We start from the raw sequence: 56,603 nt of genomic DNA, 5'->3' as shown, positions 1-56,603 counted from the left end.
TCTCCGCCTGCAGGAAATCGTCGAAGCGGCGGTTGATGCCGTCGGCCACCGCGTGCAGCAACTCCACGCGCTGCGCCACGGTCATCCTGCCCCACGGTCCGTGCAGGGCCTGCCTGGCCGCGCTCACGGCGGCGTCCACCTCGGCCTGCCCGGCTTCGTGCACGCGGGCGATCAGGCTGTTGTCGACGGGGTTGCGGTCGTCGAACTGGCGGGCGGTGCCGACCCACTCGCCGTTGATGAAGTTCTTGAATTCTTTCATGTCTGTCTCGATGGTTGGGACGTTGCGCCGGGCCGGGCGCCCGGCCGGCTGTGCGCGCTCTCCCCTCTCCCACCGCGTGGGAGGGGGGAGCAAACCGGCGCCATCCGGTGCCACGCCGGTCCGCTCAACTCGCGGCGCTCAGGTCAGCACGCTCAGGAACGCATCATTGAGCTTGCGGTCGTGATAGAAGATCGCCCGCCCCAGTTCGTTGTCGGTCCAGGTGATGGTGGGCTTGTCCGGATAGTGGATATAGCCGCCGGAGAACACCTCGTTGCGGTTGCCGGAAGGATCGAAGAAGTAGATGGTGGCGCCGCGCGTGATGCCGTGGCGCGTGGGCCCGATATCGAGCGAGACGTCCTTCTTGGAGATGATGTCGGCGGCCTTGAGCACTTCGCCCCAGTTGTCCAGGTTGAACGAGGCGTGGTGGAACTTGTTCTTCTCGGGGTGGCGGATAAAGGCGATGTCGTGCGCCTTGTTGGAGCAGGTCAGGAAGGCGCCGATCAGCATCCGGTCCGGCCCGGCCACCACTTCCTCGGCCAGCGTGAAGCCGAGCACGTCGCGGAACAGCCTGACCGTGCCGTCGACGTCGTCGCCATACAGCAGGCAATGGTCGAAGCGGCTCGGCGCCATCCCGCGCAGGTCGTCGGGCCACGGGTCGGGGTTGCTGTCGCCGGTCATGCAGCCCAGCTTGTCCTTGTCCGCGAACAGCTCGATGGCATGGCCGGTGGGGATGGTGAAGCGAAAGCGCACGCCGGTGCGCGGATGCTCGCCGGCGGCAATCCACTGGCAGTCCGAGGCCAGGCCCGACTGCTCCACTTCGTGCGCCAGCCGCTCCAGCGTGCGGCCGCTGTCCACGCGAAAGCCCATGTAGTCCATGCCCGGGCTGTCGGCCTCGCGCAGGACCACGCTGTGGTGGTCATGCTCGTCCCAGGCCTTGAGGTAGACGCGGCCCTTGTCGTCGCGCGCGGTTTCGATCAGCCCGAGTACCTCGGTGTAGTGCCTGAGCGCCGGCTCCAGCTCCAGCACGCGCAATGCCACGTGCCCCGGACGCAATACGCCTGTCAATGCCATGACTGTCTCCTTGATCCTTGATGATGGGGTTATCGGTCCATCTTTTCTTGCTGCGTTTTTTCTACTGATCTACTGTTCTACGGTTCTGCTGCGACTACGTCTTCGGCATGCGCCGCTCCAGGCAGCGCTGCAGCAGCGCCACCGGCCGCAGGCGGATGTCGCTGTCCGGGTAGGCCTTGCAGGCCAGCACCAGGCCGCTGCCCTCCTCCGCCTCCGACAGGCAGGCGCGGCTCATCTTGCCGGTGTGGTAGCGCCCGGATTCGATGCGCACCTTGCAGACGCCGCAGCCACCGCCGCGGCAACCGGCCGGGATGCCGCGCTTGCCCAGCGCCTCCATGGCGCGCAGCAGGTTCTGCTCCGGCGCGCACGGGTAGCACTGCCCGCTGCCGGCGATCTCCACGTTGTGCATGGCGAGTCCTCGTGCAGGGTTCGTTCAGATCTTGAACAGCGGACTGCGCGCGCTGTTCTGCGCGTCGCCCGCCGAGATGAACTTCTCGGTATGGATGTCCGCCTCGAACAGCCGCCCCTGCATCAGCGTGCGGATGCAGGCCTCGATCATCGGCGGCGGCCCGCACAGGTAGGCCTTGTGCCCGCGAAAATCCGCGCCGCTGGCGCCATAAAGGCCCTGCAGCACATCGTGGACGTAGCCGCGCGCGCCGTCCCAGCCGCTGTCGCCGGGCTCGTCGGACAGCGCCGGCACGTAGCGGAAGCCCGGGTGGGCCGCCGCCAGCGCGCGGAATTCCTCGTCGTAGTACAGCTCGGCGCGGTTGCGCGCGCCCTGCACCAGCGTGATGGGCAAGGTCTCGCCGGCGGCCAGCATGTCGAGGATCATCGCGCGCGGGCTGGACAGGCCCGAGCCGCCGGCCAGGAAGATCATCGGCACGCGCGCGGACTTGCGCACGAAGAAACGCCCGTACGGTGCCGAGAAGCGCAGTTCGTCGCCCACCGCGAGCTGCTCATGCAGGTAGCCGGTGGCCTGGCCCCCCGCCACGCGCCGCACATGCAGCTCGACCAGGTCGTCGCCGGGCCGGTTGGCCAGCGAGAAGGCGCGCGGCTGGTCGCAGCCGGGCACGCGCAGGTTGAGGTACTGCCCGGCCTGGAAGGCGGCGGCGCCGCCGTCCTTCACGCGCAGCCAGATGCCGCGGATGGTGGGCGTGAGCGCGCGCGTGGCCACCACTTCGGCGCGGTAGTCGGCCAGCGGCAGGCCGAGCGAGTCGGCATCTTCCTCGATATCGGCCTCGATCACCATGTCGGACTGCGCGGTGGCGCAGCACGCCAGGCACTGGCCGTTGTCGCGCTCGAAGTCCATCAGCGCGAAGCTCGATGCCTCGCCGTGCTCGAACTCGCCACCCACCACCTGCACCTTGCAGGTGGCGCACAGGCCATGGCAGCAGGCATGCGGCAGCCACACGCCGTTGCGCAGGCAGGCATCCAGCACGGTCTGTCCCGGCGCGATGGGGATGGTCTGGCCGATCGGTTCAATGGTCAGGGAATACATCTCGGTTCTCCTTCAAACCCGCGCCGCGCTCAGCTGCAGCTGCCTGCGATACCGTCCAGCCCCGGCGTGCGGAAGCGGATCACGTCCTTGTGGCCGAGGCCGTTTTCCGCCAGCGTGCGGTCCAGCTCCGGCTGCCACGGCGCATTGCCGCGCAGCCACTCCACGCGGCTCCAGTCGATGCGGGCGAAGTCGGGGTGATAGCCGTAGACGCCAGGCAGCACGTTCTCCACCACGTCGCGCAGGCGCATCGCGGGCGGGAACGGGAAGCAGTGCGGCGCGCAGAACAGCAGGTGGCGGTCCCAGCCGATATAGAGCAGCCGGTTGCCGTGGAAGGCGGCTTCGCGGTCTGCCGCCTCGAAGGCGTAGGGGCCGATGGATACGACGGGCATGGTGGTCTCCTTTGCTCTCTTCTGTCTTCTGTCTTGTGTCTTCTGTCTTGTGTCTTGTGTCTTGTGTCTTCGGTCTGCGGTCTGCGGTCTTGCGTGCGCGTCGTTCAGCCCGCGCCGCCCGCCACGCCCTTCCAGGCGTTCCAGTTCTTCTGGTCCTGCGAGCCCTCGAAATCGAGGTTGTCCGCGCCGGGGTCGAGGCGATACCACTTGAGCACGTCATCGAGCGAGGCGCCGCCGCAGTTGCCCTGGTAGATCTGGTGCACCGGCAGCCAGGCCTGCGCGTATTTCTCCGGCTCGCCGTCGAAGATGTCCTTGCAGCCGTCCGAGCAGAAGTGGAACTTCATGCCGTGGTAGCTGCTTTCGCGGTAGCAGGTCTGGGTGGGGTCGTCCGGCTCGGAGAACACCATGGGAATCTGGCAGGTCTGGCACAGCATCGGCAGCGTGCCGTTGTAGAAGCGCTCGCCGGCTTCCTGGCGCTCCTGCCAGTGGTCCAGGCGCGGCTTGTAGTAGCGCTCGAAGGTGTCCGGGTATTTCTCGGCCAGCCAGCCCATCTCGTCCGGCTTGGGCACCCAGGTATGGAAGCCCGCCGCGCCGGCGTAGTTGTAGAAGGTGGCCCAGGCCTCATGCGTGATGCGGTCCTTGGTCTTGGTGGCGACCTCGTGGTACTTGGGCATGCGCAGGCCGTAGCGCTCCAGGTCCTTGAACAGCGCGCCGCCGGCCTGCTCGAAGTACATCTCCCAGGCTTCGGCCCACGACATCACGCGGCGTGGCAGCATGTAGTCCATCATCATGCCGACCAGCGTGAGCAGGCGGAAGCCGCGCCAGAACCATTTGTCCAGCCACTTCTGCAGGATGGGGATGTTGTCCGGGTCCTGCTGGCACAGGAACTTCACCACTTCCAGGCCCAGCGTCATGTGACGCGACTCGTCCGACTGGGCCGAGAAGCCGAAGGTGACCGTGGCCATGTCGCCGTTGTAGGCCGCGCCCGACATGAAGGGCATGAACAGCAGGTTGGTCAGCACGTACTCGAACGAGAACGAGATCGCGGTGATGAACTCGAACGGGCCGGCGCTCATGGCGTCCTCGAAGTAGGACTTGGGCACCGACAGGTACCAGACCCGGTCGTGCATGTGGCGCCATTCGCCGAAGCCATGGAAGTACTTGTTGTAGACCGAGAGCGTGTGCAGCTGCGTCTGCGCATGGCGCAGCTCGTCGATGGACTGCATCTGCGCCGCCACCCGCGCGCCGGCGCCGCGGAAATGGCGCCCCAGGTGGGCATAGCCACGGTGCGCGGCGTATTCGAGCGGCGTCACGCCGGTCAGGAACAGCCGCAGCGCGTTCAGGTAGCGCGGGTCCGAGACGTTGAGGTGGCCATTGTTCTGCACAAAGGAGTCGATGATCGCGTACAGCTTGCGCTCCTTCTCCGACTGGTATTTCCAGTAGGCGTCCATGGTCATGCGGAACGGGTCTTCCCACTTGTCCCAGTCATGGATCTTGATGCCCTCGTACTTGTCGTACGGGAAGACCTTGTCCATCGGCTCGTAGGTGGTTTCCCAGCCCAGGTCGCGCGTCATCGTCGCGTACTTCTCGCGCAGGTTGAGTTTCTTGCGTGCGTCCATGATGTCTCCGTTATTGCTTGCCTGCCGCGGGCGCGGCGGCGAATTCAGTCGTTCCAGCGCAGCGTGAAGGCGTCGTCGTCCTCGTCGATGTTGCCGGACAGCGAGATCAGGTTGAGGTGGATCTCCTGCAGGTCCCACTCGCGCCCGAGCTTCTCGGACACCAGCTCGCGCAGGATGGTCAGGTGCCCCGGCGCGTCGATCTTGACCATGGCCGGAAACCGCGACACCACGGCATGCGGGTTGGCTTCGGTGATGGCGTCGATGATGGGACGGGTGTCGTCGTTGCTTTGCAGCGCGATATAGACATTGGCGGTCATGGCGGCGCTCTCCTCAGGCAAGGCCAAGCTTGTGCAGGCGCGCGTCGAACTGCTCCAGGCACAGCGCCACGATCTGCTCGCCGCCGTCGCCCAGCAGCGTGTCCGCCACCGGCACCAGCGCCGCGCCCACCTGCTGTCGCGCCGCGCGCGCCCAGCCCGACAGCAGCATGCGGTTGGCCTCGGACTCGGCTGCCGCGGCCTGTACCACCGCGTCGACCCAGCGCGCATGCTCCTCGCGCCAGTCGTTCATGAACTCGGTCAGCACCGCCAGCCCGGTGCCGCAGGCGCGCGCGATGACGGCGTCGGCGTGCTGGTACACCAGCGGGTAGAGCAGCCCGTCGAGCACCAGGTTCTGGGTGACGAAGGTCTCGAACCAGTCCTCGATCACGAAGCTGTGCTCCACCAGGCGGCGCAGCGGCTGCCACGCGGCGCTGTCCATCCAGGCGGCCTTGGCGCGCTCGAGCGCCACGCCCGTGTTGCCGTCGAGCAGCATGCCGATGCGCGACAGGTACTGGGCAATGCCGAGCCGGTCCATCGCGCAGTAGGTGCAGGCCTGCGTGATGGCAGTGCCCCAGCCATAGTCCGCGCAGTAGAAGTTGTTCATGTTGGCGGCCCACTCCACGTGGCGCAGCGGCAGCAGGCCGTCGGCCAGGCGTTCCTGCCACTCCAGCGGCAGCGCCGGCAGCAGCCCGCGCTTTTCCACGAAGGCGAAGCTCTTCTCGGCGGCGTCCTGCTGGCGGCCGCGCGCGCCGACGTAGGCGCCGTAGTAGTACTGGCGCGGGTCCTTCAGCGCGTACCAGTCTTCCATCACGATCGCCGTGCGGCGCTTGTCGTAGAGCGCGTACTGCGGGTCCCACGTGGGGCGGTAGTGGAAGTTGACCTCCGACTGCACGTCGTAGGTGGCTTCCTGGTAGCGCGAGGCCGGCTTGTCGCCGAAGCGGCGCGCGATATTGCCGTAGGTCTGGCGCAAGGGCTGGATCTGCTGGGTCTTGATATCGACTTGCATCGCTGGGTCTCCTGGGTCGTGTTGTTCTTGTCGTGTTGTTCTTGTCGGGGGGATCGGGCCGGGTGCCGCCGGCCTGGTCAGGCGTCCTGCCCGGACGGCGGGGCCTGCGGCGGGAGGAAGCGCACGTGGTTGACGCTGCAGAACGCCTCGAACATCGGCTCGGGCATGATCAGCTCGACGTTGAGCTCGGGGTCCGCCACGCTGAAGGCGAACTGCACGAAGCCCTCGGGCGTGCGGCCGTCCACGCGCACATAGCGCGGCGTGGCTTCGAACAGGGGGACCGACTGGTTGATCATGGCGCGCTCCTCTGGTGGCAGATACGAGCTCTATTGCGAAGAGCGTGCCAGGCAGCGCGAAGCACGGCGGCACAAGGGCCGGCGGCGTCGAGGCGGGATTCGCCTGCGCGTTTACCCGCAAGCGCCGGGTGCCGCGCCATCGATGAATTGATCAATCCGGCGAAGGGGCTTGATCAAATGGTGAAAAGCCGCCCGGGGCGGACGTTTGCGGACAGGCTTGCGGCGCGGCGCGGATGCCCCGCGGTGCAACAGGCGATTTGCCGGAGACGGCGCAATGCCATGCGCGGGCTGGGCCGCGCGGCATATGCGGTGCAGCAGGCCGCGCTGGCGGCCTGGCCGCGCCGTTCGGGGGAGTGCATCAAATGGTGAAACGCTGCCTGGCGAGCGTTTTCGCGGGGCGGCCAGGAGATCGGGCGCTCAGGCGCCGCGGCTGCCCCGGTTCTTCCAGCGGTAGGCCAGCTGCGGCCGGGTAATGCCCAGCAGGCGCGCGGCCTGGCTCATATTGCCGTTGGCCCGCTCCATGGCCGCCTCCATCAGCACCGTTTCCACGTCGCCCAGCGCCAGCTGCTGCTCGGCCATATGGTCCAGCAAGCCGTGCACGGCCGCTTCGCGCAAGGCCGGCAGGGTGCCGCCCGCGCCGAGCCGCGGCGCCGTGTCCATGGCGGCCGGCGCGCTGGCGGGCAGGAACAGGTGGTCGGCCGAGATCAGGCCGCCGTTGCTGGCCAGGATGACCCCGCGCTCGATCACGTTCTCCAGCTCGCGCACATTGCCGGGCCAGTCGTAGCGGCGCAGCTCGGCCAGCGCGCGGTCGGTGATGCCGACGATCTTCTTGCCGTGGCGCGCGCCATAGCGTGCCACGAAGCGCTCCACCAGCAGGCGGATGTCGTCGAGCCGCTCGCGCAGCGGCGGGATCGTGACGGGATAGACGTTGAGGCGGTAATACAGGTCCTTGCGGAAGGTGCCGGCCTTGACCGCCTCGGCCAGGTCCACGTTGGTGGCGGCCACCAGCCGCACATCCACGCGGCGCGCTTCGGTGCCGCCCACGCGCTCCAGCTCGCCCTCCTGCAGCACGCGCAGCAGCTTGGACTGCGCCGGCAGCGACAGCTCGCCCAGCTCGTCCAGGAACAGGGTGCCGCCATGCGCCCGCTCGAAGCGGCCCGGGCGCGACTGGTGCGCGCCGGTGAAGGCGCCCTTCTCCACGCCGAACAGCTCGGACTCGATCAGCTCGTCGGGGATGGCCGCGCAGTTGACCGCCACGAAGGGCTTGTCCGCGCGTGCGCTCACGCCGTGCAGCGCCTGCGCGAAGCGCTCCTTGCCGACCCCGGTCTCGCCCAGCAGGAGCACGGTCACGTTGCTGGCGGCGGCGCGCTGCAGCAGGCCCCAGGCGGCGCGGAACTCGGGCGAGCAGCCCACCAGGTCGGCGGGCTTGCCGTTGTTGCGCTGGAGCGCGCGCAGGTGCTCGACCTCGCTTTGCAGCTCCAGGATGGTCTCGATCACCGGGTCGGGCTGGTACAGGGCCAGCACTTCGGCGCCGTCCTCCCATGCCTCCAGCGGCTTGCCGATGATGCGGCAATGCGCATGCCCGCAGGCGATGCACTCCACCTCCCGGTAGAGGATGGTGCGGCCCATCAGCGCCGAGGTATAGCCGGTGGCGTATCCGATCTGCATCCAGCAGGCGGGCGCGTCGACGACGCCGAACAGCTGGCGGTGCACGTCGCCCTCGAAGGAGTCTTCCCACAGGAATTCGCCATCGTAGATGCCGGCGGCGATGTCGATGTCCACCTTGACCGGCGTCACCCGCACCACGCCTTCGATGGTATGCAGGCAGGGACCGATCTCGAGCAGGCCGAAGTCGCTCTCGTTGGGTCGCATCTTCTTGGCCAGCTCGGCGTCGCGCATGCCGGAATGGAAACCCATGCGCATGAACAGGCCGCGCGCCCGCTCCATGCCGAGGGTATCCACCAACTCCTTGCGCAGCGCGCCCAGTGCGGCGGTATGCAGCAGGATCATGCGCTGTTCGTCGAGCCAGATGGAGCCCTCCTCCATCACAAAGCGCAGGCGCCGCGCAAGATTGGCCAGGCCATCGCGCATGGTGGCCGAGAATTTGTCGGTTGAACTACTCATCGTCTCCTCTCTTGTCGGCCCGGAAAAGCAGGCGCGCTCGTGCTTTTTCTGGCACTGTATGCACATTATGTGCCATAGGCGCACCCTCGCGCGTCCAACGCCTGTCAAGCCGGCCCAATGTCGCCTATGCTGTCCTTGTCAGGATTCTTCTAGCGCTGTTGCTCTGCACCACGAACCATGGAAAAAACCGCATTTGTCTTCGCCGGGGGAGGCAGCCTCGGCGCGATCGAAGCCGGCATGCTGCGTGAACTGGTGGCCTGGGGCGTCAAGCCGGACATGGTCATCGGCGCGTCGGCCGGCGCCATCAACGGCGCCTACTACGCCTGCAACCCCCACACCGCCGGCACCGCGAAACTGGAATCGATCTGGCGCAGCCTGCGCCGCGCCGAGGTGATGCCGTGGTCGTGGCGCAGCCTGTTCGGCATGCTGCGCGGGCAGCGCGGCCACCTGGTGGAATCCGCCGCGCTGCGGCGCCTGCTGTCGCACCACTTCGGCGACATGCCGCTGGAGCGAGCCGAAGTCCCGCTCTATGTGGTCGCCACCGATATGCAGAGCGGCGCGGAGGTGGTGCTCTCCTCCGGCAGCCTGGTGCAGGCGGTGCTGGCCAGCGCCGCCATCCCCGGCGTGTTCCCGCCGGTGGCGCTGGGCGGGCGCACGCTGATCGACGGCGGCGTGGCCAACAACACCCCGGTCTCCACCGCCATCCGGCTTGGCGCCACGCGCGTGGTGGTGCTGCCGGCCGGCTTTGCCTGCGCGGCCAGGCGCGAGCCGCGCGGCCCCATCGACCATGCCTTCAATGCGCTGTCGCTGCTGGTGGCGCGCCAACTGGTGCAGGACCTCGAGCGCTGGGCCGACCGGGCGCATATCTCGGTGGTGCCGCCGCTGTGCCCGCTCGATGTTTCCCCGTACGACTATACGCAGTGCGGCACGCTGATCGACCGCGCCGCGGCCGCCACGCTCGCCTGGCTCAATGCCGACGGCCTCAACAACCGGCACATCCCCGGCGCGCTGCACCCGCACTCGCACGACGCGGACAACCCGAGCTGCGATTTCGACCCCAACCAGGCGGCGGCAATGCATGTGCACGAGGCCGACCACGGCCACGCTGGCGAGCACAAGCCCCACGCCGCCCACTAGCACGCTTTGGCCGCGCCGTAATCCGGCTTTGGCATTGGCGAATTGCATGAACCCCGGATCCGGCCAATGATGCCGGATCTCCTTATTTGGCTGGCACGTACATGAGCGCAATCCTGGAAGGCATCAAGGTACTGGACCTGACGCGCGTGGTGGCCGGTCCCTGGGCCACGCAGAACCTGGCCGACATGGGCGCCACCGTCTACAAGATAGAGAAGCCCGGCGACGGCGACGATACCCGCAAGCTGGGGCCCTTCCTGACCGACGCCGACGGCAACGTCACCAACGACTCCGCCTTCTTCCTCGCCGGCAATCGCGGCAAGCAGTCCGTCACCATCGATATCTCCCAGCCCGAGGGCGCCGAGCTGGTGCGCCAGCTGGCCGCGCGCTGCGACGTGGTGGTGGAGAACTACAAAGCCGGCAGCCTGAAGAAATACGGGCTCGACTACGAATCCATCCGCGCGCTGCGCCGCGACATCATCTATTGCTCGGTCACCGGCTTCGGCCCGGACGGCCCCTACAGCGCGCGCCCGGCCTATGACTTCATCCTGCAAGGCATGGCCGGCCTGATGAGCACCTGCGGCCAGCCCGACGGCAGCCCGGGCGGCGCGCCCATGCGCACCGCCATCCCCATCACCGACATCCTCACCGGGCTGTACGCCTCGGTCGCCCTGCTCGGCGCGCTCTACCACCGCCAGGCCACCGGCGAAGGCCAGTACATCGACGCCGCCATGCTGGACGCCTCGGTCGCCGCCAACGGCCACCTCGCGCTCGGCTACCAGATGACCGGCAATCTGCCGCGCCGCGCCGGCAACACCAACCCCGTGGCCTCGCCCTCCGAGGTCTTCCCCTGCCGCGACGGCCACCTGATCGTCGCCGCCGGGAACAACGGGCAGTTCGCCGCCTTGTGCAAGCTGCTCGGCTGTGCCGAGGTCGCCACCGACGAGCGCTTCGTGCAGAACATGGGCCGCGTCGACAACCGCGACGCCCTGCGCGAGATCATCGGCGCGCGCATCGCCGAATGGCAAAGCGCGGATCTGCTCGCAGCCCTGGAGCGCGCCGGCGTGCCCGGCGGCCCGATCAACCAGCTCGACGCGGTCTTCGAGGATGAGCAGGTCAGGCACCGCGACCTGCTGATGCACCTGCCGCACGGGCGCGGCGTCACGGCGCCGAGCCTGCGCAGCCCGCTGCGGTTTTCAGCCACGCCGGTGGTGGTGAAGGCGCCGCCGATGCTCGGAGAACATACCGAGGGCGCGCTCCGGGCGGAGCTGGGCCTGAGCGAGGCGGAAGTGAAGGGCCTGAAGGAGCGCGGGGTATTGTAGGTCTTGCCGCCCCGCGGCCATCACCGCCCCATGCGGAGCGGTGATCCGGCCCCGCCGACCGTTCTTATTGCCCCAGGGCCGTGACAAGACCGGCCTGGCTCTGCAGTTCCACCGTCTGCGCCACGCACAGCGCGTCTTCGGCCTCCAGCAGCGTGCGCTGCACCTGCAGGGTATCGATAAAGGGCGTCTCGCCCGCCCGCCAGGAACGATCGATCTGCTCATAGGCAGCGCGGGCACTGGAAGTCGCGCTTGCCAGCCTGGCAACCCGGTCCCGGCTGCGCGCGGACGCCGCCACCGCGCTCTCGACCTCGGCGACCGCCCTCAGCACCGCGGCGCGATAGGCATAGAGCGCCTGCTCCGCTTCGGCGCGCCGCAGCGTCACCACGCTGCGGCGGCGGTTGCCGTCAAACACGGGCGCGCTGGCGCCGGCCCCCAGCATCCATGCAATTGAGCGCGCCAGCCCCGCGCCGGAGAACCCGTCCGCCACGGCGCCGATCGCGCCGGCCAGTTGCAGGTGCGGCATCAGCTCGGCTTGCGCCACGCCGACGCGCGCATAGGCGGCGACCACCCGGGCCTCGGCCGCCCTGATATCGGGACGCCGGCGCAGCAGCTCGGCCGGCGTCCCGATGCCCGCGGGCGGTGTCCAGCGCGGGCGCGCCGCGAGCGGCTCCATCTGCTGGTAGACCTCCGCGGGCGTGGCCGCCACCAGGATGGACAAGCGGTGCAGCGCGTTCTGCCGCTCCAGCTCGAGCAGCGGCAACTGGGCGAGCGTGGTCTGCGCCTGGGCTTGCGCGCGATCGACGTCCGCCACCGGCAGCGCGCCGGCGTCGAACATCAGGCGCGTCAGCTTTTCCGTCTCCGACTGGTTGCGCGCATTCTCGCTGACCAGCGTCAGCCGGTACTCGAGGCTGCGCGCGGCGAGATAGGTCTGCACGACCTCGGCCGTCACCGCGATCCCGACCGCCCGGGCGTCCTCCTGCGCCGACCTCACGTCGGCCTCGGCCGCGGCCACGCCTTGCCGGATACGGCCAAAGACATCGACTTCCCAGGAAGCTTCGAGGCCTGCCCCGAATGCGTTGGCGGTGACCGGCACCCCCGAGGGGGATTGCGCGGCCGGCAGCCGCCGCCGCGCGGTGTCGATACCCAGGCTGACTTCCGGCAGCCCCTGCGCGGCGGTGCCGGCCCGCAAGGCGCGGGCCGCGTCGATGCGGGCGACCGCCGTCTTCAGGTCCAGGTTCTCGGCCAGCGCGGCATCGACCAGCTTGTCCAGCACGGGATCGCGAAAGCCCTTCCACCAGCCGGACAGATCGGGCACCGCCGCGTCGCTGGCCAGGGAGGCATTGGCATAGCCATCCGCCAGCGGCAGCGGCGTGGGTGCCGCGGGCGGCGCGCCGGCGCAGGCGCCCAGCAACGCGACGGCGGCCAGCAAAGCAGGAATCAGGCGAACGGCGTTCATTGCGTCACCTCCGGCAATGCCAGCGTCGCGGCGTGCGCTCCCCTTCGTCGCGTCACCAGCTTGCGGATGCCGACATAGAACACCGGCGTGAAGACCAGGCCGAACAAGGTGACGCCGATCATGCCGAAGAAGACGGCGGCGCCCACGGCCTGGCGCATCTCGGCGCCCGCGCCCTCGGAGAGGATCAGCGGCAGCACCCCCAGGATAAAGGCGAGCGAGGTCATGATGATCGGGCGCAGCCGTTGCTGGCATGCCTCCACCACCGCCTCGACCAGGGCCACGCCCTGCGCCTCGAGCTGCCGCGCGACCTCCACGATCAGGATCGCGTTCTTCGCCGCCAGCCCCACCAGCACGATAAAGCCGATCTGCGTGAGGATGTTGATGTCCTGTCCCATGCCCTTCACCCCGAGCGACGCCGCCAGCAGGCACATCGGCACGATCAGCAGGATCGACACCGGCAGGCTCCAGCTGCCGTACTGCGCGGCAAGCACCAGGTAGACCAGCAGCACGCACAGCGGGAAGACCAGCAGGCCCGAGTTCCCCGCCGTGCTCTGCTGATAGGACAGGTCGGTCCATTCGAAGGCGATGCCCGGCGGCAGCACTTCGCCGGCCAGCCTTTCCATGGTCCGGATCGCGAACCCGGAGCCGAGCCCGGGCTCGGTATCGCCGCTGATCTCGGTGGCGGGATAGAGGTTGTAGCGCGGCGCCCGGTCCACCCCGGGCCGTTGCTCGATGCGCGTCACGCTGCCCACTGGCACCATGTTTCCATCCTTGTTGCGCACCTTCAGGCGCGCCAGGTCCTCGGCGGTGACGCGGAACGGCAGGTCGGCCTGCGCCGTGACGCGATAGGTGCGCCCGAGGATGTTGAAGTCGTTGATATACGTGGAGCCGAAATAGGTTTCCACCGCGTCGTTGATCTCCTTGCTTGGCACGCCCAGCATTTCCGCCTTCTCGCGGTCCAGCTCGACGAAGACTTGCGGCGTGGCGGCAGAGTACGGCGAGTAGACGCCGACCATGCCTGGCGTCTTGCCGGCCGCTGCGACCAGGTCTTCGGTGGCCTTCGCCAGCGCCGCCGTGCCCAGCCCGCCGCGGTCCTCCAGGCGCATGGAGAAACCGCCCGTGCTGCCCAGACCCTGCACCGGCGGCGGCATGGCCACCACGATCGAGGCTTCGGTGATGCCCGCCAGCCGGCCGCGCAGGTCCGCGGCGATCTTGTCGATGGTAAGGCCCAGCGGCTTGCGCTCGGCCCACGGCTTGAACACGGGGAACAGGCCGGCATTGCTCGCGGAGTTGGTGCCGGTGGCGGCCGAGACGCCGGAGAATACCGGCACCCGCGCCACGCCCGGCACCTGCAGGGCGATGTCCTCTATCTTGCGGGCCACGGCACTGGTGCGTTCCAGCGTGGCGCCATCGGGCATCCGCACCAGGACCACCAGGTAGCCGCGGTCCTGCTGCGGGATAAAGCCCTTCGGCGTCGATGCCAGCAGGTACAGCGTCGCCCCGATCAGCAGCACGTAGAGCCCGAGCATTGCCGGCATCGCCGCCACGACGCGGCGCACCAGCCTGCCGTACGCCTGCGCAAGACGCTCGAAGCCCCGGTTGAATGCCGCCGCCAGGCGCCGCATGCGCCCGCGCAGGCCGGTGGCGTCCGTGGCCGGCTCGCCGTGCTGGTGCCGCTTGAGGATCGAAGCGGCCAGCGCCGGCGCGAGGGTGATGGAGCTGAAGAACGAGATCGCGGTGGAAACGGCGATGGTCACCCCGAACTGCCGGAAGAACTGCCCCGAGATGCCGCTGATAAAGGCGGTCGGCACGAACACCGCGCACAGCACCAGCGTGATGGCGAACAGGGCGCCGCCCACTTCCTTCATGGTCAGCAGCGTGGCATCGCGCGGGCTGGCCCCGCCGGCGAGATGGCGCTCGACGTTCTCCACCACGACGATGGCGTTGTCCACCACGATGCCCACCGCCAGCACCAGCCCGAACAGCGTGAGGTTGTTGATCGAGTAGCCCAGCATCGCCATCACCGCGAAGGTCCCCACCAGCGACACCGGGATGGCGAGGATGGGGATGATGGACGCGCGCCACCCTTGCAGGAAGACCAGCACCACCAGCACGACCAGCACCACGGCTTCGTAGATGGTCTTGACCAGTTCGTCGATGCTGTCGCCGATGAACTCGGTCGGGTTGTAGCCGATGTTGTAGACGATGCCCTTGGGAAAGTCCTTGCCCAGGCGGGCCATGGTCTTCTCGACCGCGGCCATGGTGGCGACCGCGTTGGCCCCCGGCCGCTGCAGCACCTGCAGGGCAATGGTGGGATTGCGCAGCATATAGCTGTCCGTGGCATAGGCGAGCGCGCCTACTTCCACGCGCGCCACGTCCTTGAGGCGGACAATGCGGCCGTCCGCGCCCTGCTTGACGATGATATTGCTGAAATCGGCCGGCTCCTTGAGCCGCCCCTCGAAGATCAGGTTGGGCTGGAAGGCCTGGGCACTGATCGGCGGCTGCGCGACCACGCCGCCCGCCACCTGGGTGTTCTGCGCGCGAACCGCCGCGATCACGTCGCCCGGGGCCAGGCTGAACGAAGCCACGCGCTCGGGATCGAGCCAGATGCGCATCGCGTATTCGCGCGCGCCCAGCGGGTTGATATCGCCCACGCCGTCGATGCGCTTGAGGGCGTCGGCCACGTTGCGGATGGCGTAGTTCGAGACGTAGAGCTGGTCGTAGCTCTTGTCCGGCGAATACAGGAAGATGGTGGCCAGCTGGGTCGGCGACGACTTGCGCACCGAGACCCCGCTGCGCTGCACCGGCTCCGGCAGCCGCGGGGTGGCCAGCGCTACGCGGTTCTGCACCAGCACCTGGGCCTTGTCGACATCGGTGCCGGGCTTGAACGTGACGGTGATGTTCAGGCCACCGTCGGAGGTGGCCTGGCTGTACATGTAGATCATGTCCTCCACGCCGTTGACCTCCAGCTCGATCGGCGTCGACACGGTCTGCGATACCGTCTCGGCCGAGGCGCCGGGATAGCTGGCCTGGATCACCACGGTGGGCGGCGCGATCTCCGGGTACTCGGACACGGCCAGCGAGAAATACGCCAGGCCGCCCACGATGGTCAGGACGATGGACAGCACGATGGCAAGCACCGGCTGCTCCACGGATATGCGGCCGATATTCATGGCGTGGCCTCCGGCTTGCCTTGCTGCGCCAGCCTGGACTCCGCGGCCCGCGCCCTGGGCGTGACGGCTTCCCCGGCGCGCACGCGCTGGAAGCCTTCCACGATGACGTTGTCGCTGGCCTGCAGGCCCGAGGCGATCTCCCGCAGATTGCCGAACAGCTTGCCCAGCGTCACCGCGCGCACTTCCACGGTCTGGTCTGGCTTGACGAGATAGAGCACGCGACGCGTGGCGTCGGTGGCGACGGCGGCGTCGGGGACCAGCAGCGCGGCATGGGGCGTGGTGCTGGCGAGATGCACGCGGCCGAACTGCCCGGGGCTCAGCGCCAGGTCCGGGTTGGGCACCCTGGCGCGTTGCCTGAGCGTGCCGGTCGAACTGTCCAGACGGTTCTCCACGAAGTTCATCTTGCCGGCGAGCGTGGGCTGCGCATCGCCGGGCAGGGAGATCGTGACCTCCCTGCCCGCCCCCGCGCCGCCACCCTGCCCGCCTGCCGCCGTCGCGCGGACGTACCTCAGGTAGCTCTGCTCGTCCACATCGAAATAGATGTCGATCGGATCCTGCGAGACGATGCTGGTCAGCACGGTTGCCGCGCTGTCGCCGCCCCGCACCAGGTTCCCTTCGCTGACCTGCTTGCGGCTGATCCGGCCCGACATCGGCGCGGCGATGCGCGTGAAGGAAAGCTCCAGCCTGGCCCGGGCAAGCGTGCCCTGCGCGCTGGTGACTTCGGCGCGCGCGCCCTGTACCGCCTGCTTGCGCTGGTCGAACAGGCTCCTGGCGATCGTATTGGTCCCGATCAGCACGTTGGCGCGCTCGAACTCCTGCTCGCTCAGGGCCAGCTGCGAGCGCGCCTTTGCCAGCGCCCCCTCGGCCTCCATGACGGCAGCCTGGAAGGGACGGGGATCGATCACGAAGAGGAGGTCGCCCTTCTTGACGAAGGCCCCGTCCTGGAAGGCGATCTTCTCGAGATAGCCGCTGACGCGCGAGCGCACTTCCACCGCGTCGGTAGCCTCGAAGCGGCCCGTGTAGGTGTCCACGTCCTGCACCTCGCGCGCGGCGGGCTTGCTCACCGTCACGGTCTGCCGCGCGGGCTTGCCGACATCTTCCGACCGGCAGCCCGACATCAGTGCCAGGGCCGCCAGCGGCAGCGCAACAAGCACGGCCGCCCGCGCCAGGCGCCGGGTCCGTAAATTCTGTTTCATTGGGATTCCTGTACGCATTTCCGTGCCCGCCGGCTATCCGGGGGCATGCCGGTTGCTGCCGCCGGCGCGGGACCCTGCCTGGCGTCCCGCCCGGCGCGCCGGCATGCGCGCTGTGGCGATGGCTTACGCGCGCGCGCCGTCGGTGAAAGGATCGGCCTTGGTGCGGGCGCCGTCGGTGAAGGTGTCGCGCTGGCGCGCCGGATCCGCCGACGGTCCGCTGCGGTCGAGCCCGGCGATGCGCGCGCCGGCCAGGTAGGGATCGACACGGGCATGGGCACCGTCGGCGCGGGCATCGCGCTCGCGGGCAAGCGCGCCCTGCACGGCGGTGTTGCGTGCCGCCCTGTCGACGACGTGGTTCACATAGGCGGCCTGCGCCGAGCCGGCGAACACAGTGGCGGCGAGCGCGGCGGCGGTGATGAGGGTCCTGGCATTCATGATGATCTCCATGGCGTTACGGTGTATCGACGCTCGCAATGAGCGCGATGCGTGGCGGGGTGTCCCGGCTGGGGCCTGCCGCACGCTGTGCAACGAAGTATGGAGAGCCGGTGGCGCGAGAAAAACCGCCGCGCGGGCATAAGAGACTTGAATTCGCTGCAACAATGGCAGCGCGCCGGCCGCCCCCCGCGCGGACGCGCCAGGGGCCGGCGGCCATTCTTGACCGGCGCACAAGGATGATTTGCGCGCACGCAGGTTTTTCGGCGCCGCGGGTTTCCGGATAATCCGTGCCCGAGATCAGGCGAGACATCCGCCTGCCCGGGCCCGATGACCATCCACGAATTCGCCGCGCTGCCGGCGGCGCTGGCCGCCCGCAAGTGCGGCCATGCGCGCGGCAGGCAACTGGCCAGGCGGTGAGCGCACGCCGCGTCCGCCAGCACGACGGACGCGGCGCCAGGGTAGCGAAGCGCGTCAGGCGATGCCGAAGCCGCCATCCACCGGCAGGATCACCCCGGTCACATACTGGGCGTCCTCGGAGCAGAGGAACCGCACCACGCGCGCCACGTCGCGCGGCACGCCCCAGCGGCGCATCGGCAGCCGCGCCATGATGGCGGCGCTGCGCTCCGGATTGTCGAGCGCGCCGGCCGACAGGCGCGTGCGGATCCAGCCCGGCGCGACCGCGTTGACCCGCACGCCGTGCGGCGCCAGCGCGGCGGCGTACGAGCGCGTCAGGCCCAGGATGCCGGCCTTGCTGGCGGCATAGGCCGGATTGTTGGCCGAGCCGAAATAGCTCCACATCGACGCGATATTCACCACCGCGCCACGGGCGCGCACCAGGCGCTCCTGCAGCACGCTGCTGAGGATCTGCGATCCGTTCAGGTTCACGTCGACCACGGCGCGGAAGCCTTCCGGCGTGAATTCATTGCCCTCGTGCCGGATGATGCCGGCGGCGTTTACCAGCACCGCCACCTCGTCGAGGTCCGCCACGGCGGCCCGCGCGTGCTCGGCCGAGGTCACGTCGAGCTGGCGGAATGCCAGCCCGCCGGGCAGGTCCGCATCGGCATCCATGCCGAGGCAGACCACGCGCATCCCCGTCGCGTTCAGTTCTTCGGCAATGGCCCGGCCAATGCCGGTGCCGCCCCCCGTGACTACCGCTACAGCTTGTTCCATCTTTCCTGACTCCTGTTGGTCTTGCATCGGGCCGAGCCCTTGGACGCCTGCACTAGACGCCGAGATAGGTTGCGCGCAGGTGCGGGTTGGCAAGCAGTTCCCTGCCCGTTCCCGCGAGCGCGATCGTGCCGCTTTCGATCACATAGCCGTAGTCCGCCATGTCCAGCACCTGGTTGACGTTCTGCTCGATGACCAGGACGGCGAGGTCGCGCTCCTTGAGGCGGCGGATGCTGTCGAACAGCCGGTCGACCATGATCGGCGCCAGCCCCAGCGACGGCTCGTCGAGCGCCAGCACGCGGGGCATCGCCATCAGCGCGCGCCCCACCGCCAGCATCTGCTGCTGTCCGCCCGACAAGGTGGAGGCCGCCAGCTTCTGGCGCTCCTCCAGGATCGGGAACAGCGTGAACACTTCGCGCAGGCTCTGCGCGCGGCGCTGGCGCGCGCGCGCGTTGCTGGCGCCGATCAGCAGGTTCTCCAGGATCGACATGCCGAGGAACAACTGCTTGCCCTCCGGCGACTGGACAAAGCCCTCCAGCACCACCTCGTGCGGGGCCAGCCCGCCGATATCCTTGCCATTCAGGCGCACCGTGCCCCGCTTGCGGCGCAGCAGGCCCGACACCGTGCGCAGGAAGGTGGTCTTGCCGGCACCGTTGGCGCCGATCAGCGCCGTGATCGAGCGCGGCGCGAGCGACATGCTGACGCCGCGCAGGATCTGCTGCTCGCCGTATCCGGACCAGATATCGCTGACTTCAAGCACTGGCGCTGACATAGCCCTCTCCAAAATAAGCCTTCAGTACCTGCGGCATCTTCACCACTTCCGCCGGCACGCCGTCGGCGATCAGCCGTCCCTGCTCCATCACGATGACGCGGTCCGACAGGCCCATGATCACCTTCATCACATGCTCCACGATCAGTACGGTGATGCCGCGGTCGCGCACCTTGCGCACCAGTTCGACCATCTCGCCCGCCTCGTTCGGCGTGGCGCCGGCAACCACCTCGTCCATCAGCAGCAGGCGCGGGCTGGTGGCCAGCGCGCGGCCAAGCTCGAGCTTGCGCTTGTCGAACGCGGTCAGGTCGTTGGCATCGGTGTCCGCGCGCTGCGCCAGGCCCAGGAACTCCAGGCAGGCGTAGGCTTCGTCGCGCACCCTGGCGCGCGAGGCGCCCCGCGCGAAGCCGCCCACCATGACGTTCTCCAGCGCGCTCAGCCCGCCGAACGGCTTCGACAACTGGAAGGTGCGCGCGATGCCGCTGGCGCAGATCTGGTAAGGCTCGCAGCCGCGGATCTGCTTGCCCCCGAACAGGATCTCGCCTTCGTCCGCCTTGATGAAGCCCGCGATCAGGTTGAAGGCCGTGGTCTTGCCGGCGCCGTTGGGGCCGAGCAGGCCCAGGATCTCGCCGCTGCCGACGGTGAACGAAAGCTGGTTCACCGCCTGCAGGCCGCCGAAGCGCTTCGAGATGGATTTCACTTCAAGTAGGTTTTGCATGGTGTCCTCCCGCTAGACCTTGCGCGTGRCAGCCGTGTCCACCGCCGCGCGCCGCCTGGCGCGTGGTTGCAGCAGGCGCTCGAGCGGGCCGATGATGCCCTTGGGAAAGTAGAGCACCGCGCCGATCAGCACCAGGCCATAGATCACCAGGTGCAGTCCGAGGAAGCGCCCGGCGAAATAGGTCCGCGTGAACTCGGCGATCGGGTGCAGCACGAAGGCGCCCAGCACCGGGCCGATGATGGTGCCCTGCCCGCCGACGATGGCCATGATCGCAGCGTCGATCGACAGGTCCAGGCCCATGTTCCGCTCCGGGTTGATGTAGCGGAAGAACTGCGCGTAGAAGGCGCCGCCGAGGCCGGTCATGAAGGCGCTGATCGCCAGGGCGATCAGCGGGTACTTCGTGGTGCTGACCCCCACCGCCTGCGCCGCGGCCTCGTCGCCGCGGATTGCCTTCAGGTAGTAGCCCAGGCGCGAGCGCTCCAGCGCGTAGGTGGCCAGCAGCATCGCCACCAGCATGGCAAGGATGATGTAGTAGTAAGGCACCTTGCCATCGAACTGGAAGACCGCCCAGCCCCCCGCCGACGGCGGAATCACCAGGCCCTGCGCGCCCTTGAGCGGAATGCCGAGGAATTCGTCGGTGTTCTCGATCCAGATGCGCACGATCTCGGCGAAGGCGATCGTGGTCAGCGTGAAATACGGCCCCTTGAGCTTGAAGGTCGGATAGCCGATGCACACGGACAGCAGCGCCGCGGCCAGCCCGCCGGCGAGCATGCCGAGCCAGGGCGACACGCCCAGCCCGGTGAACAGCAGCACGGTGACATAGCCGGCGCCCCCGGCGAAGACCGAGTGCCCGAGCGAAAGCTGCCCGACATAGCCGCACACGAAGTTCCATGCCGACGCCATGTAGGCGAAGTACAGCACCATCACGAGCGAGTGCAGCGCGTAGCTGTCCTTGACGAACAGGGGCAGCACGACAGCTGCGCACAGCAGCGGCATGCCCAGCACCAGGTTGATATTGGTCCTTGACGACGTCATACGGAGGTCCCCCTCATTTGCGGCCTAGCAGGCCGTTCGGCCGGACCAGCAGGACAATGATGAACAGGCAGAACGAGAAGACCGACGCGGACGTGGCGGTCACGAACTGCGAAGAGAACGATTCGAACACTCCCAGCACCAGCCCGCCGAGCAGGGAGCCCGGAATCGAGCCGATGCCGCCCAGCACCACCACCAGGAAGGACTTGATGCCGAAGCCCAGGCCGGTGGTGGGCGAGACGGAAAGGAAGGGCACCAGCAGCGCGCCGAACAAGCCGAGGATGCCGGCGCCGATGCCGAAGGTCACGTTGTAGATGCGGCCTACGTTGATGCCCGACAGCGCCGCCGCCTCGCGGTTCTGCGCGGTGGCGCGGATCTTCCGGCCGGTGTCGGTGAAACGCAGCCAGTAGGCCAGGCCGGCGGAAACGGCAACCGCGGCCGCGCACGCGATGAGGCGCGGCACGTTCACGGGCAGGCCGCCGATGTCGATCGAGCCGCTCAGCACATCGGAGGTCACGGTGCGCACATCCGGGCCGAAACCCATCAGGATTGCGTTGTCGATGACAAGGAAGACGCCGGTGGTGAGCAACAGCGCGCCAAGCGGCTCGACCACCATGGTGGTCTCGCGCCGGAACAGCGGCGCGATGACGACGGCCTGGGTGAAATAGCCGAGCAGGAACAGCAGCGGCACCGTCAGCAAGGCCGTGGCATACGGATGGATGCCGAACACCGACCAGATCAGGTAACTGAGATACATGGCGAGCATCAGGAAGGAGCCGTGCGCGAAGTTGATCACCCTCAGCACACCGAAGATGAGACTCAGGCCCAGCGCGATACCTCCGTAGATCCCGCCGAGCAGTACGCCGTTGACGACGGCGTAAGCCAGAATGATTGGGTCCATATACCTACCTCGATTGGGCACGGCCGGCCGCGGCCGCCGTGCGGGATGTGACGGTCCGGCGCCCGCGCCGGACCGTGCGACTGCGCGGGGGGCTCAGCGCGCGCCGGGTGCCGGCAGCGGCCACACCGGCTTGACGCCCGCGAGCCGGTTGTCCGCCGGCCAGATGGTGCGACGCTCGCCGTTCAGGTTCTGCGAGATCACGCCATGGGCAAAGGTGTTCTGGCCCTGGGCGTCGAACTTGATGCGCTGGTAGCCCGTGACAAGCGCCGGCCCGCTGGCGATGTCGGTGGCCGCGAGCGCATTGCGCACCTTCTCCCGGTCGACGGAGGCGGCACGCTCCAGCGCATCCTTGACGATGTACACGTTGGACACGCCCTGGGCGCCATACGAGTTCATGCCGTAGCCCAGTGCCGCCTTGAACCTGGCATCCGCGGCGATGAGCACGGGGTCCTTGGCGGCCCGCATGATGTCGACCTGGAAGTCATCCTGCACGAACATGTACTCGACGGCCTTGGGCGACACCGCCTTATAGAAGTTCGGGTCTTCCGAACCGCCGCCCACCGAGTGCACGCCGTACGGGATATAGAGCCGGCTTTCGGCAAGCTGGCGCGTGAAGAGGATGTGATCCGGCGTATAGGCCACCACGATCAGGGCATCCGGCTTCGCGCTGCGGATCTTCAGCAACTGCGCGGACAGGTCGGTCTGGTTGGGCGGGTACGATTCATCGAGCGAGATCGCATAGCCGCGCTCCTTGGCCAGCTTCTTGATATTGGCCGCATGCGAGCGTCCCCAGTCGGTGCCTTCGTAGAAGAGGCCGATCGTCCTGGGCCCGTTGCCGGTCTCCTTCTTGAGCAGGTCCAGTGCGTCGATCTGCTCGCGCGCGTCGTAGATGGCCTTGTTGTTCGGGCGGAATACGTACTTGAAGCCGCGCTCGGTGATCTCGTCCTTGACCGCGCCGGTCACCAGCCAGGACACCTTGTAGCGCTCCGCGACCTCGGATGCCGGGAAAGTCACCGCGCTGTTGTAGGCGCCCACGATCAGGGGAACGTTCTCGCGCTGGATCAGGCGCTCGGTTTCCGCCACGCCCACGTCGGGCTTCGACTGGCTGTCGGCGAAGATCAGCTTGAGCCTGGCGCCCCCGAGCGAGCGGATGCCGCCCGCCTGGTTGATCTGCTCCGCGGCGATCTCCGCGCCCAGCTTGGTCTGGTTGCCGATGGTGGCGGCGCCGCCCGACAGCGGCAGCACGAATCCGATCGGCACTTCCCTGACCTGGGCAAGGGCCGTGGCGCATGCCAGCGCGGCGCCCATGCCAGCCGCCAGCAGGAACCCGCGCCGGGTTCTTGAAATAAGGGTACGCATATTGTCTCCTGTGTCGAATCGACTCTGTCTTGTTCTGGCAAAGGCGGATGCCTGCGACGCGGCGGACAGGCCGGTGCCGTGTCCGCCGCCGCCGGGTCCGCCTATGACGCGATGACTTGCCGCGCCAGCTGCTCGACGCCATTCGCATCGAGCTTGTAGTGCGCGTAGAGATGCGTCGGCGGTGCGATCAGGCTGTACTCGTCGAGGATGCCGTGGCGCACCAGGCGCACCCCCGCGCCGGCATCGGCCAGGACTTCCGCCACCGCGCCGCCGAGGCCGCCGAGCACGTTGTGCTCTTCCACTGTCATCAGCACGCGCGAACGCGCGGCAGCGCGCATGACGGCATCGCGGTCGAGCGGCTTGACCGTCGCCATGTCGATCATCCCGACCGAGTGCCCCGCGGCGTTGAGCCGCCTGGCGGCCTCCAGCGCGGGATGCACGCTCGAGCCGGTGGCGATCAGCGTGAGCTCCTCGCCCTGGAGGTGCTCGATGGCCTTGCCGAACTCGAACGCAATGCCGTCCTCATAGACCTGCGGCTCGCGCCCCCGGCCGATGCGGAAGTAGATCGGCTGCGCGTGGCCGGCCGAGGCCTTGATGGCGGCGCGCAGTTGCGGACCGTCCGCAGGCGCCACTACGGTCAGGTCGGCAATCGAGCGCATGATGGCCAGGTCTTCGGTGGCGTGGTGCGACGTGCCATAGAAGCCCAGCGAGATACCGGCGTGGTGGCCGATCAGGCGGACCGGCAGGCCCGAATAGGCCACGTCCATGCGGATCTGCTCGCAGCACAGCAGCGCGAGGAAGGATGCAAAGGTCGCGACGAACGGCGTGTAGCCGACGCTGGCCATGCCCGCCGCCGCGGTCACCATGTTCTGCTCGGAGATGCCGAACTGGATATAGCGCTCGGGGAAGCGCTGCGCGAAGCGGGCCAGCCCGTTCGAATATTGCAGGTCGGCCGAGCCGGCGAGCACCGGCGCGCCGGCTTCGACCAGGTCGGTCAGGCCGTCGGATAGGTAGCTGAGGCCGGGCGTGATGGCGTTCAGGCCCCGGTACTGCCAGGAGTCCTTGGAAAGTGGCTGGTTCATGCTATCGATCCTTTGCGAGAATTTCTTCGACGGCGCGCCGCGCGTCGTCGGGAGCCAGATAGCCAAGGTGCCATCCGGGTTCGGTCTCCATGTAGGAGACGCCCTTGCCCTTGACCGTCCTGGCGATCACGCACACCGGCGTGGTGCGGCCGTCATCGGCGCRCACCTGGCGCAGCAAGGCGGTCAGGGCGGCCACGTCATGGCCATCCACCACGTGGACTTCCCAGCCGAACGCGCGCCACTTGGCGTCGAGCGGCTCGATGCCCATCACCTCGTCCACCGCCCCGTCGAGCTGGTAGCCGTTGCGGTCGACGATGGCGACCAGGCGGTTGGCGCGGTGGTGCGCGGCGGACATCGCCGCCTCCCACACCTGCCCTTCCTGCATTTCACCGTCGCCCAGCATCACGAAGGTGGTGAAGTCGAGCCCGGCGTGCCGTCCGGCCAGCGCCATGCCCAGGCCCGCCGAAAGCGCGTGCCCGATCGAGCCCGAGCTGAAATCGATGCCCGGCACCTTGCGCATGTCGGGGTGGTCGCCCAGCGGGCTGCCCAGCCGCGTGTACTCGTCGAGCCAGGCCTTGGGGAAGAAATCCAGGTCGGCAAGGATCGGGAACAGGCCCACCGCGGCGTGTCCCTTGCCCATCAGGAAGCGGTCCCGCATCGGCCAGCCGGGTTCGCCCCGGCGCAGCTTCATCACGTCGTAGTAAAGCGCCGCGAACGTTTCGGCCGCGGAGAACACCGAGGTGTAATGGCCGGTCTTGGCGATCTCGATCAGCCTGATGGTTTCGAGGCGCACGAAGGTCGCGCGCTCCTTGAGCAGCGCGATCTGTCCGGCGCCCGGAGCGAACGCGCTCTCGGTGGCGGCCGGCTTGGCTGGCGCAATGGCGTGGTTCATCTGTCGTCTCCGGCTGTCTTTGATGCACGATATATCATGCATTCTTGTGAAAGATAAAGAAAATGCATCGCTTACGCTCCTCTTAAATACCGCCCATGCACATGTACTTGGGTTCCAGGTAGTCTTCGATACCCTGCCGGGCGCCTTCCCTGCCCAGGCCGGATTCCTTCACGCCGCCGAAGGGGGCGACCGCGGTGGAAATCAAGCCTTCGTTGATGCCGACCATGCCGCATTCCAGCGCCTCGGCGACGCGCCACACGCGGCTCAGGTCGCGTGTGTAGAAATAGCCGGCGAGGCCGAACGGCGTGTCGTTGGCCATCCGCACCACCTGCTCGTCGGATTCGAAGCGCAGCAGCGGCGCCACCGGCCCGAAGATCTCTTCGCGCCCGAGCTCCATCGCCGGCGTGACGTCGCCGACTATGGTGGGCGCATAGAATGCGCTGCCCGCATCCGGGCGCTTGCCGCCAGCCAGTATCCGGGCACCCCGGGCGGCCGCGTCTTCCACCATGGCGTGCACGCGGCCGGCGGCGCGCGCGTTGATGAGCGGCCCCACGGTGATGCCGGGCTCGCTGCCGTCGCCGACCTTCAGCGCCGCCACGGCTTCGCCCAGGCGGCGCGCGAACTCGTCGTAGACGGCGGCATGCACGAACATACGGTTGGCGCAGACGCAGGTCTGCCCCGCGTTGCGGTACTTGGAGACCATCGCGCCCCGCACCGCGGCGTCGAGGTCGGCATCTTCGAAGACGATGAACGGCGCGTTGCCGCCTAGCTCGAGCGACAGCTTCTTGATATTGGCGGCGGACTGTTCCATCAGCAGCCGGCCGACGCGCGTGGAGCCGGTAAAGGAGAGCTTGCGCACCACGGGGCTGCGCGCCAGCACCGCGCCGACCACCGCGGCCCGCGCGCTCGTCACGACGTTGAATACCCCGGGCGGCACGCCGGCGCGGCGGGCGAGCTCGGCCAGCGCCAGCGCGCACAGCGGTGTCTCGGAAGCAGGCTTGAGCACCACCGTGCAGCCTGCCGCCAGGGCCGGCGCCACTTTCCGCGTGGCCATGGCCACCGGGAAATTCCAGGGCGTGAGCGCGGCGACCACACCCACCGGCTGCTTGATCACGATCAGCCGGCGGTCGCCGGCCGGCGCCGGGATCAGCTCCCCGTAGGTGCGCGTGGCTTCTTCCGCGAACCACTCGACGAAGGAGGCGCCATAGACGACTTCCCCCTCGGCTTCGGCCAGCGGCTTGCCCTGCTCCGCGGTCATCAAGGCAGCGAGATCCGCCTGGTGCAAACGGATCAGGTCGTACCAGCGGCGCAGGCAGTCGGCCCGGTGCTTTGCGGTGGTGGCGCGCCAGGCCACCTGCGCGCGCTCGGCGGCGGCGATCGCGCGCAGCGTTTCCGCCTCGCCCATGTCGGGCACTTCGGCAATGCGCGCGCCGTTCGCGGGATTGGTCACGGGGAACCGTGCGCCATCGTCGGCCTGGGCCCATTCGCCATCGATGTACGCATGCGTGCGCATCAATGCGGCGTCCTTCAGATTCATGTTGTCTCCGGCTTATCGTGGGGTCTGTACAGCGCGCGCATCCACCTGCCGCATCGCATCCGCGATGGCGGCTGCGTCCAGCTCGCGCGAGAAATTCTTCATGTGCGGGGCGGCAAGCGACAGCGCGGCGGCGGATTCGAGTTCCTCGCGCGAGGCGTCGGTCAGCCCGAGATCCGCCAGGCGCAGGGGCAAGCCGATACGGCGATAGAGCGCCTCGACCTCCGCGCGCGCGTCGTCCTGGCGCCGCTCCAGCTCCAGCTGGACCAGCAGGCCATATGCCACCTGCAGCCCGTGCGGGGCCCGCTGCGCCTGGCGCAGCGTGGAGAGCCCGCGCGTCAGGGCGTGCGCGATCGACAGGCCGCCGCTCTCGAAACCCAGGCCGGACATCAGGATGGTGGCCTCCACTACCCGCTCGAACGCGGCATCCGGCCTGCCCGTGCCGGCAACCGCCAGCGCGGCCTGCGCATCGGCCATCAGCACGCGGTGGCATTCGCGCGCAAGCGCCGCGGCCGACAGCAGGGGCCGGGTGCCGAACATGTTCACGCCCTGTGGCGCGGCCGCGCATTGCGCCGCCTCGAACGATTTGGAGATGGCGTCGCCGATGCCCGCCAGCAGCATCGCTGCCGGGGCCTGCGAGATCAGCGCGGTGTCGGCGATGACGCAGGCCGGGCTGTAGGGCAGATGCCTGACCGCCAGCAGGCGGTGATGCTCGTCGTACAGGACGTAGTTCTTGCTGGTCGGGGCATCGTTGGAGGCAACGGTCGGCACCGTGACCACCGGCACCCGGTAGTGATCCGCCAGCGCCTTGCCCGCGTCGATGCCGCGCCCGCCGCCGGCGGCAATGACCACCGCCGGCGCGCTGGCGCCGAGTTCGTCCACCAGGCGGGCGACCAGTTGCGGGGTCAGTCCCTGGTCGAAGCTGACGCGGCGCAGCGCCACCGCGGCGGCACTGCATTGCCGCCCGACCCGCTCGCCGATCATTTCCATCACCCAGCGGTCCGCGACCAGCACGGCGTCGCCGCCGAGCCGGGCCACATGCGCGCCCAGCAAATCCAACGCTCCCACGCCCTGGACGTAACGTCCGGGCGAGCCAAATACCGCTTGCACGTTCTCTCCTCCTTGGATAGCGCCGGCCTGCCAGGTGCCGGCCTGCTGCTGTGTGCCGGAGGGCGCCGCCCGGCCGATCCGATCGGTGCCGCGCCCTTCCAAATACATGATATAGGATATATGCTACATCATTATCGACGCGTGGCAAGAAGCTTTTTTCCGCCGCCGTCACCGCAACCCTGCCTTCACAGCCTTTTTCGATTCTTCAGGAGCACCGCACCATGCCGGAAACAACCAAGCCCCCCGTGACGCCGATCGACGGCCGCACGCGGGTCGTCGTCATCCTCGCCTACCCCACGCACCACGTGCGCACGCCTGCCTTCTTCAATGCACGCGCCGCCGCCCTGGGGCTGAACGCGGTGCTCGTGCCATGGCAGATCTCGCCAGAGCAACTGCCCGGCGCGCTGGCGGGCCTGCGCCAGGTGGAGAACCTGGCCGGCGTGATCGTCACGGTGCCGCACAAGCAACAGATGGCCCGGCTCTGCGATGAACTCGAAGGCGTCGCCGCGGACCTGGGCGTGTGCAATGTGGCGCGGCGCACGCCCGATGGCCGCTTCGTCGGCAGGATGTTCGACGGCGTGGGCTTCGTCGCGGGCATGCGCGCGGAGGGGATCGATGCGGCGGGCAAGCGAGCGCTGCTGCTGGGCGCGGGCGGCGCCGCCACCGCGGTTGCCGCCGCCTTGCTCGATGCAGGCGTCGCGCAACTGACCATCGTCAACCGCTCGCGCGACAAGGCCGACAGCCTGGTGGCGCAACTGAAGGCGAAGCGGCCCGGCGCGCCCGTCGCCTCCGCGGCGAGCCCGGCCGGCCAATGGGATCTGGTCGTCAACGGCACCTCGCTCGGCCTCAAGCCCGACGATCCCCTGCCGCTCGATCCTGCCACGCTGGGAGCGCACAGCATCGTGGCCGAAGTCATCATGCAGCCGGCACAGACGCGCTTGCTGCTCGCGGCGAAGGCGCGCGGGTGCCGCATCCATCTCGGCGAGCACATGGTGACGGCGCAGATCGACCTGCTGGTGGATTACCTGCTGGGCATGCCGGCAGGCGAGGAAAGCGTGGGAAGCGGGGAACGTGGCGCGGGATGACGGGCGGGCCGGCGTTGCATATCATATATGATGTGTTCCTGAACATTCCTTACCGAGGCAAGCTGTCATGAAAGAACTCGCGCGCGTGGAGAAGAGCAATCTGTCGTCACGCGTCTACGACCAGATTCGGTCCGCATTGATGAGCGGCAAGTACGTGCCGGGCGAGCGATTGCGCGTGGCGGAACTGGCACAGTCGCTGGGAACGAGCACCACCCCCGTGCGCGAGGCGATCTTCAGGCTGGTGAGCGAGCAGGCCCTGGAGATGACCGCGGCAACCTCGATCACCGTGCCCGAGCTCGACCCCGGCACGGTCTCGGAGATCCAGCTGATGCGCACGCTGCTCGAAGGCGCCGCCGCGGAGGCCGCCGCGCTGCGCATCACCCCGCAAGAGATCGCCCGCCTGCGCAAGACGCACGAAGCCTTTATCAAGGCCGTGTCGACCAGCCCGCGCGAAGCGGCGAGCCAGAACCGCAAGTTCCACTTCGAGCTGCTTGCCGCGGCCCACCTGCCGAACCTGTTCGCGGTCGTCGAGAGCATGTGGGTGCGGATGGGTCCCCTGCTGCATATCTTCCATACGGAACTGCAGGCCAGCCGCGAGAGCCTCGAGGAGCATCCGCACTACCGCGTGCTCGACGGCCTCGCCAGGCGCGACGCCAAGACTGCCTCGGCGGCCATTCGGGACGATATCCAGTGGGGCAAGACCGTTCTGCTCGAATGGATGGCATCGCGCGAAGAAGAGCCTGTCTGATCTCCCGGGGCGCGCACGCCCGTGCGCCCGATTTCTCGTCCCCCGCTACCCAGGTGGTGAACCGGTTGCACGGCAGGGCATCGCCGGAAGACGCAAACCCGTCCCCGCCCGCAGCCACGCGCTGATCCCGATTGGCCGCCCTTGGCCGGGCCGGCCGCCATTGTTGCCCTCCAGGCAAATATCTTCTGACTCCGGACGGGTTTTTCCCGCACGCGGGGAGGCGCGATACTCCAGCCGCGCAAGCCCTCCGGCTTGCGGCGGCAGACCCCGCCCCGCGCCAATTGCGCCGGGCATGTCGGCCATCCGCCAATATCATCAGCCGCCTGGGCAAGACCGCAGCCATGAAGACCACCCTGGACGAACTCCTCACCTTCACCATCGTGGTGGATACAGGCTCCATCACCGCGGCCGCCGAGCAACTGCAGCAGACCGTCTCCGCGGTCAGCCGCTCGCTTACACGGCTCGAAGAGAAACTGGAAACCACGCTCTTGCGGCGTACCACGCGCCGGCTGGAGCTGACCGAAGAAGGCGGGACGTTCCTGGCCCACGCGCGGCGGATACTGGAGGCCGTCGAGTCCGCCGAGGACCAGATGGCGACGCAGCGCCGCACACCGGCCGGGAAGCTGCGGATCAACGCGGCAACGCCGTTCATGCATCATGTGATCGTGCCCCTGATCGGCGGCTTCCGCGCGCGCTACCCGGAGATCGAACTGGACCTGCACACCAGCGAGCACATCATCGACCTGCTGGAGCAGCGCACGGACGTCGCCATCCGCATCGGCATGCTGCGCGATTCGACCCTGCACGCGCGCCCCCTGTGCAATAGCCGCCTGCGGCTGGTGGCAAGCCCCGCGTACCTCAAGGCACGCGGCACGCCGCGCGAGGTGGCGGCGCTCCAGGGCCACAGCCTGCTTGGCTTTACCCAGCCCGACACGCTGAACCAGTGGCCATTGCGACACGAACTCGGCGAGGCCCTGCGCATCGAACCCAGCGTGCGCGCATCCAGCGGCGAGACCTTGCTCAAGCTGGCCCTCGCCGGGGAGGGCATTGCCTGCCTGGCCGACTTTATGACCCAGGCCAGCCGGTCGCGGGGAGACCTGGTCCAGGTACTGATGCAGGACACCGTGGAGGTTCGACAGCCCATCCATGCGGTCTACTACCGCAACACCCTGCTCTCCTCGCGCATCACGGCGTTCCTCGACTACGTCGGCGCGCAGCTCGGCGATTCCGTGTCCGGCCGCGCGTGACCGCGGCCATGCCCGCGGAAATGCGCCGGCCTACTTCAGCCGGTCCATCAGCGCGGCGGCGACGGCCAGGGCCGACGCCGGGTCCTGCCCGGTGATCAGTTCGCCGTCTGTCACGACGTACGGCGCGCGCCGGTCGCCTGCGCGGCGCAAGGCGCGCCGGCGGGACGGCCCGGCGCGCCTGCGGCCAGCCTCAGTCCTGACCGCCCGCCTGGCTCACTTCGAGCAGGATCTTGCCGGCGTGCGTGCTCGACTCCATCAGCGCGTGCGCCTTGCCCGCGTCGGCAAGCGGCATGATGGCGTGGATAAGCGGCAGGCACCGGCCCTGCTCCAGCACCGGCCAGAACGCGCTGCGCAGGCCCTCGATCAGTTCGGCCTTGTTCTCAGGCGTGCGCGCCCGCAGCGTGGAGCCGGTCATGTTGAGCCGCTTCAGCATGACCGGCAGCAGGTCGATCTCCACCCGGCTGCCCTCCAGGAATGCGATCTGGACCAGCGCGCCGTCCAGCGCCAGCGCACGCAGGTTCTTCTCGATATAGCGCCCGCCGACCATGTCCAGGACCACGTCGACACCCCGGCCACCGGTCACCTCGGCCACGACGTCGTTGAAGTCCTGCTCGCGATAATTGATCAGGTGCGACGCGCCGTGCTGCCGGCAGATCGCCAGCTTCTGCGCGTTGCCGGCGGTCACCGCGACGTCGGCGCCAACCTCGCGGGCAAGCTGGATGGCGGTGATGCCGATGCCGCTGCTGCCGCCGTGAATCAGGATGGACTTGCCGGCCGAGACCAGCTTGCCGGCGAACAGGTTGGCCCAGACCGTGATGTAGTTCTCGGGCAGCGCCGCGGCCTGCTGCAGCGTCAGCCCCGCGGGCACCGGCAGGCAATGCCGCTCGTCGGCCGCGCAGAACTCGGCGTATCCGCCGCCATGGGTCAGGGCGCAGACCTTGTCGCCGACCTTCCATTTCGTCACCGCTTCGCCAACCTGCACTACCGTGCCCGAGACCTCGAGGCCCAGGTAAGGACATGCCGACGGCGGCGGGTTGTAGAGACCAAGCCGCTGCAGCACGTCGGGCCGGTTGACCCCGGCAAACGCAACCCGGATCAGGACTTCACGGGCGGCCGGCCGCGGGGCATCGGCTTGCTTCAACACTAAGGTATCCGCCCCGGTTCCGGGGCCATGGCTGATGTACTTCATCGAGACGTCCTTTGCCTTACGGCGTTCTTTGTTGGTGGTGCGCGAGACGCGTCAACGCCGGATATCCCTGCCGCTGCGAGCCAGGCGCGGCCCCGCTTCACGCCCGGACATTGACGCGAACAGAATATATCATGCATGATACTTCGGCGTGCGGCGTGCTTGCGCCGCGCTTGCGGGAACGCCTAGACTGGGACTTCCCCACGCCGTATCAATCAGGGAGCGGACCGCTTCCGCCAAAGGAGCAAGGCATGCCGATTGCCGGGATGAACCATTTCACCGTGCTGACGTCCGCGCTCGAAGACAGCGTCAGCTTCTATCGCGAGGTGCTGGGCTTCGAGACCGGCGCGCGCCCGCCGTTTGCCTTCCCCGGGGCGTGGCTGTACGCCGGCGGCGCTCCCATCGTTCATCTTGTCGTCACCGATACGATGCCCAAGCCCGCGGCCGGGGTGCTCGACCACATGGCATTCAGTGCGACCGACCTCCCCCACTTCGTGAATCATCTGCGGCGGCTGGATATTCCGTTCAGCCTCGGGCGGCAGGCCGGCTCCGGCATCTGGCAACTATTCCTGCACGATCCCAACGGCGCGCGGATCGAACTGGATTTCGATCCGCGAGAACAGCAGCCCTGACGCGGCCAGCGCTGCCCGCCGCGCAGCGTGCCCGGGCGCGCCGGTCACGCGCCGCGCGAGCGGCCCAGCGTGCCACGTACCGCCGCTTCGAACCTCGGGTCCAGCACGGCGCCGACATTGAAGCGTGACCACGGCGAGGTGGCTTCGGAGTCGACGCGGAAGACGCGCCCGGGGGCGATCATGACCTTCTGCGCGAGAAGCTGCTCGGCCAGGACCAGCGAGTCGTCCACCTGCGGCAATGCACCCCAGAGGTACAGGCTCTGCTCGGTCCGCGCGAAGATGCGCGCATCCAGCCTGTCGAACAAGGACAGGGTCCTGGCGGTAGCTTCGGCCAGGCGGGATCTCAGCCTGGTGATGTAGCGCTGGTAGTGGCCTTCGCTCAGGATCACGTCGACGGTGCGCTCGCAATACTCCGAGCTGCTCACGTGGATCAGCGCCTTGAGATCGGCAAGATCGCTGGCCAGGTCGGCGCCGCAGGCAATGAAGCCCACGCGCAGCGCCGCGGAGAAGGACTTCGAGAAGCTGCCGATATAGATTGTCCGCTCCAGCTGGTCCAGTGCCGCCAGGCGGGGCAGCGTGGTTGGCTTGAAGTCCGCCAGCGCGTCGTCTTCCACCAGCAGGAGGTTGAACCGCTGCGCGAGCTGCAGCACGCGGTAGGCCTTGGCGGCCGAGAGGTCCGATCCGGTCGGGTTGTGCGCCACGGACTGGGTGAAGAACAGGCGCGGCCGCTCCTGGACCAGCAGTTGCTCCAGGGCCTCGAGGTCGGGGCCATCGGCAAGGCGCGGCACGCCGATGATCCTGGCGCCGGCCAGCTTGAGCTTGCCGAACAAGGGATAGTAGCCGGGATCGTCGACCAGGACGGTGGCGCCCGCCGGCAGGAAGTAGCGGATCACCAGGTCGATCGCGTCATTGGCGCCATGCGTCAGCACGATCTGCCGGGGGTCGGCGCCGATGCCCAGGTCGCCCAGCTTGCGCACCAGATGGTCGCGCAGCGGACCGTACCCGAAACGGTTGCCGTACCGGAACAGCGCCCCCAGCCCCGTGCGCACGACCTTGTGGTGGTACTTGTCCAGCCGCGCCTCCGACAGCCACGCCACCGGCGGGAATCCGTCCCCGACCGCCAGCACGTCGGGACTGCTCTTCAATTGCTCGCGCATCAGCCACACGATGTCCAGCGCGCGCCGGAACGAGCCGGCCTCTTCGTCCTGCCGCGCCTTCACCGGCCTGTCGAGCACGAAGTAGCCGGCACCGCGCCGCGGCTCGACCAGCGCGCGCCCGACCAGGATCTCGAACGCGGCAACCACTGTGTTCTTGCTGTAGCGGTGCAGTTGCGCCAGCTCCCGCAGCGAGGGCAGCTTGTCGCCGACGCGGTAGGCGCCTTCGACGATCTGGCGTTCGATGGAATCCGCCAGCGTGGTGGCGATCGATGGCGATCTGGGCTTGGTCACGGGCTTGTACTCCACATTCCGGTCGGCGATTCGATATCTGGGTGGCGACAACTGTCCCGCCAAACTGTACCTTTTTGCACTGGTACAGTACACCTAGACTGTCTCCATTCCTATACCACTCACGGAGACACCGATGGTGACCGATTCCCGCCTGCCCAACTTTCGCGCCATGACGCCGGCGCAGCGCCTGCAATATATTGGGGGGGCCGCCGCCCTGACCGACGACGAAATCCGGCTGGTCGCCGAGGCAGGCGCCCTTGGCGCCGAGCGGGCCGACGGCATGATCGAAAACGTGATCGGCACGTTCGAGCTGCCCTTCGGCGTGGCCGGCTATTTCCGCATCAACGGCCGGGACGTGCTGGTGCCGATGGCGGTGGAAGAGCCGTCGGTGATTGCCGCGGCGTCCTACATGGCAAAGCTCGCCCGCGAATGCGGCGGCTTCGAGACTTCCAGCACCGGTCCGCTCATGCGGGCGCAGGTGCAGGTCCTCGGCATCACCGATCCCTACGGCGCCCGGCAGGCACTGCTCAGGCATCGGGACGCGATCCTCGAAGTGGCCAACAGCCGCGACAAGGTGCTGATCGGCCTCGGCGGCGGCTGCAAGGACATCGAGGTCCACGTCTTCCCCGACACCCCGCGGGGCGCGATGATCGTGATGCACCTGATCGTGGACGTGCGCGACGCCATGGGCGCCAATACCGTGAATACCATGGCCGAAGCCGTATCGCCGCTGGTGGAGACGATCACGGGCGGCTCCGTGCGGCTGCGCATCCTCTCCAACCTGGCCGACCTCCGGCTGGCGCGCGGCCGGGTGCGGCTGACGCCAGAGGTGCTCGCCACGAAGGAGCGCAGCGGCGCCGAGATCATCGAAGGCGTGATCGACGCCTGCACCTTCGCCGCCATCGACCCCTACCGGGCCGCCACGCACAACAAGGGGATCATGAACGGCATCGATCCCGTGATCGTGGCCACCGGCAACGACTGGCGCGCGGTCGAGGCCGGCGCCCATGCCTACGCCTGCCGCGGCGGCCGCTACACGTCCCTGACGCACTGGGAGAAAGACACGGCCGGCGCCCTGGTCGGCACGATCGAGATGCCGATGCCGGTGGGACTGGTCGGCGGCGCCACCAGGACGCATCCCCTCGCGCGCCTGGCCCTGAAGATCCTTGGCGCGCGCTCAGCCCAGGAACTGGGCGAGACCGCCGTCGCGGTGGGCCTGGCGCAAAATCTCGGCGCGCTGCGGGCGCTCGCCACCGAAGGCATCCAGCGCGGCCACATGGCCCTGCACGCACGCAATATCGCGCTGGTGGCGGGCGCGGTCGGCGCGGAGGCAGACAGCATCGCCAAGCGGATGGCCGACGAAAAAGACGTGCGCACCGACCGGGCCGTCGCGCTGCTGGCCGAACTGAGGGGCAGGTAAGCGCGCGGCAGGCGGGCCGGCATCCACCCCGATATGGCCCGATGTGGCCCGATGTGGCTCGATACGGCCCGCACCGGACCAGGGGACAAACAATAAACAGAGCTGCCAGCGACGCGCCAGCGCGCCTCGGTGCCAGCCATATTCCGGAGACAAGCCAATGAACAAACAGGAAGCGGCGCCGGCGCGGCGCCTGGTCGAAGTCTGGGGCGATACCGCCGATACCCGCCACCTTGCGTGGTCGATCGCGATCGGAGCGGTGGTCAGCCTGACCGGGTTCCTGATCGCAAGCCGCATTCTCGCCGGGCTGGTCCGATCGCCGGAACTGGCGCGCGCCTATGCCATGCTGGCCGGCCTTGCCGGTTGCCTGCTGGCGGGCGTCATCTGCGCGCTGGTGTTCCGGCCGAAACGCGAAGTGATCGAGGACGCGGCGGGCGGACCCGGCGCAGCGCACGCCCCGGCCTGGCGCGAGGAAGTGCTCGACAAGCTCGAGGAAGAAACCGGCGGCCTCGGCTCGGTCGCGGACCTGCCGCCGGCCGTGGTGCAGGAACTGAAGGAACTGCAACTCTACGAGCTCTTCGCCTCGCGCGAACGCCGCGCCACGGCCCCGCACGCCGCGCAGGACAGCACCGCGCCCGCCCGGCCCGTCAGTGCGCGTTCCACACTGGCCTGACCCCCCGCCCAAGGACATCGAAGGTTCATCATGATCGAATCCGCACTTCTTACCCACATCCTCATTGCCACCGGCATGGGACTGGCAGGCGCCATCGTCTTCGCCGCGATCGGCCTGATCTCAGGCACCGACGAGACCACCACGCTGGCACCGCTGACGCTGCTGGTCGTGCTGCTGGGCGTGCCGCCCGAGGGCGTGTTTACGTTCTTCCTTGCCGGCGCCGTCGCAAAGCACATGACCCATGCCATCCCGACCGCGCTGCTCGGCATCCCCGGCGACACCATGGCCACGCCGCTGCTGCAGGATGCCAACCACCTGCGCAACCTCGGCGTGCCACACATCGCGCTGCGCAAGATGATCTCGGGCGCCATCATCGCGGCCTTTATCGCGGTGCCGCTGGCGGTGCTGTTCGCCGTCCTGCTCGCGCCGTTCGGCGCGGCCATCACCAAGGCCGCGCCATGGATCTTCGTGGCCGCCGCGGCGGTCATCGCCTACAGCTCCGCCGGCCGGTGGGCCTCCGTCGCGACGCTGGTTCCCTTCGTCGTCGTCATCGTGGCGCTGCAGACGCTGACCGCGAAATTCGGCGTCAAGCTGAGCATCAGCTACTTCCTGGGCATCGCGATCGGCCCGCTCGTCGCCGATCTCTTCTCGGTCATCTCTCCGGTGGACCGGCCGCGCATGCAGCGCGACCGCGTGCGCACCTTCGCCCTCGCGCCCGATGTCAAGGGATGGTCCGGCTATTTCCCGAATCCGCTCAAGGTACTGGACCGCAGCCAGGTGAAATGGACCGTGGCCACGGCCACCGTGTCCAGCGCGACGTTCGTCTTCAGCCCCGTGGCCATGACGGTGGTGCTGGGAGAACTCGTGGGCGCAAGGATCAGGCACGCCTATCACCGGCTGACCACCGTGCTCAGCGCCCGCAACGGCGTGACGGAAGCCACCTACATCGCCGAGGCCCTGATTCCCCTCATCGCCTTTGGCCTGCCGCTCAGCCCTGTTGCCGCCGGCCCTGCCGCACCGCTGTTCAATGCGCCCCCGGTGTATACCGTGGATGCAGGCTCCGGCCAGACGCACAACTTGCACAACCTCCTGAGCCACGGGGAATTCCTCGGCTATGGCTTGCTCGCCGTCCTGCTCGCCGCGCTGGTGTCCTACCCGTTCGCCATGAACCATGCCCGCCGCGCCGCCCTGTTCGTCTCGCGCAAGGTGTCGCACGAAGCCATCATCGCCACCTTCGTCGGCCTGATCCTGGTGATCAGCGTGTGGGAAGGCCAGTTCCTCGGCCTGCTGGTCATCCTGACCATGGGACTGCTGGGCGGGCTGCTCTCCAGGGCGATCGGATTCAACACCGGCGTGCAGTTCATGGGCTACTACACCGCCGTGCTGACCGTGCCCGCCTTGCTCAAGCTGATCGGCTAGGACAGGGGTGAAGGGAGCGAATCCCCCTTCACTCCACCTTGATCCCTCCCTTCTTCACCACCGCGCCCCACCGGACCGACTCTTCCCTGATGAATCCCTGGAACTGCTCGGGGGTTCCTCCCACCGGGTCGATGCCGTATTCGATCAGGCGCGCCTTCACGTCGGGCTGGTGCAGCACGGCATCCATGTCGCCGGACAGTTTCGCCAGCACGTCCTTCGGCGTCTTCGCCGGCGCGATCAGGCCGATCCAGCTGCTGGCGGTCACCGCCGGATAGCCGGCCTCGGCCATGGTCGGCACGTCGGGCGCGGCGCTCCAGCGCGTCGGGCTGGTGATAGCCAGGGCCTTGAGCTTGCCGGCCTTGACCTGCGGCATCATGGTCTGCACCGAGTCGAAGATCATCGCCACCTGGCCGGAAAACAGGTCCGGCAAGGCCGGCGAGACACCCTTGTAGGGCACGTGCGTCATCTTCATGCCCACGGCCTGCGAGAACAGCTCGCCCGCGAGGTGCGCGCCCGAGCCATTGCCGCTGGAGGCGAAGGTCATCTTGTCGGGATGCGCCTTGCCCCAGCTGACGAGCTCCTTCACGCTGCCGGGCGGCAGCTGCGCGCTGGAGACCAGCAGCAGCGGGATGCGGCCGATCTGGCTCACGCCGGTCAGGTCCCTGACCGGGTCGTAGGTCATCTTGGGATACAGGCTGGGATTGATGGCGTGGGCGGCCACCACCACCAGCAGCGAGTAGCCGTCCGGCGCGGACTTGGCGACATTGTCGGAGYCGATCATGCCGTTGGCGCCGGGGCGGTTTTCCACCACCACCGGCTGGCCGATGCGTTCGGCCAGCTTCTGCATGACCAGCCGCGTCACCGCGTCGGACACGCCACCCGGGGTGTAGGGCACCACCACCCGCACGGGCTTGGCCGGGTAAGGCGCATCGGCCTGCGCCGCGCCGGAAATGCCGCAAGCCAGCGCTGCCGCGAGCAGGCAGGCTTGCAGCCACTGGCTGCGGCCCCGGTTCGTCTTCGTCTTGTTCATGTCTCCTCCGTCAGGATAGGGCCGGCGCCTTGGACATCGGGTGGCTGGCGGCCGGTGTTATGCAATGGCAGCCCCGGGTCTACGCCCAGCCCTGCGGCACCGTCAGCGGAAAATCGAGCAGCATCTGCGCATAGCTCTTGCCGAGCGGGTCCGAGCGCAGGCTGGCCACGCCGCCGCCGCCCAGCGCGCGGTGCATCAGGAAGTTGAGCGCATGCAGGCCCGGCACCTCGAAGCGCTCGACCTCGCCCTCGACCAGGTGCGCGAAGTACGCGCGCACGGCGTCGGCCGTCAGCTGTTCGCGCAGCAACGGCAGGAAATCCGGCCGGCGGGCGATCACGCCGATGTTTTCGTCGTCGCCCTTGTCGCCGCTGCGCGCGAAGGCCAGCCTGACCAGCGGCACGGTCGCGCGCGGGCCCGCGGGCATGGCCGGCGCCATCGCGGCCGACAGCGGTGCCGCGGGCGGCAGGTCACCCGCCACGGCGGCGCAGGCGAGCATCTCTGCGCTGCCGTCGAGCTCCACCCGCACCGGCACCTCCGACTTGCGCACCAGGAAGGAAAACACCTTCACCACCGGCTGGATGTCCACGCGCCCCGCGAACGACGAACGGGTGCCGGCCGCCATCGAGGTGCCGGCCGACGAGCATTCGCGCTGCAGGAAGCGCAGCGCCCTGGCCTGCGCATGGCGCGCGCCGATGCGCAGCACCACTTCGCGCGTAGGCAGCGCGCGCGCATGCGGGCCATATTGCGACTCGCAGCCGAGCAGCTCGACCACGGTCTCGGTGTAATCGGGCAAGCCGCTCTCGGCCAGCATGGCGCGCGTGCGGGCCAGCAGCGCATCGGCGGTGCGGCGAGCCTTGGCGGGCGCGTCGATGCCGCGGATGGCCATCATCAGGCTGAGCTGGTAGCCGTCCTGCCAGGTGCCGTTGGCCTTGTAGTGCGCGCCGGGCGCGCGGCCGCGCGCGCCATGCACGCGCACCTGCCCCGGCGCCAGCAGCTCCGTGCGCACCATGCGGAAATCGCAGGTGACATCCGGCATCAGGTAGTTGGCGGGATCGCCCACTTCATACAGCACCTGTTCGGCCACGGCGGCGGGATCGACCAGACCGCCGGTGCCTTCCGGCTTGGAGAGCACGAAGCTGCCGTCCTCGGCGCAGTCGATCACCGGGTAGCCGATGCGGTCCCAGTCTGGCACGCGCTGCCAGTCGGTAAACAGGCCGCCGGTGGCCTGCGCCCCGCATTCGATCACATGCCCGGCCAGCGTGCCGGCGGCCAGGCGGTCCCAGTCATGCCATTGCCAGCCGAATTCGTGCGCCAGCGCGCCGACCACCACCGCGCTGTCCACGCAGCGCCCGGCAATGACGATGTCGGCGCCCATGGCCAGCGCGCGCGCAATGCCCTGCGCGCCGGTATAGGCGTTGGCCGACAGCAGTTCCGCGGGCGGCGCCGCGCCGGTATAGAGATCGGTCAGCCCCTGGGCGCGCCAGCCCTCGAAGCTGCCCAGCACGTCATCGCCGCTCACCACGGCGACCTTGAGTGCCAGCCCCTGCTTTGCCGCGGCCCCCAGCAAGGCCGCGCGGCAAGCGTGCGGGTTGAGGCCGCCGGCGTTGGCGATCACGCGGATGCCGCGCGAGAGAATCTGGCCGAGGTGCGGCGCCATCGCGGCCTGCACGAAATCGGTGGCATAGCCCAGTGCCGGGTCCTTGGCGCGGGCGCGCGCCAGGATGGACATGGTGGTCTCGGCGAGGTAGTCGTAGACCAGGTATTGCAGGCCGGGCACGGCCAGCAGTTGCGGCGTGGCGATGGCCGAATCGCCCCAGAAGCCCGATGCGCCGCCAATCCTCACGGTGCTCACCGCGCGCGAAGTACCGAAGATCCTGCTCATGCCTTCTCCCCTGCGCCGGCTTGCGCTTCGACCCGGGCCAGCAACGCGCCGGCGCGGGCCTGCCCGCCTTCGCGCGCATGAAGCTCAGTCAGCACGCCGTCGAACGGCGCGACGATGGCGTGCTCCATCTTCATGGCCTCCAGCACCACCAGCACCTGGCCGGCCCGCACCGGCTCGCCGGCGGCGGCCTTCACCGCCACGATGCGCGCGGTCAGCGGCGCCAGCAGTTCACCGGCGCTCTCGGCGCTGCCGGGCTTGCGTTTTTTCTGGCGCGGGTCCAGCCGGGCAAAGCGCCAGGCGCGCCCGGCGCTGAACAGATGCAGGGTATCGGCCTCGCTGGCGAAGACCAGCGGCAGGGCCGCGCCATTGCATTCCACCAGCGCGCTGCCGTCGCCGGCGTCCGCCCGCAGCACGCGGGTGGCGACGCTCTGCGGCGCGCCATCGTCGCCTTCGCGCAGGGTCACTTGCCAGCCGTCGGCGGCGGCACGCACATCCACGCGCCATGATTGCGCGCCGGCCTGCAGGCCGAGGCTGAAGGCGGGCGCCACCAGGCCCGGGCGCGCCGCGGCGGCCAACAGGCCCGTGGCAGCCAGCGCCGCGCAGGCAAGCTGCGGGAGCCCGGGAGACGGCGCCCCCAACGCAGCCTGCATATGCGTATCGACGAAACCGGTATGCACGTCATTGCCGGCAAAGGCCCCGTGCGCCAGGCAATCGGCCAGGAAGCCCTGGTTGCTGGCCACGCCCAGCAGCACGGTCTGCTCGACCGCGCGCAGCAGCTTGCGGCGCGCCTCCTCGCGGGTGGCGCCATGCGCCACCAGCTTGGCCACCATCGAGTCGTAGTGGACCGGAATCTCGCCGCCCTCCTGCAGCGCGTGATCCACGCGCACGTCGTGCGCGGCGCCCGGCACGCGCCAGCGCAGCACCGGACCGCCCTGCGGCAGGAAGCCGGCGGCCACGTCTTCGGCGGTCAGCCGCACCTCGATCGCATGGCCTTGCAGCGCCACCTGCTGTTGCGTCACCGGCAGCGGCTCGCCGGCCGCCACGCGCAGCTGCCACTCGACCAGGTCGAAACCGGTGATGGCCTCGGTCACGGCATGCTCGACCTGCAGGCGCGTGTTCATCTCCATGAAATAGAAATTGCCGTCGCCGTCGAGCAGGAACTCCATGGTGCCCGCGCCCACGTAGCCGATGGCCTGGGCGGCGCGCACCGCGGCCTCGCCCATGCGCGCGCGCAGCGCCGGCGACACCGCCGGCGACGGCGCCTCTTCCACCACCTTCTGGTGGCGGCGCTGCACCGAGCAGTCACGCTCGCCGAGGTGGATCACCTTGCCCTGCGTATCGGCAAAGACCTGGATCTCCACGTGGCGCGGCGCGATCACCGCGCGCTCCAGGATCAGCTCGTCGGAACCAAAGGCGGTGCCGGCTTCGGAACGCGCGCKGGCCAGCGCGCCCGGCAAGGCCTGCGCCTCGTGCACCAGGCGCATGCCGCGCCCGCCGCCGCCGGCCGCGGCCTTCACCATCAGCGGGAAGCCGATCTGCGCCGCGGCGTGCAGCAGCGCGGCGTCGTCCTGCGCCTCGCCCTGGTAGCCGGGGATGCAGGGCATGTCGGCGGCCAGCATCAGGCGCTTGGCCTCGGCCTTGTTGCCCATGGCGCGGATGGCCGTGGCCGGGGGGCCGACGAAGACCAGGCCGGCCTGCGCCACCGCTTCGGCGAATTCGGCGTTCTCGGCCAGGAAGCCATAGCCGGGGTGCACCGCGTCCGCGCCGCTGCTGCGCGCGGCCTCGACGATGGCCGCGATGTTCAGGTACGACGCGCGCGGCGCGGCGTCGCCGATACGCACGGCGCGGTCGGCGAACGCGACGTGCGGGCTGTGGCGGTCGGCCTCGGAGTACACCGCCACGGTGGCGAAGCCCAGGCGGCGCGCCGTGCGCATGATGCGCATGGCGATCTCGCCGCGGTTGGCGACGAGCAGGGTATGGAAGGGTCGGCTGGTAGCGGGCATGGTGCGGTCTGGAATGCGGAAAATCGGTATGGATGGATGGGCGGGCGCGCTCAGCCCTGCGTGGCCTGGGCAGCGCGCACGGCGGCGGCATCGAAGCGCACCACCCAGGCGGCGTCGCGCTTCTCGCGGAAGGCCTGGATGCCCTCCGCGCCTTCGCTGCGCATGCATTGCGCGAACAGCTTGGAGGCCTCGTCGAGCAGCTCGCCCTGCGGCAGTTGCGCGGTGCGCGCCACCAGCGGCTTGAAGGCGCGGTTGGCCTGCGGGCCGCAGCGGCAGATGCGCGTGAGCCACTCGGCCAGCAGCGCGTCGAGCCCCGCGCCGTCTTCGGCAAGCCCGTCGACGAGGCCCAGCGCCACCGCCGCGTCGCCGCTCACGCGTTCGCCCGACAAGCCAAGGCGCCGCGTGGCCGCCGCGCCGACCCGCGCCACCACGAAGGGCGCGATCTGCGCGGCAATGATGCCCAGCGATGTCTCGGACAAGGCAAAGCGCGCGTCGCGCGTGGCCAGCACGATATCGGCGGCGCAGGCCAGGCCCATGCCGCCACCCATGGCCGCGCCTTCCACCGCCGCCACCACCGGCACCGGCAGCGCGGCCAGGCGCTGCATGAAATAGCCAAACTCGCGGTTGCGGCTGGCCACCGGATCATCGGTGCCATGGTCCGCATCGAGGCGCGCGCGGAAATTGCCCACGTTGCCGCCCGCGCAGAAGAAACCGCCCGCGCCGCGCAGCACCAGGGCGCGCACCGCGATACCGGATCGGGCATCGGCTTCGGCGCGCGCCAGCGCGGCCTCCAGCGCGGCCACCACCTCGGGCGCGAGGGCGTTGCGCGTGGACGGCACGTTGAGGGTGACGAACAGCACGCCCTGGACTTCGCGCACGATCACGGCTGGCGCGGCGTGGCTGGACTGGGCGGCTTCGGACTGGATGGCTTGGTTCATGGCAGGGTCGGTCAGCGTCTGGATTGGTGGCACGGCAGGCAACGGCGCGGCGCTCAGCCCTTGGACATGATGCCCATCTGCTTGGCGATCACGGTGAGCATCACCTCGTCGGCGCCGCCGCCGATGGAGCCCAGGCGGAAGTCGCGATAGGCGCGCGATGCATGGTTGTCCCAGGTGTAGCCCATGCCGCCCTGGAACTGCATGCACCAGTCCGCCACCTCGCGCGACAGGCGGCCGGCCTTGAGCTTGGCCATGGACGCCAGCTCGACCACGTCGCCGCCGTCGATATAGGTGCGCGTGGCCATGTAGACCAGGGCGCGCAGCGCTTCCATCTCGGTCTTCAGTTCGGCCAGCTTGAACTGGATGAACTGGTTGTCCAGCAGCGGCTTGCCGAAGGCGATGCGCTGGCGCAGGTAGTCGGCGGTCTCCTCGATCAGCGCGGTGCAGGCCAGGCGGCGCGCGGCGCCGTTCAGGCGTTCTTCCTGGAACTGCTTCATCTGGTAGATGAAGCCCATGCCTTCCTCGCCGATGCGGTTGCGCACCGGCACGCGCACTTCGTCGAAGAAGATCTGCGCGGTGTCGGAGCACCACATGCCGAACTTCTTGATCTTCTGCACTTCCACGCCCGGCGTGCGCTTGCCGCCCTGCTTGAGCGGCACCACGATCAGCGACTTGTTCTTGTGCACCGGGCCGTCGGAGGTATTGCACAGCAGGCAGATCCAGTCGGCCTGCGTGCCGTTGGTGATCCACATCTTGGAGCCGCTGATGACATAGTCATCGCCATCGCGGCGCGCGCGCGTCTTGAGCGAAGCCACGTCCGAGCCGGCGCCCGCCTCGGACACGCCGATCGCCGCCACCATCTCGCCGGCGATGGCCGGCGCCAGGAACTCGCGCTTGAGCGCGTCCGAACCGAATGCCGTCAGGGCCGGCGTGGCCATGTCGGTCTGCACGCCCACCGCCATGCCCACGCCCTGCGCGTTGACGTAGCCGAAGGCCTCGGCCGCCGCCACCGCATACGAGAAATCGAGGCCAAGGCCGCCGTACTCCACCGGCTTGGTGATGCCGAGAAAGCCGAGTTCGCCCATCTTCTTGAACAAGGCATGCGCTGGGAAGATCTCCGCGGCCTCCCATTCGTCCACGAAGGGGTTGATCTCCGCCGCCACGAAGCGGCGGATGCTGTCCATGATGTTGCGATGGTCTTCGGTGTAGAGCATGTCCTTGTCTCCTTGCTTGTTCTTTGCCGGCGCAAACGCTTGACGCGTCCGCACCGGGGTCAATTCAATCTGCGCAGGTGCGCCAAACCGTCCGGCGTGCCCGCTGGTTGTCAGTCGTCACGCCCGCCCCCCAATCGGCAGTCGGGAGCAAACCATGGGTACGCGCCGGCCCTCAGAAACGCGCCACGCCGAACTGCATGGCACGCGGCGCGCGCGCCGCCGCCTCGCGCGCCGTGGCCAGCACGAAGGCCAGCACCGCGCGCGTGTCGCGCGGATCGATCACGCCATCGTCGAGCAGCAGCCCGCTGGTGATGAAGGCGCTGGCCTGGCGCTCGAAGTTCGCCACGATCTCGCCGGTCTGCTGGGCGAGCCTGGCCTCGTCCACCGCCACGCCCTTGCGCTCGGCCTGCTGGCGGGCGACGATCTCCAGCGTCATGGCGGCCTGCTCGCCGCCCATCACCGCGGTGCGCGCATTGGGCCACGAGAAGCAGAAGCGCGGGCGGAAGCCGCGGCCGCACATGCCGAAGTTGCCGGCGCCGAACGACGCGCCGCAGTAGATGGTGACCTGCGGCACGGTGGAATTGGACAGCGCCTGGATCATCTTGGCGCCGTGCTTGATCATGCCCGCTTCTTCCGAGGCGCGGCCGACGATAAAGCCGGTGGTGTTCTGCAGGAACACGATGGGCGTGCCGCTCTGGTTGCACAGCTGGATGAACTGCGCCGCCTTGGTCGCGCCGGCGGGGTCGATCGGGCCGTTGTTGCTGATGAAGCCCACCGCGTGGCCGTCGATGCGGCCGCGCCCGCACACCGTGGACAGGCCGTAGTCGGGCTTGAACGCCAGCCAGGCGGAATCGTCGGTGATGCGGCCGATGATCTCCAGCATGTCCACCGGCTTCTTCACGTCCAGCGTCATGACCGCGTCCAGCTCGCGCGCATCCAGGCGCGGCGGCTGCACCGGCTGCGGCAGCGCGGGCGCCACGGCGGGCCAGTCCAGGCTGGACACGATGTCGCGTGCCAGCGCGATGGCGTGCTCGTCGTCCTCGGCCAGGTACTCTGCCAGGCCGCTGACGGTGGCGTGCAGGTCGGCGCCGCCCAGTTCCTCGTCGGTGGCGATCTCGCCGGTGGCGGCCTTGAGCAGCGGCGGGCCGGCCAGGAAGGCGCGGGCACGGCCGCGCACCATCACCACGTAGTCGGACAGGCCCGGCATGTAGGCGCCGCCGGCGGTGGACGAGCCGTGCACCACGGTGATCACAGGCAGGCCGGCGGCGGACAGCCGCGCCAGGTTGTAGAAGATGCCGCCGCCGCGCACGAACTTGTCGACGCGGTACTTGCGCAGGTTGGCGCCGGCCGATTCCACCAGGTGGATGAACGGCAGGCGGTTCTCCAGCGCGATCTCCTGGCAGCGCATCAGCTTGAGGTTGCCGCCTTCGGTCATGGCGCCGGCATCGATGCCGGAATCGGTCGCCACCACCATGGCGCGCACCCCGCACACGAAACCGATGCCGGCCACCAGCGAGCCGCCGGGGATGGAGGTGTCGGGATCGGGATCGTCCATGCCGTAGCCGGCCAGGTTGGCGATCGGCAGGAAGGCGCTGGCCGGGTCCAGCAGGCGGGCCAGCCGCTCGCGCGGCAGCAACGCGCCGCGCCTGGCAAAGGACGGGCGGGCGCGCTCGGAAGCGGCGGCGGCGCGCTGCTCCAGCGTGCGCAGGCGCTCGATCAGGGCTTGCATGCCGCTGCGCTGGCTGGCGAAGGCGGGACTGGCGGGATCGATCCGGGACTCGATGGGAAGCATGGCGCTCGGCAAGGGACTAGGAATGTATCGATTGCAAACCAGGCGCCGGTGCGAGACAAGCGCAATCCCTCCGTTTGTGCATAATGTGCACAAATCCGTCTTTGAGACACGCCCCCGATGCCGACCCCTGCCGCCCGTCACCCCGCGCCGTCCCCCGTGGCCGCTCCGCAGCCCGCGCCCATGCCCGGCGTACAGAGCCTGGACCGCGCGTTTACCCTGTTGTGCCTGCTGGCCGAGCAGCATGAAACCGGCCTCACGCTGGCGCAGCTGGTGGCGCAGACCGGCATCGACCGCACCACGGCCCACCGCATGCTGCGCTACCTGCTGCACGCCGGCTTTGCCAGCCAGGACGAACAGGGCAAGCGCTTTCGCCTCGGCATGGCGGCCATGGCGCTGGGCCTGCGCACCATGAACCGCTCGCCGCTGGCCAGCGCCTGCGCCACGCGCATGAAGGCGCTGGCGCGCCGCACCGGCGACACCGTCTTCCTGATCGTGCGCATCGGCGACCACGGCTACTGCATGCATGCCGAGGAAGGCAGCCACCGCGTGCAGCACTTCCACCTGCTCGCCGGCAGCACCCGCCTGCTGGGCCAGGGTACCGCCAGCATGGCGCTGCTGGCCAAGCTGGCCGACGAGGAAATCGTCGCGCACTACGAGCGCCACCGCGCCGAGTACGAATCCAGCGGCCTGAGCCTGCTCAAGCTGCAGCGCGGCGTGGAGCGCAGCCGCAAGCTCGGCTATGCGCTGGCGGGCGCCGGCGGCGTGGCGGGGGTGGGCTACGCCTTCGCGCTGCCGCTGGCCGGCGAGGCCGCGATCAGCATCGTCTCCACGGCCTCGCGCATGCCGGTGGCGCGGCGCCGCGAGATCGGCGAGATGATCCGCGAGGCATTCGGCTCGCCCGCCTGAGACGCACCCGGCGCGCCGCCCCGCGCGCGAGGTGGCGAAGCGCGCTTCGCGCCGGCGTCCCTGCGCAGGTGTCCCGGCGAAGCCACATTCGCAGCCCGCCCGTGGCCGCGAATCGCAAACCCCTTTCTTTTCAAAGACTTGGCTCCTGGCGCCGAGGTGGCACGCTCGATGCGAACAGCTTGTCACGCGAGTGCCGCTGCTCGCCAACCTCTGCTGAAAGGAGCTGCAAATGCACGATATCGGGAGCGCCAGGCCGGGCGGTTGGGGGACCGGCTACAACGAGTTCGAACACGAGCTTTCCGGGGAAACGGCCGGCGAGTTCGGCCATGAGCAGGAAGGCGCGTTCGGCCACGAGTTCGAGACTGAATTCGAGCAGGGCGAAAGCGAGTTCGAGAACGAGTTCGAGACCGAAGTCTCCGGCGAGATGCAGGAGATGGAGCTTGCCGCGGAACTGCTCGCGGTCAACAGCGAACAGGAGATGGAGCAGTTCCTCGGCGGGCTGATCAAGTCGGTGGGCCGCGTCGCGACCAACTTCGCCAAGTCGTCGGCGGGCAAGGCGCTCGGCGGCATCCTGCGCTCGGCGGCAAAGTCCGCGCTGCCCATCGTCGGCAGCGCGCTGGGCAATCTCGTGCTGCCCGGCGCCGGCGGACTGATCGGCGGCAAGCTGGCCGGCATGGCCGGCAGCGCGCTCGGGCTCGAGCTCGAAGGCCTCAGCAATGAAGACCGCGAGTTCGAGGTGGCGCGCCGGCTGGTGCGCATCGGCCAGCACGCGGCACACCATCTGAGCAGCATGCCGCGCAATGTGCCGCCGGCCCGCGCGGCGCGCATCGCCTTCCTGCGCGGGGCACGCCAGGTGGCGCCCGGCCTGCTGCCGGCCATGCGCGCGATCTCCCAGGGTGGCATCGCCGGTGCGCGGCAACTGCCCATGCCGATCTTCGGCGCCCCTGCCGCCGCACCACGCGCGATGCAGCCGGCCTTCATGGGCGGGCAACCGGCCTTCGCCGGCGGGCAACCCGACTACGCCGGCGCGGGCGCCGCCTATGCGCCGGCGCCGCCCATGCGGCCCATGCCTGGCGGCTACCCCACCCCCGGCCCCGCATGCCCGACCTGCGGCGCGGGGCCGGCCCACGTCCATGTGGCGCAGGGCGGCACGTGGCGGCGCTCGCGCAACGGCCACGCCATCATCCTCTACCTCGCGCCGCGCCGGCAACCGTACTGAGCCCGGGAGCATTGCGATGAACGCCTGCGTCCAAGCCCTGCGGCTGCTCGAACAGGAAGTGCTCGGCATCCGCGCACGCCTGGACGCGCAACTGCCCTACGCCCTGCAGATGCCGATGGTGCCCGCGGCCAACGTCAGCGACGAGGCGATGGGCGCCATCGAGCGGCACATGCAGGCCGCGCGCAAGCAGTTGCGCGTGCGCATCGCACGTTTTCTCGCTTACCTGCGGCACGCCCGCGCCACGCCGCGCGACGTGGCACAGGCGCAGCAGCGCTATGCCATGCTGAAGCTGTACTTCCACGCCGCGCTGACGCACTTCGAGATCTTCGCCGAGGTGCTCACCCAGCGCAGCCAGCATGGCACCGGGGTATGGCTCTCGGGGCTCGACGTTGCCGCGCAGGACGGCTTGCGCCAGCCCGGCGTGCCGATGGCGCTGCCGCCCGTGATCTGCTACGTCGAGCGTGGCCACGGCGGCGCGATCCGGCGCGCGCGCACGCGCCTGCCCGGCGGCGGCGCGAACCCGGTGGCGGTCATCCGCATGCCGCGCGAGCGCATGGTCGGGACCGGCGTGGCGGCGTCGCTGTTCCACGAGGTAGGCCACCAGGCGGCTGCGCTGCTCGACCTGGTGAACGGCTACCGGCGCGCTTCCGCGGCACGTTTCGGCCATGCGCAGGCGCACTCCGTCTGGCGTGTGTGGGAGCGCTGGATCAGCGAGATCATGGCCGACCTGTGGGCCGTGTCGCGCGTAGGCATCGCCGCCACCTGCGGGCTGATGAGCGTGGTGAGCCTGCCGCGCGCGTTCGTGCTGCGCATCAACCTGGACGATCCGCATCCGGCGCCGTGGATCCGCGTCAAGCTGTCCATCGCGATGGGCAACGCGCTCTATCCGCATCCGCAGTGGGCAGCGCTGGCGCAGCTGTGGGAACGGCTGTATCCCCGCTGGCAGATGAGCGCGAGCCAGCGCAGCGCGTTCGACGAACTCGACCGCGCCATCCCGGCCTTCCTTGCCATGCTGCTGTCGCTGCGCCCGCCGCTGCTCGCCGGGCGCACGCTCGGCGCGGCACTGCGCCTGCCCGACCGCCACCCGCACACCCTGCTGCGGCTCTGGCACACGGTGAAGGCACGGCCCCAGCAGTTCCTCGCGGACACCCCCACGCTGGCCTTCGCCGTGCTCGGGCAGGCGCGCTACAGCGGACTGCTGCCGGCCAGGCAGGAACTGTTCGTGATCTCGGAGCTGCTGCAGCGCTGGGCGCTCGCGGGCTATCTGCCGTGGCGCGCGGGGAGTCCACAGTTGAGTGTGGTGTTGAACCAGCGGCAGCCGGTCCGGCCACAGGCCGGCGCGGCGGCGCCCTTTGGCATGTACGCCTGAAGTCTGTGCAGTCTGTGAAGTCTGATGGAGAAGGATGATGACGACGATCGAGAAGATGACTTTCAGCGCTCCGCTGGACCTGGGCGGCGGGTACGTGGAAGACGGCCAGTTCTTCGTGGCGCGCAATCCGGCCTCGCTTATCGAGGAGGGCGGATGGATGCATGCGGTGCAATGCGCGGCGAGGATCAAGAGCGGAGACAAGTATGCGGACATCCCCAAGGAAGGGCTGCAATTTGCCTCGCGGGAGGCGCCTGAGGCCATCCTGACGATCCAGCCGAAGGAAATCTCGGGCCGGGTCGGCGATGAGAAAGCCATGAAGAAGGCGGTCTCCGAAGTACGCAAGATATTCACCCAGTTGCTGGCACTGCCGGATGACTCGCGGGACGTCATGATCCTGGAGATCGTCAGCTGTCTCATGCTCCAGAAGGAAGCGCAGATCAGCGGCAAGATCGTATTTCCGTCCCGCGCCGATCCCAATGCCAACCCGGGGGTCCCGGCGAACCCTGGCACGGGCACAGGCACGGGCACGGGGGGCCAGGTCACCGGCTTCCACCCCCTGCCCGACCTCATCACCGAGCGTTCCGGCCCGCTCGCGCGCGACAGCTACGGCCACCCCACCCCGGTCACCCTGCAGCGGACCACCCGGACGCTGACCGGCGACGTCGCGCTGTGGCTGCTGATCAAGCTCAATGCCGACATGCTGAGCTGGGACAACTACATCAACCAGATGGACCGCCTGTTCTTCCCGGGCGATTTCACCGACGGCATGGCCGGCACCGCCGCGCCGATGTATGCCGCGGCCGCCCAGCTCAGCCGCCGCCGCTTCCTGCCGTTTACCGATACCGACGCCTACCGCGCCCTCAAGGTCGCCACCGAAGCGTTTATCGTGACATGGGGCGCGGTCGTGCCCAAGCCGCTCGACGCGGCCCTCCTGAGCGAGCTGCTGAGCGCGGACTCGGCCGCCATCGCGCTGGCCAACGACCGGCTCGGCCTGCGCCTCAACCAGCTCGCGGTGGAGGGCCTGGTCGCCAAGTATTTCGGCGACGCCAGCGTGCCGCCATCGCTGCCCTACCTGCAACGGGTGGCGATCGCCATGCAGGGCACCGACGCGGCCGGCGTGATCCAGGGCATGCTCGAGGACGAGGCCGGCAAGGTAGGCGACGACGTGCCCGACCCCAACGGCGCGTGCGGCAACAATTGCCTGTGGCTGCGCCACTGGAACCGCAATATCTCCGCCAAGCTGGCCCAGCCCCCGCTGATCGAGCTGATCTGGAGCTACTGGATGGAGGAGCTGCAACTGGTGCAGACCATGAACGCGATCTCGCGGCGCTTCCAGAACATCTCGGTCGGCCAGCACGACCCGCTGGCCCAGCTCGAGCTCGATCCGCTGCGCCCGCTCAACAACATGATCTGGGGCTGGGTCCAGGACGAGCAGCACCGCCTGCCGATCGAGCGCCGCGCGGCCGAGTACATGCACGAGTACGGCTTCCGCCTGATCGGCAAGGCCGTGCCGCAGATGCAGCCGGCCGACACGCGCAGCAAGTTCCTCGCCGCCTTCCATACGCTGCTCAACCTGTGCGTGCCGTTCTTCCGCCAGGCCGACGACACCACGGTGGTGCCCGACGGCTTCCCGCTGCTCAATGCCTTGCGCGAGGTCCACCTGATCCTGTCCGAAGGCGCGCACAACCAGTTCCGCGACCTGCCCACCACGGCGCGCGTGGAGATGATGATGCAGCAGTGGATGCTGGCGCGCACCGAGTTCCGCGAGTTCCTGCCGCGCCGCTCGATGATCGCGTACCCGGAGCCGTGGATGCATTCGGTGGAGAGCATGCGCAAGCTGCAGGGCTGGGGCGACACCAATACCTACCAGTTCTGGCAGCTGGCCACCACCGGCGAGCAGATCGTGTCGTCGATCCGCTGGAGCGACTGGAACTCGGTCAACGACCCGTCCAACGCGGCGAACTGGGCGGCATTCTTCCGGCCCGAGATCCAGACCTACATCCACTCCTATCGCGCGGTGACCGGCATCGACGTCGGCGCAGAGCCGGTCGACGTGCAGGTGCCGGGCATGCACCTGCTGCGCCGCCTGCGCGAGCAAAAGGGCATCAAGGTGGCCTGAGCGACAGGATGCGGCGCCATGGTCGACTTTGCTTCCGCGCTCTACCTGGGCCTGGCGCACCCCGCCTCGCGGATCGGCGGCTTTGCGGCGCTGACCACCGGCATGCCGGCCGCGCTGGGCGCGTCGCCGCAAGCCGGGCGGCTGGCGCTGCAGGCCGCGGCGCTGCAGGGCAGCGAGGCGGGCCTGGTGGCGCCATCCACGCTGCACCTGGCGATCGACGTGTTCGACCGGCTGGCCCGCACCCATGTGCTGATCGCCGACGACGCGCTCTACCCGGTCATGCGCTGGGGCCTGGAGCGCGTGGCCGGCCTCGGCACGCCGGTGTCGTGGTTCGCGCATGCCGACCTGGCCGGCATGCTTGCCCGCTTGCGCCGCATGCGCCAGCGCCACCCTGCGCGCGCGCCGGCGGTCATCACCGATGCCACGCGCCGCGAGGGCGCGGTGGTGCCGCTCGCCCGGTATCTCGCACCGGTGGCCGCGTGCGGCGGCGTGCTGGTGGTCGATCACAGCCAGGTGCTCGGCCTGCTGGGCCGGCAGCCTTCTGCGCGCCATCCGTGGGGACACGGCGGCGGCGGCATCCTGCGCTACGCAGGGCTCGGCGCGGCGCAGCCCGTGCTGCTGCTGGCGTCATGGGCCAAGGCCTTCGGTGCGCCGCTGGCCAGCCTGTGCGGCCCCGCCGCGCTGATCGCGGAGATCGCGCGCGACGGCCCGACCCAGTCGCACTGCAGCGCCGCGAGCGAGGCGGCGCTGCTGGCCGGGCTCGATGCGCTGGCCACCAACCGGCGCGAGGGCGACGCGCTGCGGCTGCGCCTGCTGCAGCGCGTGCACCACCTGCGCGCCGGGCTGCACTGGCTCGCGCGGGCGGCCTTGCCGGACCTGCAGGCCACGCTGCCCACGCATCCGATGCAGCAGATCTGGCTCGGCGCACCGGAGCGCACGCTCGCGCTCCACGCCGAGCTGCGCGCGGGCGGATTCCGCACCGCCTTGCTGCGCCGGCCCGAGGGCCGCTACGTACTGGCCGTGATCGTGCGCGCCAGCCACGGGATTGACGAGATCGACGCGCTGCTGGCCACGATGGCCACGCTGGTCCGGCAACTGCCGCCCTGCCGCGCCGTGCCCCACGCACCTTGCCTTGAGGAGCAACAGCATGTTTAAGACCGCAGATGGGGAGATGCTGGATCTCGCGCCATGGCGCATGCGCAGGCTGCTGCGGCTGCTTGCCGACACGCGCCGCTACCCCGCCGGCACGCCGCCGCAGATGCTCGTCAACGACCTGCGGCAGATCGTGGCGCGCGCGCGCCGCGTCAGCACGCAGCCGCGGCTCGGCACGGCGCGCTTCGAAAGCGCCGGGGCGTGCTGCCGCGCCTGCCTGCTCGCGCGGCTGCAGCAAGGCGTGCTGTCGCTGGTTGGCCTGAGCCTTGTGCCAGCGCTGTCGGGAGATCTCCCGGAAGATCTGCCGGCGCGACTGTCCGCGCGTCTGCCGGCGGATCTGTCGGCGGATCTGTCGGGGCATCTGTCCGAGCGCTATCTGCCGAAGGGCTACGCGGATGAGGCCGAGTACAAAATGCCCAAGCGCTCGGTCAACCGCACGCTGGCGTGGCGCCGGTGGCCAAGCCTGATCAACGCGGCGGTCAGCGCCCAGCAGGCATTGCCGCGCAGCGGTGTCTATCTCCTGGAGCGCAACGGCGTGCCGGTCTATGTCGGCAAGTCCCGCGACCTGCGCGGTCGCATGCTGGACCATCGCCTGCACGAACGGCTGCATCGCGACACAGGCCTTGCCGTGTGGGCCGCCGAGGTCCCGCCGGCGGACCTGGACGCCGTCGAACATGCGCTGACCCGCCTGCTCTCCTACTGGGCGCCCAGGACCACCGGCAGGCGCTCCATGCTGGTCAATACGCAGCGCACGGGCTCGGTCTCGGTCGGCGCCGGCGGCGTCGATATCCGCTGCGTGCTGCCGGTGGCCATGTCGGMGCTCGCGCCGCCGGGCAATCACATGTCCCATCCGGCGGACTCCGCGTTCGAGCTGGCGCCATGATCATCGACTTCCACGTCCACGCCGGCCAGGGCGATGGCATGACCGGGCCGTGGGACACCACCGCCCCGCTGGCCGCCTATGCCCGCCGCGCAAGCGAGGCCGGCATCGCGCACTCGGTATTGCTGCCCGTGTTCCAGTCGGACTACGCGCAGGGCAACCGCGACGTGGCCGCGCTCGTGCGCGCCGACCCGCGCCGCTGGACCGGTTTTGCCATGGTGCACGCCGAGCGCGACCGCGAACGGGTCCACCGCATGATCGAGGAGGCGGTGCTGCGCCTGGGCCTGCGCGGCATCAAGGTCCATCGCCACGATGCGCGCATCCACCGGCAGGTCTGCGACGCGGCGCGGCGCTGGCGGCTTCCCGTGCTCTACGACCCCGGCGGCGAGACCGGCGCGCTGAGCCTGCTGGCGCAGACGCATCCGGATGTGCCCTTCGTGTTCGCGCACCTGGGCAGCTTCGCCGACGACTGGGCCGCGCAACGCCAGGTGATCGACCTGATCGCGCGCTACCCGAACCTGTTCGCCGACACGGCGGGCGTGCGCCGCTTCGACCTGCTGGAGGAGGCGCTCGCACGCGCGGGGCCCGGCAAGCTGTTGTTCGGCTCGGACGGGCCCTGGCTGCACCCCGGCCTGGAACTCGCCAAGATCCGTGCGCTGCGGCCGTCGGCCGCGGCCTTCGCGCGCATGGCCGGCGGCAACGCGCTGCGGCTGCTGCGCCGCGCGCCGTTGCCGGCCGCCCGGCTCATTGGCCGCCCTCCACCGGCCGCAGTTGCCGCCGCAACTGCAATGCGCGCGGAGTGACGCGCAGCATCTCCGCCGCGCGCCCCGTGGAGCCCGCGCGGCGCTCGGCCACCTGCACCGCGATGGCCTCGGCGATCTGGCCGATGCTCTTGAGCCCGAGCCCGGCGTCGAGCGCGCCTTCCACGGCCCGGGCAAGCGTCTGCGTCCAGTCGTCCGGCGCGTCGGGCGCGCCACCGTCCGTCGCCTGGCGGTCGAGCGAGCCGGTGCTCAGCACGCCGAAGCCGTGCTGACGGTCGGCCATGCGCAGCACCACATTGCGCAACTCGCGCACATTGCCCTGGTACTCGCGCCGCATCAGCTGGTGCATGACCTCGGGCATCACCTCCGGCACCCCGGCATCCGCTTCGGCCAGGAAATGCCGGACCAGCAAAGGAATGTCCTCGCGCCGCTCGGCCAGGCCCGGCGCGCGCACGGTCCATTGCGTGATGCGGAAGTAGAGATCGCCGCGAAAACGGCCGGCCAGCACCTCGGCCTCGAGATCGCGATTGGTCGCGCAGGTGAGGCGGAAATCCGAACGGCGCCAGTTGTCCTCGCCCACCCGCTTGTACATATGCTCCTGGATCACCCGCAGGAGCCGCGCCTGCAACGACGGCTCGAGCTCGCCGATCTCGTCGAGGAAGAGCGTGCCGCCGTCGGCCAGCGCCACCGCGCCGTCGCGCGCGGCCACCGCATGCGTGAAGGCGCCCTTCGCATGGCCGAACAGTTCGCTGCCCGACAGCTCCGGGCTGAGCGTGGTGCAGTCGACCACCATGAACGGTCCCCGGCGGCGCACGGGATCCAGGTCATGGATCAGGCGCGCCAGCAACTCCTTGCCGCAGCCGCTATGGCCCAGCAGCAGGCAGGCGCCGCGCCCGAAGCGCCCCACCTCCGCCACCGCGCGCAGCGTGCCGCGCCACACCGGCGACTTGCCCACGGCGCGCTTTTGCAGCCAGTCCGAGGACAGGATGGTCTCCATCTCCGCGAGGCGCGCCAGGCGCAACGCGAGTTCGGTCAGCAATGCATCGTCGTCCTCGGCCGCAACCAGGTCGCAGACCGCCGCGGGCCACCACCCCTGCGCCTGGCAATCGCAGCGCGTGCTCGCCGTGCAGCCGGCGATAAAGGCATCGGGCAGCGGAAAGCCGCGCAGCCATTGCTGCGCGGCGGCCGCCACGCGGTCGCCGCGGGCGCGCGCGACGACCACCAGCATGCCCTCGCCCGCGCCCGACACGTCAAGATGGTCGGGCAGGCCGTGTGCGCGCAGCAACTGCGCGGCCTGCCGGGGGTCTTCCTGGTAGAGAACGACACGCATCCCATGGCCCGCGAAGATGGGTTACCGGTCCGGACTCAGGGCAACCGGGCAAAGCGCGCGGCCGGGCCTGCGGCGGCCCGGCAAGAACGCGGCAAGTCGTGACTGGTATCGGCAGAGCGCCGGCTTCGGGATGATGAGGGGGTATCGGAATCGCCCGCCGATGGCGTGGCGGCAGAAGACCGCACGCCGACGCTGCGCGAGGCACGCGGCCTCACGTCCTGGCGCGGGCCGGTAGTCGCCCCCGCATGCCGACGGTGCGGCCAGCGACAGTGCTGGATCCTGCCAGGCGGCGCG

General features: G+C 69.2%; 49 protein-coding genes (1 of these 49 only partly in view). 16 read left to right on the top strand and 33 right to left on the bottom strand.

The genetic code is table 11. The annotated features are described in order from the left end of the window. The 10 genes from AB4Z48_RS12585 to poxR all read right to left on the bottom strand — a co-directional run. A protein-coding gene (locus AB4Z48_RS12585; protein WP_441614278.1) for a 2-hydroxymuconic semialdehyde dehydrogenase crosses the window boundary here: on the bottom strand, positions 1–259 show its beginning. The gene continues 1,196 nt to the left of window position 1, outside the view; only the first 259 of its 1,455 coding nucleotides appear in the window; it begins with the start codon at positions 257–259; its stop codon lies beyond the left edge, outside the window. 138 nt (positions 260–397) lie between these two features. Then, positions 398–1,330: a catechol 2,3-dioxygenase gene (locus AB4Z48_RS12580; protein ID WP_441614276.1), complete on the bottom strand. Its 933-nt coding sequence runs from the start codon at positions 1,328–1,330 to the stop codon at positions 398–400. 94 nt (positions 1,331–1,424) lie between these two features. Continuing rightward, on the bottom strand, positions 1,425–1,739 hold the full coding sequence (locus AB4Z48_RS12575) for a 2Fe-2S iron-sulfur cluster binding domain-containing protein (RefSeq protein ID WP_441614274.1): 315 nt from the start codon (positions 1,737–1,739) through the stop codon (positions 1,425–1,427). A gap of 24 nt (positions 1,740–1,763) precedes the next feature. Next, complete coding sequence (locus tag AB4Z48_RS12570; protein ID WP_441614272.1) at positions 1,764–2,828, bottom strand: NADH:ubiquinone reductase (Na(+)-transporting) subunit F; 1,065 nt, start codon at positions 2,826–2,828, stop codon at positions 1,764–1,766. A 29-nt stretch (positions 2,829–2,857) separates the two neighbouring features. Further along, positions 2,858–3,217 (bottom strand): phenol hydroxylase subunit P4, encoded by a 360-nt coding sequence (locus AB4Z48_RS12565; RefSeq protein ID WP_441614270.1) that lies wholly within the window; start codon positions 3,215–3,217, stop codon positions 2,858–2,860. Positions 3,218–3,321: 104 nt separating this feature from the next. Next, the gene (locus AB4Z48_RS12560) at positions 3,322–4,836 is read right to left on the bottom strand and encodes an aromatic/alkene/methane monooxygenase hydroxylase/oxygenase subunit alpha (protein WP_441614268.1); all 1,515 of its coding nucleotides are present in this window, start codon (positions 4,834–4,836) and stop codon (positions 3,322–3,324) included. Between the two features lie 44 nt (positions 4,837–4,880). Next, positions 4,881–5,153 carry an MmoB/DmpM family protein gene (locus tag AB4Z48_RS12555; protein WP_441614266.1) on the bottom strand — a complete coding sequence of 91 codons (273 nt, stop codon included), beginning with the start codon at positions 5,151–5,153 and terminating at the stop codon, positions 4,881–4,883. Positions 5,154–5,166: 13 nt separating this feature from the next. Continuing rightward, a complete protein-coding gene (locus tag AB4Z48_RS12550; RefSeq protein ID WP_441614264.1) occupies positions 5,167–6,159 on the bottom strand; it encodes an aromatic/alkene monooxygenase hydroxylase subunit beta in 993 nt (330 codons plus the stop codon). 77 nt (positions 6,160–6,236) lie between these two features. Further along, the gene (locus AB4Z48_RS12545; RefSeq protein ID WP_441614262.1) at positions 6,237–6,455 is read right to left on the bottom strand and encodes a phenol hydroxylase subunit; all 219 of its coding nucleotides are present in this window, start codon (positions 6,453–6,455) and stop codon (positions 6,237–6,239) included. A 417-nt stretch (positions 6,456–6,872) separates the two neighbouring features. Next, on the bottom strand, positions 6,873–8,579 hold the full coding sequence (gene poxR / locus AB4Z48_RS12540; protein ID WP_441614260.1) for a phenol degradation transcriptional regulator PoxR: 1,707 nt from the start codon (positions 8,577–8,579) through the stop codon (positions 6,873–6,875). A 177-nt stretch (positions 8,580–8,756) separates the two neighbouring features. Here poxR and AB4Z48_RS12535 point away from each other — a divergent pair, with 177 nt between their 5' ends. Next, a complete protein-coding gene (locus tag AB4Z48_RS12535; RefSeq protein ID WP_441614259.1) occupies positions 8,757–9,716 on the top strand; it encodes a patatin-like phospholipase family protein in 960 nt (319 codons plus the stop codon). A gap of 101 nt (positions 9,717–9,817) precedes the next feature. Then, positions 9,818–11,035: a CaiB/BaiF CoA transferase family protein gene (locus tag AB4Z48_RS12530; RefSeq protein WP_441614258.1), complete on the top strand. Its 1,218-nt coding sequence runs from the start codon at positions 9,818–9,820 to the stop codon at positions 11,033–11,035. A 64-nt stretch (positions 11,036–11,099) separates the two neighbouring features. Here the strand turns inward: AB4Z48_RS12530 and AB4Z48_RS12525 are convergent, their stop codons facing one another. The 14 genes from AB4Z48_RS12525 to AB4Z48_RS12460 all read right to left on the bottom strand — a co-directional run bounded on the left by AB4Z48_RS12525 (position 11,100) and on the right by AB4Z48_RS12460 (position 27,859). Next, on the bottom strand, positions 11,100–12,491 hold the full coding sequence (locus tag AB4Z48_RS12525) for an efflux transporter outer membrane subunit (protein ID WP_441614257.1): 1,392 nt from the start codon (positions 12,489–12,491) through the stop codon (positions 11,100–11,102). Then, positions 12,488–15,664, bottom strand: coding sequence for an efflux RND transporter permease subunit (locus tag AB4Z48_RS12520; RefSeq protein WP_441614256.1), 3,177 nt, complete (start codon positions 15,662–15,664; stop codon positions 12,488–12,490). The genes AB4Z48_RS12525 and AB4Z48_RS12520 overlap by 4 nt, the downstream gene beginning before the upstream one ends. Next, positions 15,661–16,860 (bottom strand): efflux RND transporter periplasmic adaptor subunit, encoded by a 1,200-nt coding sequence (locus tag AB4Z48_RS12515; RefSeq protein WP_441614255.1) that lies wholly within the window; start codon positions 16,858–16,860, stop codon positions 15,661–15,663. The genes AB4Z48_RS12520 and AB4Z48_RS12515 overlap by 4 nt, the downstream gene beginning before the upstream one ends. Before the next feature lie 123 nt (positions 16,861–16,983). Then, entirely contained in the window at positions 16,984–17,295 is a 312-nt protein-coding gene (locus tag AB4Z48_RS12510) for a hypothetical protein (protein WP_441614254.1), read from the bottom strand. Positions 17,296–17,766: 471 nt separating this feature from the next. Further along, positions 17,767–18,465 carry an SDR family NAD(P)-dependent oxidoreductase gene (locus tag AB4Z48_RS12505; protein WP_441614253.1) on the bottom strand — a complete coding sequence of 233 codons (699 nt, stop codon included), beginning with the start codon at positions 18,463–18,465 and terminating at the stop codon, positions 17,767–17,769. 52 nt (positions 18,466–18,517) lie between these two features. Beyond that, a complete protein-coding gene (locus tag AB4Z48_RS12500) occupies positions 18,518–19,234 on the bottom strand; it encodes an ABC transporter ATP-binding protein (protein ID WP_441614252.1) in 717 nt (238 codons plus the stop codon). Next, a complete protein-coding gene (locus AB4Z48_RS12495; RefSeq protein ID WP_441614251.1) occupies positions 19,215–19,949 on the bottom strand; it encodes an ABC transporter ATP-binding protein in 735 nt (244 codons plus the stop codon). The genes AB4Z48_RS12500 and AB4Z48_RS12495 overlap by 20 nt, the downstream gene beginning before the upstream one ends. 12 nt (positions 19,950–19,961) lie before the next feature. Next, positions 19,962–20,984, bottom strand: a complete 1,023-nt coding sequence (locus AB4Z48_RS12490) for a branched-chain amino acid ABC transporter permease (protein ID WP_441614250.1) — start codon at positions 20,982–20,984, stop codon at positions 19,962–19,964. Positions 20,985–20,997: 13 nt separating this feature from the next. Beyond that, a complete protein-coding gene (locus tag AB4Z48_RS12485) occupies positions 20,998–21,882 on the bottom strand; it encodes a branched-chain amino acid ABC transporter permease (RefSeq protein WP_441614249.1) in 885 nt (294 codons plus the stop codon). 93 nt (positions 21,883–21,975) lie between these two features. Continuing rightward, positions 21,976–23,241, bottom strand: a complete 1,266-nt coding sequence (locus AB4Z48_RS12480; protein WP_441614248.1) for an ABC transporter substrate-binding protein — start codon at positions 23,239–23,241, stop codon at positions 21,976–21,978. 101 nt (positions 23,242–23,342) lie between these two features. Continuing rightward, positions 23,343–24,323: a transketolase family protein gene (locus AB4Z48_RS12475; RefSeq protein ID WP_441614247.1), complete on the bottom strand. Its 981-nt coding sequence runs from the start codon at positions 24,321–24,323 to the stop codon at positions 23,343–23,345. Position 24,324: 1 nt separating this feature from the next. Then, a complete protein-coding gene (locus tag AB4Z48_RS12470; protein WP_441614246.1) occupies positions 24,325–25,215 on the bottom strand; it encodes a transketolase in 891 nt (296 codons plus the stop codon). Between the two features lie 82 nt (positions 25,216–25,297). Then, entirely contained in the window at positions 25,298–26,752 is a 1,455-nt protein-coding gene (locus tag AB4Z48_RS12465; RefSeq protein ID WP_441614245.1) for an NAD-dependent succinate-semialdehyde dehydrogenase, read from the bottom strand. A 12-nt stretch (positions 26,753–26,764) separates the two neighbouring features. Next, positions 26,765–27,859 carry an iron-containing alcohol dehydrogenase gene (locus tag AB4Z48_RS12460; RefSeq protein ID WP_441614244.1) on the bottom strand — a complete coding sequence of 365 codons (1,095 nt, stop codon included), beginning with the start codon at positions 27,857–27,859 and terminating at the stop codon, positions 26,765–26,767. A gap of 221 nt (positions 27,860–28,080) precedes the next feature. On the opposite strand from AB4Z48_RS12460, the gene AB4Z48_RS12455 reads away from it, so the two are divergent. The 3 genes from AB4Z48_RS12455 (at position 28,081) to AB4Z48_RS12445 (ending at position 30,939) form a co-directional block, all read left to right on the top strand. Continuing rightward, entirely contained in the window at positions 28,081–28,944 is an 864-nt protein-coding gene (locus AB4Z48_RS12455; RefSeq protein WP_441614243.1) for a shikimate dehydrogenase family protein, read from the top strand. A gap of 67 nt (positions 28,945–29,011) precedes the next feature. Then, entirely contained in the window at positions 29,012–29,692 is a 681-nt protein-coding gene (locus tag AB4Z48_RS12450; RefSeq protein WP_441614242.1) for a GntR family transcriptional regulator, read from the top strand. 341 nt (positions 29,693–30,033) lie between these two features. Beyond that, positions 30,034–30,939: a LysR substrate-binding domain-containing protein gene (locus tag AB4Z48_RS12445; protein WP_441614241.1), complete on the top strand. Its 906-nt coding sequence runs from the start codon at positions 30,034–30,036 to the stop codon at positions 30,937–30,939. Between the two features lie 190 nt (positions 30,940–31,129). On the opposite strand, the gene AB4Z48_RS12440 is transcribed toward AB4Z48_RS12445, so the two are convergent. Further along, positions 31,130–32,128 (bottom strand): NAD(P)H-quinone oxidoreductase, encoded by a 999-nt coding sequence (locus AB4Z48_RS12440; protein WP_441614240.1) that lies wholly within the window; start codon positions 32,126–32,128, stop codon positions 31,130–31,132. Between the two features lie 248 nt (positions 32,129–32,376). Here AB4Z48_RS12440 and AB4Z48_RS12435 point away from each other — a divergent pair, with 248 nt between their 5' ends. After that, a complete protein-coding gene (locus AB4Z48_RS12435; RefSeq protein ID WP_441614239.1) occupies positions 32,377–32,757 on the top strand; it encodes a VOC family protein in 381 nt (126 codons plus the stop codon). A gap of 44 nt (positions 32,758–32,801) precedes the next feature. On the opposite strand, the gene AB4Z48_RS12430 is transcribed toward AB4Z48_RS12435, so the two are convergent. Next, positions 32,802–34,205, bottom strand: coding sequence for an aminotransferase-like domain-containing protein (locus AB4Z48_RS12430; RefSeq protein WP_441614238.1), 1,404 nt, complete (start codon positions 34,203–34,205; stop codon positions 32,802–32,804). Positions 34,206–34,338: 133 nt separating this feature from the next. Here AB4Z48_RS12430 and AB4Z48_RS12425 point away from each other — a divergent pair, with 133 nt between their 5' ends. The 3 genes from AB4Z48_RS12425 (at position 34,339) to AB4Z48_RS12415 (ending at position 37,714) form a co-directional block, all read left to right on the top strand. Next, positions 34,339–35,625, top strand: a complete 1,287-nt coding sequence (locus AB4Z48_RS12425) for a hydroxymethylglutaryl-CoA reductase, degradative (RefSeq protein WP_441614237.1) — start codon at positions 34,339–34,341, stop codon at positions 35,623–35,625. 157 nt (positions 35,626–35,782) lie between these two features. Next, positions 35,783–36,295, top strand: a complete 513-nt coding sequence (locus AB4Z48_RS12420; protein WP_441614236.1) for a hypothetical protein — start codon at positions 35,783–35,785, stop codon at positions 36,293–36,295. A gap of 30 nt (positions 36,296–36,325) precedes the next feature. Beyond that, positions 36,326–37,714, top strand: a complete 1,389-nt coding sequence (locus AB4Z48_RS12415) for a tripartite tricarboxylate transporter permease (RefSeq protein WP_441614235.1) — start codon at positions 36,326–36,328, stop codon at positions 37,712–37,714. A 28-nt stretch (positions 37,715–37,742) separates the two neighbouring features. On the opposite strand, the gene AB4Z48_RS12410 is transcribed toward AB4Z48_RS12415, so the two are convergent. The 6 genes from AB4Z48_RS12410 to AB4Z48_RS12385 form a co-directional block, all read right to left on the bottom strand. Continuing rightward, a complete protein-coding gene (locus tag AB4Z48_RS12410) occupies positions 37,743–38,744 on the bottom strand; it encodes a tripartite tricarboxylate transporter substrate binding protein (RefSeq protein ID WP_441614234.1) in 1,002 nt (333 codons plus the stop codon). 79 nt (positions 38,745–38,823) lie between these two features. Further along, positions 38,824–40,626: an acyclic terpene utilization AtuA family protein gene (locus AB4Z48_RS12405; RefSeq protein ID WP_441614233.1), complete on the bottom strand. Its 1,803-nt coding sequence runs from the start codon at positions 40,624–40,626 to the stop codon at positions 38,824–38,826. Beyond that, a complete protein-coding gene (locus tag AB4Z48_RS12400) occupies positions 40,623–42,629 on the bottom strand; it encodes an acetyl/propionyl/methylcrotonyl-CoA carboxylase subunit alpha (protein WP_441614232.1) in 2,007 nt (668 codons plus the stop codon). Before AB4Z48_RS12400 ends, AB4Z48_RS12405 begins: the two co-directional genes overlap by 4 nt. 50 nt (positions 42,630–42,679) lie before the next feature. After that, complete coding sequence (locus AB4Z48_RS12395) at positions 42,680–43,567, bottom strand: enoyl-CoA hydratase/isomerase family protein (RefSeq protein ID WP_441614231.1); 888 nt, start codon at positions 43,565–43,567, stop codon at positions 42,680–42,682. A 53-nt stretch (positions 43,568–43,620) separates the two neighbouring features. Then, positions 43,621–44,781 carry an acyl-CoA dehydrogenase family protein gene (locus tag AB4Z48_RS12390; protein WP_441614230.1) on the bottom strand — a complete coding sequence of 387 codons (1,161 nt, stop codon included), beginning with the start codon at positions 44,779–44,781 and terminating at the stop codon, positions 43,621–43,623. Positions 44,782–44,953: 172 nt separating this feature from the next. Next, positions 44,954–46,573 (bottom strand): acyl-CoA carboxylase subunit beta, encoded by a 1,620-nt coding sequence (locus AB4Z48_RS12385; protein ID WP_441614229.1) that lies wholly within the window; start codon positions 46,571–46,573, stop codon positions 44,954–44,956. A gap of 180 nt (positions 46,574–46,753) precedes the next feature. On the opposite strand from AB4Z48_RS12385, the gene AB4Z48_RS12380 reads away from it, so the two are divergent. The 7 genes from AB4Z48_RS12380 (at position 46,754) to AB4Z48_RS12350 (ending at position 55,021) form a co-directional block, all read left to right on the top strand. Then, positions 46,754–47,479, top strand: a complete 726-nt coding sequence (locus AB4Z48_RS12380; protein ID WP_441614228.1) for an IclR family transcriptional regulator — start codon at positions 46,754–46,756, stop codon at positions 47,477–47,479. A 229-nt stretch (positions 47,480–47,708) separates the two neighbouring features. After that, positions 47,709–48,698 carry a hypothetical protein gene (locus AB4Z48_RS12375; RefSeq protein WP_441614227.1) on the top strand — a complete coding sequence of 330 codons (990 nt, stop codon included), beginning with the start codon at positions 47,709–47,711 and terminating at the stop codon, positions 48,696–48,698. Between the two features lie 16 nt (positions 48,699–48,714). After that, positions 48,715–50,067, top strand: coding sequence for a hypothetical protein (locus AB4Z48_RS12370; RefSeq protein ID WP_441614226.1), 1,353 nt, complete (start codon positions 48,715–48,717; stop codon positions 50,065–50,067). A 34-nt stretch (positions 50,068–50,101) separates the two neighbouring features. Further along, positions 50,102–52,186 carry an 8-amino-7-oxononanoate synthase gene (locus AB4Z48_RS12365; protein ID WP_441614225.1) on the top strand — a complete coding sequence of 695 codons (2,085 nt, stop codon included), beginning with the start codon at positions 50,102–50,104 and terminating at the stop codon, positions 52,184–52,186. Positions 52,187–52,204: 18 nt separating this feature from the next. Continuing rightward, on the top strand, positions 52,205–53,341 hold the full coding sequence (locus AB4Z48_RS12360) for an aminotransferase class I/II-fold pyridoxal phosphate-dependent enzyme (RefSeq protein ID WP_441614224.1): 1,137 nt from the start codon (positions 52,205–52,207) through the stop codon (positions 53,339–53,341). After that, a complete protein-coding gene (locus AB4Z48_RS12355; RefSeq protein WP_441614223.1) occupies positions 53,334–54,221 on the top strand; it encodes a GIY-YIG nuclease family protein in 888 nt (295 codons plus the stop codon). Before AB4Z48_RS12360 ends, AB4Z48_RS12355 begins: the two co-directional genes overlap by 8 nt. Further along, complete coding sequence (locus AB4Z48_RS12350; RefSeq protein WP_441614222.1) at positions 54,218–55,021, top strand: amidohydrolase family protein; 804 nt, start codon at positions 54,218–54,220, stop codon at positions 55,019–55,021. Before AB4Z48_RS12355 ends, AB4Z48_RS12350 begins: the two co-directional genes overlap by 4 nt. Here the strand turns inward: AB4Z48_RS12350 and AB4Z48_RS12345 are convergent. After that, the gene (locus tag AB4Z48_RS12345) at positions 54,963–56,309 is read right to left on the bottom strand and encodes a sigma 54-interacting transcriptional regulator (RefSeq protein WP_441614221.1); all 1,347 of its coding nucleotides are present in this window, start codon (positions 56,307–56,309) and stop codon (positions 54,963–54,965) included. The genes AB4Z48_RS12350 and AB4Z48_RS12345 overlap by 59 nt on opposite strands. Positions 56,310–56,603 lie beyond the last annotated feature (294 nt).

It is taken from the genome of Cupriavidus sp. 2TAF22, from assembly GCF_052115045.1.
Taxonomy (GTDB): Bacteria; Pseudomonadota; Gammaproteobacteria; order Burkholderiales; family Burkholderiaceae; genus Cupriavidus.
Note: the sequence above shows the minus strand (reverse complement) of the source record. Positions and strands in the feature narration are given on the sequence as shown.

Bases quoted from the DNA above. Each gene is read 5' to 3' on its own strand.
- AB4Z48_RS12525 (WP_441614257.1), bottom strand. From the start codon at position 12,491: ATGAACGCCGTTCGCCTGATTCCTGCTTTGCTGGCCGCCGTCGCGTTG.
- AB4Z48_RS12550 (WP_441614264.1), bottom strand. From the start codon at position 6,159: ATGCAAGTCGATATCAAGACCCAGCAGATCCAGCCCTTGCGCCAGACC.
- AB4Z48_RS12465 (WP_441614245.1), bottom strand. From the start codon at position 26,752: ATGAATCTGAAGGACGCCGCATTGATGCGCACGCATGCGTACATCGAT.
- AB4Z48_RS12510 (WP_441614254.1), bottom strand. From the start codon at position 17,295: ATGAATGCCAGGACCCTCATCACCGCCGCCGCGCTCGCCGCCACTGTG.
- AB4Z48_RS12480 (WP_441614248.1), bottom strand. From the start codon at position 23,241: ATGCGTACCCTTATTTCAAGAACCCGGCGCGGGTTCCTGCTGGCGGCT.
- AB4Z48_RS12580 (WP_441614276.1), bottom strand. From the start codon at position 1,330: ATGGCATTGACAGGCGTATTGCGTCCGGGGCACGTGGCATTGCGCGTG.
- AB4Z48_RS12375 (WP_441614227.1), top strand. From the start codon at position 47,709: ATGCACGATATCGGGAGCGCCAGGCCGGGCGGTTGGGGGACCGGCTAC.
- AB4Z48_RS12425 (WP_441614237.1), top strand. From the start codon at position 34,339: ATGGTGACCGATTCCCGCCTGCCCAACTTTCGCGCCATGACGCCGGCG.
- AB4Z48_RS12380 (WP_441614228.1), top strand. From the start codon at position 46,754: ATGCCCGGCGTACAGAGCCTGGACCGCGCGTTTACCCTGTTGTGCCTG.
- AB4Z48_RS12565 (WP_441614270.1), bottom strand. From the start codon at position 3,217: ATGCCCGTCGTATCCATCGGCCCCTACGCCTTCGAGGCGGCAGACCGC.
- AB4Z48_RS12515 (WP_441614255.1), bottom strand. From the start codon at position 16,860: ATGAAACAGAATTTACGGACCCGGCGCCTGGCGCGGGCGGCCGTGCTT.
- AB4Z48_RS12530 (WP_441614258.1), top strand. From the start codon at position 9,818: ATGAGCGCAATCCTGGAAGGCATCAAGGTACTGGACCTGACGCGCGTG.
- AB4Z48_RS12500 (WP_441614252.1), bottom strand. From the start codon at position 19,234: ATGTCAGCGCCAGTGCTTGAAGTCAGCGATATCTGGTCCGGATACGGC.
- AB4Z48_RS12505 (WP_441614253.1), bottom strand. From the start codon at position 18,465: ATGGAACAAGCTGTAGCGGTAGTCACGGGGGGCGGCACCGGCATTGGC.
- AB4Z48_RS12405 (WP_441614233.1), bottom strand. From the start codon at position 40,626: ATGAGCAGGATCTTCGGTACTTCGCGCGCGGTGAGCACCGTGAGGATT.
- AB4Z48_RS12475 (WP_441614247.1), bottom strand. From the start codon at position 24,323: ATGAACCAGCCACTTTCCAAGGACTCCTGGCAGTACCGGGGCCTGAAC.
- AB4Z48_RS12535 (WP_441614259.1), top strand. From the start codon at position 8,757: ATGGAAAAAACCGCATTTGTCTTCGCCGGGGGAGGCAGCCTCGGCGCG.
- AB4Z48_RS12485 (WP_441614249.1), bottom strand. From the start codon at position 21,882: ATGGACCCAATCATTCTGGCTTACGCCGTCGTCAACGGCGTACTGCTC.
- AB4Z48_RS12345 (WP_441614221.1), bottom strand. From the start codon at position 56,309: ATGCGTGTCGTTCTCTACCAGGAAGACCCCCGGCAGGCCGCGCAGTTG.
- AB4Z48_RS12450 (WP_441614242.1), top strand. From the start codon at position 29,012: ATGAAAGAACTCGCGCGCGTGGAGAAGAGCAATCTGTCGTCACGCGTC.
- AB4Z48_RS12455 (WP_441614243.1), top strand. From the start codon at position 28,081: ATGCCGGAAACAACCAAGCCCCCCGTGACGCCGATCGACGGCCGCACG.
- AB4Z48_RS12435 (WP_441614239.1), top strand. From the start codon at position 32,377: ATGCCGATTGCCGGGATGAACCATTTCACCGTGCTGACGTCCGCGCTC.
- AB4Z48_RS12440 (WP_441614240.1), bottom strand. From the start codon at position 32,128: ATGAAGTACATCAGCCATGGCCCCGGAACCGGGGCGGATACCTTAGTG.
- AB4Z48_RS12445 (WP_441614241.1), top strand. From the start codon at position 30,034: ATGAAGACCACCCTGGACGAACTCCTCACCTTCACCATCGTGGTGGAT.
- AB4Z48_RS12495 (WP_441614251.1), bottom strand. From the start codon at position 19,949: ATGCAAAACCTACTTGAAGTGAAATCCATCTCGAAGCGCTTCGGCGGC.
- AB4Z48_RS12370 (WP_441614226.1), top strand. From the start codon at position 48,715: ATGAACGCCTGCGTCCAAGCCCTGCGGCTGCTCGAACAGGAAGTGCTC.
- AB4Z48_RS12415 (WP_441614235.1), top strand. From the start codon at position 36,326: ATGATCGAATCCGCACTTCTTACCCACATCCTCATTGCCACCGGCATG.
- AB4Z48_RS12390 (WP_441614230.1), bottom strand. From the start codon at position 44,781: ATGCTCTACACCGAAGACCATCGCAACATCATGGACAGCATCCGCCGC.
- AB4Z48_RS12560 (WP_441614268.1), bottom strand. From the start codon at position 4,836: ATGGACGCACGCAAGAAACTCAACCTGCGCGAGAAGTACGCGACGATG.
- AB4Z48_RS12570 (WP_441614272.1), bottom strand. From the start codon at position 2,828: ATGTATTCCCTGACCATTGAACCGATCGGCCAGACCATCCCCATCGCG.
- poxR (WP_441614260.1), bottom strand. From the start codon at position 8,579: ATGAGTAGTTCAACCGACAAATTCTCGGCCACCATGCGCGATGGCCTG.
- AB4Z48_RS12365 (WP_441614225.1), top strand. From the start codon at position 50,102: ATGATGACGACGATCGAGAAGATGACTTTCAGCGCTCCGCTGGACCTG.
- AB4Z48_RS12350 (WP_441614222.1), top strand. From the start codon at position 54,218: ATGATCATCGACTTCCACGTCCACGCCGGCCAGGGCGATGGCATGACC.
- AB4Z48_RS12360 (WP_441614224.1), top strand. From the start codon at position 52,205: ATGGTCGACTTTGCTTCCGCGCTCTACCTGGGCCTGGCGCACCCCGCC.
- AB4Z48_RS12575 (WP_441614274.1), bottom strand. From the start codon at position 1,739: ATGCACAACGTGGAGATCGCCGGCAGCGGGCAGTGCTACCCGTGCGCG.
- AB4Z48_RS12395 (WP_441614231.1), bottom strand. From the start codon at position 43,567: ATGAACCAAGCCATCCAGTCCGAAGCCGCCCAGTCCAGCCACGCCGCG.
- AB4Z48_RS12520 (WP_441614256.1), bottom strand. From the start codon at position 15,664: ATGAATATCGGCCGCATATCCGTGGAGCAGCCGGTGCTTGCCATCGTG.
- AB4Z48_RS12545 (WP_441614262.1), bottom strand. From the start codon at position 6,455: ATGATCAACCAGTCGGTCCCCCTGTTCGAAGCCACGCCGCGCTATGTG.
- AB4Z48_RS12420 (WP_441614236.1), top strand. From the start codon at position 35,783: ATGAACAAACAGGAAGCGGCGCCGGCGCGGCGCCTGGTCGAAGTCTGG.
- AB4Z48_RS12555 (WP_441614266.1), bottom strand. From the start codon at position 5,153: ATGACCGCCAATGTCTATATCGCGCTGCAAAGCAACGACGACACCCGT.
- AB4Z48_RS12385 (WP_441614229.1), bottom strand. From the start codon at position 46,573: ATGCTTCCCATCGAGTCCCGGATCGATCCCGCCAGTCCCGCCTTCGCC.